The 57671-nt window shown below is 65.6% G+C and carries 48 protein-coding genes (1 of these 48 only partly in view); 31 read left to right on the top strand and 17 right to left on the bottom strand.

Annotated features, from left to right (window positions below; genetic code table 11):
• Positions 1-117 precede the first annotated feature (117 nt).
• The 8 genes from D0T21_RS06560 to D0T21_RS06595 all read right to left on the bottom strand — a co-directional run bounded on the left by D0T21_RS06560 (position 118) and on the right by D0T21_RS06595 (position 7975).
• Positions 118-507 carry an Hpt domain-containing protein gene (locus D0T21_RS06560; protein ID WP_116989239.1) on the bottom strand — a complete coding sequence of 130 codons (390 nt, stop codon included), beginning with the start codon at positions 505-507 and terminating at the stop codon, positions 118-120.
• 58 nt (positions 508-565) lie between these two features.
• A complete protein-coding gene (locus D0T21_RS06565; RefSeq protein ID WP_116989240.1) occupies positions 566-1441 on the bottom strand; it encodes a proteasome-type protease in 876 nt (291 codons plus the stop codon).
• Positions 1442-1499: 58 nt separating this feature from the next.
• Positions 1500-2303 carry a transglutaminase family protein gene (locus tag D0T21_RS06570; protein ID WP_116989241.1) on the bottom strand — a complete coding sequence of 268 codons (804 nt, stop codon included), beginning with the start codon at positions 2301-2303 and terminating at the stop codon, positions 1500-1502.
• A gap of 13 nt (positions 2304-2316) precedes the next feature.
• Positions 2317-3267, bottom strand: a complete 951-nt coding sequence (locus tag D0T21_RS06575) for an alpha-E domain-containing protein (RefSeq protein WP_116989242.1) — start codon at positions 3265-3267, stop codon at positions 2317-2319.
• Between the two features lie 9 nt (positions 3268-3276).
• Positions 3277-4707 carry a circularly permuted type 2 ATP-grasp protein gene (locus D0T21_RS06580; protein ID WP_116989391.1) on the bottom strand — a complete coding sequence of 477 codons (1431 nt, stop codon included), beginning with the start codon at positions 4705-4707 and terminating at the stop codon, positions 3277-3279.
• Between the two features lie 75 nt (positions 4708-4782).
• A complete protein-coding gene (locus D0T21_RS06585; RefSeq protein ID WP_116989243.1) occupies positions 4783-5859 on the bottom strand; it encodes an ABC transporter substrate-binding protein in 1077 nt (358 codons plus the stop codon).
• Between the two features lie 108 nt (positions 5860-5967).
• Positions 5968-6483 (bottom strand): PRC-barrel domain-containing protein, encoded by a 516-nt coding sequence (locus D0T21_RS06590; RefSeq protein WP_116989244.1) that lies wholly within the window; start codon positions 6481-6483, stop codon positions 5968-5970.
• Between the two features lie 82 nt (positions 6484-6565).
• Positions 6566-7975 (bottom strand): short-chain fatty acyl-CoA regulator family protein, encoded by a 1410-nt coding sequence (locus D0T21_RS06595; protein ID WP_116989245.1) that lies wholly within the window; start codon positions 7973-7975, stop codon positions 6566-6568.
• Positions 7976-8116: 141 nt separating this feature from the next.
• Between D0T21_RS06595 and D0T21_RS06600 the strand changes: the two genes are divergently transcribed.
• Genes D0T21_RS06600 through mmsB form a run of 5 tightly spaced genes read left to right on the top strand, consistent with a single transcriptional unit; the run spans position 8117 to position 13587 of the window.
• Positions 8117-9619 (top strand): CoA-acylating methylmalonate-semialdehyde dehydrogenase, encoded by a 1503-nt coding sequence (locus D0T21_RS06600; protein WP_116989246.1) that lies wholly within the window; start codon positions 8117-8119, stop codon positions 9617-9619.
• Positions 9620-9624: 5 nt separating this feature from the next.
• On the top strand, positions 9625-10785 hold the full coding sequence (locus tag D0T21_RS06605) for an acyl-CoA dehydrogenase family protein (protein WP_116989392.1): 1161 nt from the start codon (positions 9625-9627) through the stop codon (positions 10783-10785).
• Positions 10782-11567 (top strand): enoyl-CoA hydratase, encoded by a 786-nt coding sequence (locus tag D0T21_RS06610; protein WP_116989247.1) that lies wholly within the window; start codon positions 10782-10784, stop codon positions 11565-11567. The genes D0T21_RS06605 and D0T21_RS06610 overlap by 4 nt, the downstream gene beginning before the upstream one ends.
• Positions 11560-12687, top strand: a complete 1128-nt coding sequence (locus tag D0T21_RS06615; protein WP_116989248.1) for an enoyl-CoA hydratase/isomerase family protein — start codon at positions 11560-11562, stop codon at positions 12685-12687. The genes D0T21_RS06610 and D0T21_RS06615 overlap by 8 nt, the downstream gene beginning before the upstream one ends.
• Before the next feature lie 12 nt (positions 12688-12699).
• Positions 12700-13587, top strand: coding sequence for a 3-hydroxyisobutyrate dehydrogenase (gene mmsB / locus D0T21_RS06620; RefSeq protein ID WP_116989249.1), 888 nt, complete (start codon positions 12700-12702; stop codon positions 13585-13587).
• Between the two features lie 3 nt (positions 13588-13590).
• Here mmsB and D0T21_RS06625 read toward each other — a convergent pair whose 3' ends face one another.
• Genes D0T21_RS06625 through D0T21_RS31990 form a run of 3 tightly spaced genes read right to left on the bottom strand, consistent with a single transcriptional unit; the run spans position 13591 to position 16113 of the window.
• Positions 13591-14829 (bottom strand): D-amino acid dehydrogenase, encoded by a 1239-nt coding sequence (locus D0T21_RS06625; RefSeq protein ID WP_116989250.1) that lies wholly within the window; start codon positions 14827-14829, stop codon positions 13591-13593.
• A gap of 4 nt (positions 14830-14833) precedes the next feature.
• The gene (locus D0T21_RS31985) at positions 14834-15328 is read right to left on the bottom strand and encodes a hypothetical protein (protein ID WP_158567964.1); all 495 of its coding nucleotides are present in this window, start codon (positions 15326-15328) and stop codon (positions 14834-14836) included.
• Complete coding sequence (locus D0T21_RS31990; RefSeq protein ID WP_158567965.1) at positions 15220-16113, bottom strand: serine hydrolase; 894 nt, start codon at positions 16111-16113, stop codon at positions 15220-15222. Before D0T21_RS31990 ends, D0T21_RS31985 begins: the two co-directional genes overlap by 109 nt.
• A gap of 150 nt (positions 16114-16263) precedes the next feature.
• On the opposite strand from D0T21_RS31990, the gene D0T21_RS06635 reads away from it, so the two are divergent.
• The 6 genes from D0T21_RS06635 to D0T21_RS06660 all read left to right on the top strand — a co-directional run bounded on the left by D0T21_RS06635 (position 16264) and on the right by D0T21_RS06660 (position 23293).
• Entirely contained in the window at positions 16264-17148 is an 885-nt protein-coding gene (locus D0T21_RS06635) for an N-acetylmuramic acid 6-phosphate etherase (protein ID WP_116989251.1), read from the top strand.
• Between the two features lie 25 nt (positions 17149-17173).
• Positions 17174-18064, top strand: a complete 891-nt coding sequence (locus D0T21_RS06640) for a LysR family transcriptional regulator (RefSeq protein WP_116989252.1) — start codon at positions 17174-17176, stop codon at positions 18062-18064.
• A 195-nt stretch (positions 18065-18259) separates the two neighbouring features.
• Positions 18260-21025, top strand: coding sequence for a TonB-dependent receptor (locus tag D0T21_RS06645; RefSeq protein WP_229211359.1), 2766 nt, complete (start codon positions 18260-18262; stop codon positions 21023-21025).
• Positions 21026-21138: 113 nt separating this feature from the next.
• Positions 21139-22065: an LD-carboxypeptidase gene (locus D0T21_RS06650; RefSeq protein ID WP_229211360.1), complete on the top strand. Its 927-nt coding sequence runs from the start codon at positions 21139-21141 to the stop codon at positions 22063-22065.
• 82 nt (positions 22066-22147) lie between these two features.
• Positions 22148-22624 carry a helix-turn-helix transcriptional regulator gene (locus D0T21_RS06655; protein ID WP_158567966.1) on the top strand — a complete coding sequence of 159 codons (477 nt, stop codon included), beginning with the start codon at positions 22148-22150 and terminating at the stop codon, positions 22622-22624.
• Between the two features lie 129 nt (positions 22625-22753).
• A complete protein-coding gene (locus D0T21_RS06660) occupies positions 22754-23293 on the top strand; it encodes a nucleotidyl transferase AbiEii/AbiGii toxin family protein (RefSeq protein WP_229211414.1) in 540 nt (179 codons plus the stop codon).
• 34 nt (positions 23294-23327) lie between these two features.
• Here D0T21_RS06660 and D0T21_RS06665 read toward each other — a convergent pair whose 3' ends face one another.
• Positions 23328-24383, bottom strand: a complete 1056-nt coding sequence (locus D0T21_RS06665; RefSeq protein ID WP_229211361.1) for a GGDEF domain-containing protein — start codon at positions 24381-24383, stop codon at positions 23328-23330.
• A 261-nt stretch (positions 24384-24644) separates the two neighbouring features.
• Between D0T21_RS06665 and D0T21_RS06670 the strand changes: the two genes are divergently transcribed.
• Both D0T21_RS06670 and D0T21_RS06675 read left to right on the top strand, forming a co-directional pair.
• Entirely contained in the window at positions 24645-25451 is an 807-nt protein-coding gene (locus D0T21_RS06670) for a ferritin-like domain-containing protein (RefSeq protein WP_116989256.1), read from the top strand.
• A 48-nt stretch (positions 25452-25499) separates the two neighbouring features.
• Positions 25500-26279, top strand: a complete 780-nt coding sequence (locus D0T21_RS06675; RefSeq protein ID WP_158567967.1) for an ABC transporter substrate-binding protein — start codon at positions 25500-25502, stop codon at positions 26277-26279.
• 2 nt (positions 26280-26281) lie between these two features.
• Here D0T21_RS06675 and D0T21_RS06680 read toward each other — a convergent pair whose 3' ends face one another.
• Together D0T21_RS06680 and D0T21_RS06685 are read right to left on the bottom strand one after the other, a co-directional pair.
• A complete protein-coding gene (locus D0T21_RS06680; RefSeq protein ID WP_116989258.1) occupies positions 26282-28558 on the bottom strand; it encodes a TonB-dependent receptor in 2277 nt (758 codons plus the stop codon).
• A 31-nt stretch (positions 28559-28589) separates the two neighbouring features.
• Positions 28590-29348, bottom strand: a complete 759-nt coding sequence (locus tag D0T21_RS06685; RefSeq protein WP_229211362.1) for an ABC transporter substrate-binding protein — start codon at positions 29346-29348, stop codon at positions 28590-28592.
• Positions 29349-29569: 221 nt separating this feature from the next.
• Here D0T21_RS06685 and D0T21_RS06690 point away from each other — a divergent pair, with 221 nt between their 5' ends.
• The 8 genes from D0T21_RS06690 (at position 29570) to D0T21_RS06725 (ending at position 42408) form a co-directional block, all read left to right on the top strand.
• Positions 29570-30868, top strand: a complete 1299-nt coding sequence (locus D0T21_RS06690) for a hypothetical protein (protein ID WP_147328031.1) — start codon at positions 29570-29572, stop codon at positions 30866-30868.
• A gap of 213 nt (positions 30869-31081) precedes the next feature.
• Positions 31082-31294: an MbtH family protein gene (locus tag D0T21_RS06695; protein ID WP_116989261.1), complete on the top strand. Its 213-nt coding sequence runs from the start codon at positions 31082-31084 to the stop codon at positions 31292-31294.
• On the top strand, positions 31287-35207 hold the full coding sequence (locus D0T21_RS06700) for a non-ribosomal peptide synthetase (RefSeq protein ID WP_116989262.1): 3921 nt from the start codon (positions 31287-31289) through the stop codon (positions 35205-35207). The genes D0T21_RS06695 and D0T21_RS06700 overlap by 8 nt, the downstream gene beginning before the upstream one ends.
• A 47-nt stretch (positions 35208-35254) precedes the next feature.
• Positions 35255-37321 (top strand): TonB-dependent siderophore receptor, encoded by a 2067-nt coding sequence (locus tag D0T21_RS06705; protein WP_158567968.1) that lies wholly within the window; start codon positions 35255-35257, stop codon positions 37319-37321.
• Between the two features lie 46 nt (positions 37322-37367).
• Positions 37368-38411 (top strand): GNAT family N-acetyltransferase, encoded by a 1044-nt coding sequence (locus D0T21_RS06710; RefSeq protein ID WP_116989264.1) that lies wholly within the window; start codon positions 37368-37370, stop codon positions 38409-38411.
• Between the two features lie 9 nt (positions 38412-38420).
• The gene (locus D0T21_RS06715) at positions 38421-39752 is read left to right on the top strand and encodes a lysine N(6)-hydroxylase/L-ornithine N(5)-oxygenase family protein (RefSeq protein WP_116989265.1); all 1332 of its coding nucleotides are present in this window, start codon (positions 38421-38423) and stop codon (positions 39750-39752) included.
• Positions 39749-41140, top strand: a complete 1392-nt coding sequence (locus D0T21_RS06720; protein ID WP_116989266.1) for an MATE family efflux transporter — start codon at positions 39749-39751, stop codon at positions 41138-41140. The genes D0T21_RS06715 and D0T21_RS06720 overlap by 4 nt, the downstream gene beginning before the upstream one ends.
• The gene (locus tag D0T21_RS06725) at positions 41140-42408 is read left to right on the top strand and encodes a PepSY domain-containing protein (RefSeq protein WP_116989267.1); all 1269 of its coding nucleotides are present in this window, start codon (positions 41140-41142) and stop codon (positions 42406-42408) included. The genes D0T21_RS06720 and D0T21_RS06725 overlap by 1 nt, the downstream gene beginning before the upstream one ends.
• Here D0T21_RS06725 and D0T21_RS06730 read toward each other — a convergent pair.
• Entirely contained in the window at positions 42374-43747 is a 1374-nt protein-coding gene (locus tag D0T21_RS06730) for a M20/M25/M40 family metallo-hydrolase (RefSeq protein ID WP_116989268.1), read from the bottom strand. The genes D0T21_RS06725 and D0T21_RS06730 overlap by 35 nt on opposite strands.
• An 8-nt stretch (positions 43748-43755) precedes the next feature.
• Positions 43756-44298 carry a hypothetical protein gene (locus D0T21_RS06735; protein WP_147328032.1) on the bottom strand — a complete coding sequence of 181 codons (543 nt, stop codon included), beginning with the start codon at positions 44296-44298 and terminating at the stop codon, positions 43756-43758.
• 366 nt (positions 44299-44664) lie between these two features.
• Between D0T21_RS06735 and D0T21_RS06740 the strand changes: the two genes are divergently transcribed.
• The 8 genes from D0T21_RS06740 (at position 44665) to D0T21_RS06775 (ending at position 55021) form a co-directional block, all read left to right on the top strand.
• A complete protein-coding gene (locus D0T21_RS06740) occupies positions 44665-45135 on the top strand; it encodes a chemotaxis protein CheW (protein ID WP_116989270.1) in 471 nt (156 codons plus the stop codon).
• Positions 45132-46631 carry a CheR family methyltransferase gene (locus tag D0T21_RS06745; RefSeq protein ID WP_116989271.1) on the top strand — a complete coding sequence of 500 codons (1500 nt, stop codon included), beginning with the start codon at positions 45132-45134 and terminating at the stop codon, positions 46629-46631. Before D0T21_RS06740 ends, D0T21_RS06745 begins: the two co-directional genes overlap by 4 nt.
• On the top strand, positions 46628-47155 hold the full coding sequence (locus D0T21_RS06750; RefSeq protein WP_116989272.1) for a chemotaxis protein CheW: 528 nt from the start codon (positions 46628-46630) through the stop codon (positions 47153-47155). The genes D0T21_RS06745 and D0T21_RS06750 overlap by 4 nt, the downstream gene beginning before the upstream one ends.
• Complete coding sequence (locus tag D0T21_RS06755; RefSeq protein ID WP_116989273.1) at positions 47148-49157, top strand: response regulator; 2010 nt, start codon at positions 47148-47150, stop codon at positions 49155-49157. The genes D0T21_RS06750 and D0T21_RS06755 overlap by 8 nt, the downstream gene beginning before the upstream one ends.
• Positions 49154-50185: a chemotaxis-specific protein-glutamate methyltransferase CheB gene (gene cheB, locus D0T21_RS06760; protein WP_116989274.1), complete on the top strand. Its 1032-nt coding sequence runs from the start codon at positions 49154-49156 to the stop codon at positions 50183-50185. The genes D0T21_RS06755 and cheB overlap by 4 nt, the downstream gene beginning before the upstream one ends.
• Positions 50182-53088 (top strand): response regulator, encoded by a 2907-nt coding sequence (locus D0T21_RS06765; RefSeq protein WP_116989275.1) that lies wholly within the window; start codon positions 50182-50184, stop codon positions 53086-53088. The genes cheB and D0T21_RS06765 overlap by 4 nt, the downstream gene beginning before the upstream one ends.
• A 26-nt stretch (positions 53089-53114) precedes the next feature.
• Positions 53115-53483 carry a response regulator gene (locus tag D0T21_RS06770; protein WP_116989394.1) on the top strand — a complete coding sequence of 123 codons (369 nt, stop codon included), beginning with the start codon at positions 53115-53117 and terminating at the stop codon, positions 53481-53483.
• 68 nt (positions 53484-53551) lie between these two features.
• A complete protein-coding gene (locus tag D0T21_RS06775) occupies positions 53552-55021 on the top strand; it encodes a CHASE3 domain-containing protein (protein WP_116989276.1) in 1470 nt (489 codons plus the stop codon).
• Between the two features lie 3 nt (positions 55022-55024).
• On the opposite strand, the gene D0T21_RS06780 is transcribed toward D0T21_RS06775, so the two are convergent.
• Positions 55025-55690: a hypothetical protein gene (locus D0T21_RS06780; protein ID WP_116994289.1), complete on the bottom strand. Its 666-nt coding sequence runs from the start codon at positions 55688-55690 to the stop codon at positions 55025-55027.
• 149 nt (positions 55691-55839) lie between these two features.
• Between D0T21_RS06780 and D0T21_RS06785 the strand changes: the two genes are divergently transcribed.
• Both D0T21_RS06785 and D0T21_RS06790 read left to right on the top strand, forming a co-directional pair.
• Positions 55840-57201, top strand: coding sequence for an MBL fold metallo-hydrolase RNA specificity domain-containing protein (locus D0T21_RS06785; RefSeq protein ID WP_116989278.1), 1362 nt, complete (start codon positions 55840-55842; stop codon positions 57199-57201).
• Positions 57198-57671: the beginning of a thymidine phosphorylase family protein gene (locus D0T21_RS06790; RefSeq protein ID WP_116989279.1), read on the top strand. Its footprint extends 1071 nt past the window's final position; the window shows 474 of its 1545 coding nt (coding positions 1-474); the start codon lies at positions 57198-57200; its stop codon lies off the right edge, out of view. Before D0T21_RS06785 ends, D0T21_RS06790 begins: the two co-directional genes overlap by 4 nt.

Below are 57671 nucleotides of genomic sequence, written 5' to 3' on the forward strand. Positions count from 1 at the left end.
TTTATGCTAGCGACATTGTAAATAGTTGACTCTGAGACAGCAATAGACTGATCAGGCAATCATCAGGCGTGGGGCGCATGCAGCGGTCCTGGTGACCGCTGGTGAAAGTGGCAGTAGTCAGGCGAGGGGATTGCCTTGCAGCCAGCCGTCGGCCGACTGCAATACCAGTTGATACTCGGATTCCAGGTCCAGCAATAGCGCAGGAACTTGATCCAGCAGACGTCCGGCGATAGCCTGCTCCAGTTTGAGCGAGGAAGCCACCAGGCGCTTGGCGCCCAGCGTGCCTATCGATCCCCGCAGGCTGTGCAGGATCTTACCGGCATCGGTGTAACGCTCTTCACGCAGCGCGGCGGCGGCCTGCAGCATCGGCGCCATGCCGGGCGCGCAGGCGTCGCGCACGATCTTCGATACGACGGCCAGCGCTTTATCGTCATTGCCCATGTACTTGAGCAAGGTATCGACCGAAAAGATTTGTTCTTCGGCTACCGGCGGTAAGGCGTCAGACATGCATCGCTCCATGTAAGGTGAAAACACTTTGCATCATACTCTTTCCTGAAGGCCGGCGTTACTGTTGCCCGTCATGGAATAGTTGCGTCAGCGTCTGCAATGGCGCGTTCGACAGCGGTGGCATCGCCACATTCGCCGGCGGCGCCATGCGCACCGGCTGGCTGCCGGCCTGTGCCGAATGCAGCACATTGCTGGTGGCCTCGGGCGCAGCGTCCCAGACCGGATGGTCCAGGCCTTCGAACACGCGCTTCAGTTGATGGCCCCAGGTGTTGCGTATCATCTGGAAATACTGGTTGCGTTCGTCGATGGTGACGAAATGGGTGACCGCCAGCTTGTCAGTCTCATAGACCAGCAAATCCAGCGGCAGGCCGACCGACACATTCGAGCGCAAGGTCGAGTCCATCGAAATCAACGCACATTTGGCGGCGTCGTCCAGGCTGGTGGCGGGGGTGACCACGCGATCGATGATGGGCTTACCGTACTTGGCTTCGCCGATCTGGAAATAGGTATTTTCGTCGTGCGATTCGATAAAATTACCGGCCGAATAGATCTGGAACAAACGGCAGCGCTCGCCCTTGATCTGACCGCCGAAAATGATGCTGACGTTGAACTCGATGCCGAACTCGGCCAGCGCCTTGGCGTCGCGCTCGTGCACCTGGCGCACAGCGTCGCCCAGCAGGCGGGCCGCCTCGTGCATGCTGGTGGCGGTCCAGATGCTGTGGCCGTCGGCATTCTGCTGTTCGGACACCAGCTGGCGTATCGATTGCGAGATCGACAGATTACCGGCGGTCATCATCACCATCATGCGCTCGCCGGGGATTTCAAATACGCTCATCTTGCGGAAGGTGCCGACCTGGTCCACCCCGGCGTTGGTACGGGAATCGGATAGAAACACCAGCCCGGCATTCAGGCGCATGCCCACACAATAGGTCATCGTTACAAGTTATTGATTAGAATAATTATTATTGTACACCCCGCGATTGGAGCCCAATCTACTGCGGCACGATCTGTACATCCACGCTCATCGACTCGGTGCCGCCGCCGCGCCGCACGCCACGTACCGGCGCCGCCGCATCGTAGTCGCGGCCGATGGCGAGGCGGCAATACGCGTCCGTCATCAGCCGCGCGTGGGTCACGTCGATGCTGACCCAGCCGGTGTAATCCTTGTCCTCGGCCCAGGCATCCACCCAGGCGTGGCTGGCGGCGTGGTCGCTGGTTTCCGGGTCGATATAGCCTGACACGTAGCGCGCCGGTATCCCGTGCGCATGGCAACAGGCCAGGAACAGGTGCGCATGGTCCTGGCACACGCCTTCGCCCAGCGCCAGCGCATCGCTGGCGGTGGTGGTCACGGCGGTCGCACCGCTTTGATACCGGACCGCACCAAAGATGTGCTCAGCCAGGCGGATCAGGTCCTTGGTCTGCGCCTTGCCGTCCGGCAGGCAGGAGGCCGCCAGCTCCAGGATGCCGGGCGTGGGCTCGGTCAGCCGGGTCGACACGGTGTAGATCAGCGGCGACAGGCTGTCGCCATTCGGGATGCGGCCCTGTTTCGGGCTGGTGGTCTCGACCACGCCGCCGGCCACGATGGTCAATCCCTGATGCGGCACGTTCATCGTCATCATGTGCGACAGGTTGCCGTAGGCGTCGGTGTAGGCGTGCACATGGCCCGGCATCGCGATGTTCCACGACAGCACGTGCTGCTGCGCCTCCGCGCGCGGCGTCAGGTGCAGCTGCTGGATGGTGTAGGCCAGCGGCGTGGTGTAGGTGTAGCGCGTTTCGTGACGTATCGTCAGTTGCATAGAGTGCCTCGTTTCAAGCCGCCAGCGGCACCAGGAAATCGCGGCTGACGCGATTGCCCAGTTGATAGATGTCGGCCAGGAAGCCGGTCAGGGTGTCGTGCAGGCCGGCCGCCAGGATGTCGTCGATTTTGCCGAATTGCAGTTCGGCGTGCAGCCGGCCGGCGAAGCGTTCGGTATCGGAGGAAACGTCGTTGCGCACCTCGCGCAGGTTCTGCACAACTTCGTCCATACAGGCCAGCAAGGAACGCGGCATGTCGCCGCGCAGCATCAGCAATTCGGCGATGCGCGCCGGGGTGATGACGTCGCGATAGACCTTGCGGTAGATCTCAAAGCCGGACACCGAGCGCAGCAGCGCGCCCCAGTAATAGAAGTCGCGCTGGGTCATGGCCTCGCCGGTACTTTCCGCACCGCCGCCATGGAACTTCACGTCGAGGATGCGGGCGGTGTTGTCGGCCCGCTCCAGGAAGGTGCCAAGGCGGATGAAATGCACGGCTTCGTCGCGCAACATGGTGCCAACGGTGACGCCGCGCGACAAATGCGAGCGGAACTTGACCCATTCAAAGAACTTGCTGGGATCGTTTTCCAGCAGGTCGCTGTCCAGGCGTTTCTGCATGTCCAGCCAGGTCTGGTTCTGGATTTCCCACACTTCCGTGGTCAAGGTGCCGCGCACGGCGCGGGCGTTCTCGCGCGCCTCGGTCAGGCAGGCCACGATGGAGGAGGGATTGTCCGGGTCGCGCACCATGAAATCGATGACGGCGCGCGCCTCCAGCGAGTCGTACTTGCGGTCGAACGCGGCTTGCAGCTCTGAGATGCCGAGCATGGCGCGCCAGCCGTGGGCGTTTTCTTCGTCGGACTGCGGCAACATCGACGTTTGTACGTTGACGTCCAGCATGCGGGCGGTGTTTTCGGCGCGCTCGGTGTAGCGCGCCATCCAGAACAGGTGATCGGCGGTACGGCTTAACATGGGCTCTCCTTAGCGTTCCAAAATCCAGGTGTCCTTGGTGCCGCCGCCTTGCGACGAGTTCACCACCAGCGAGCCTTCCTGCAAGGCCACGCGGGTCAGGCCGCCCGGCACCATCGAAATGGTCTTGCCTGACAACACGAAGGGACGCAGATCGATGTGGCGCGGCGCGATGCCGCTTTCCACGTAGGTCGGGCAGGCCGACAGGGCCAGCGTCGGCTGGGCGATGTAGCCGTCCGGCTTGGCGATCAGGCGGCGGCGGAAGTCCTCGATCTGCTGTTTGGTCGAGGCGGGGCCGACCAGCATGCCGTAGCCGCCGGCGCCGTGCACTTCCTTGACCACCAGCTCGGGCAGGTTGGCCAGCGTGTAGGCCAGATCCTCTTTTTTGCGGCATTGGTAGGTCGGCACATTGTTCAGCACCGGCTCCTCGCTCAGGTAAAACTTGATCATGTCGGGAACGAAGGGGTAGATCGACTTGTCGTCCGCCACCCCGGTGCCGATGGCGTTGGCCAGCGTCACGCGCCCCGCGCGGTACACCGACAGCAAACCCGGCACGCCCAGCGAAGAATCAGGGCGGAACGCCAGCGGATCGAGGAAGTCGTCGTCCAGGCGGCGATAGATCACGTCCACCCGCTTGGGGCCGCGCGTGGTGCGCATGAACACCGTGTTATCGCTGACAAACAAATCCTTGCCCTCGACCAGTTCCACGCCCATCTGCTGCGCCAGGAAAGCGTGCTCGAAGTAGGCCGAGTTGTACATGCCCGGCGTCATCACGACCACGGTCGGATCGTTGATGCCCATAGGCGCCACCGAGCGCAGGTTATCGAGCAGCAAGTCGGGATAGTGGTCGACCGGCGCGATCTTGTTGCGGGCGAACAGTTCCGGGAACAGCCGCATCATCATCTTGCGGTCTTCCAGCATGTAGGAGACGCCGGACGGCACCCGCAGGTTATCCTCCAGCACGTAGAACTCTCCCTGGCCGGCGCGCACGATGTCGACCCCGGCAATGTGCGCATAGATGTCGGACACCACCTTGATGCCCTGCATCTCCGGCCGGTACTGGGCGTTCTTGTAGATTTGCTCGGCGGGGATGATGCCGGCCTTGATGATGTTCTGGTCATGATAAATATCATGGATGAACATGTTCAGCGCCCGGACCCGCTGTACCAGCCCGGTCTGCAGCTGCTTCCATTCGGCCGCCGGGATAATGCGCGGTATCGTATCGAAGGGGATCAGCCGCTCGGTGCCGGCATCGTCGCCATAGACGGCGAAGGTGATGCCGACCCGGCGGAAGGTCAGGTCGGCCTCGGCCCGCTTGCGCTCGATGGTCTCGGCCGACTGGCGCTGCAGCCAGCCGCAAAACTCGCGGTAGTGTTCACGTACCTCGGCGCTGGCATGATGGGCCAGCCCGTCGGCGGTCATTTCGTTGAAGAATTTAGCCATATCGAACATTCCCTGATGAGTACATTTCTCTTCTATCAAGAAACGTGCCAGAGAAAATGCCCGATATTGGTGCGTCTACTGGGACAGGTCGATCTGCCAGAAGCCGTTGCTGGTCTCGGTCTTGTGGGCCACCATCGCGGCCGGCAGCGTGACCTTCAACGCCGCCATGCGGGCCGGATCCACCATCACCGTCGGCGTCATCTGGCGCAGGATGGGCATGACGTCCGGCTTGGTGTGGCGCTGCAGGATCCTGGCCGCCTGGTTGCCGGCGAGCCGGCCGACCTGCGTGAAATCGGCGCCCACGTACAGCGCCGCGCCGGGCACGCGTACCATGGCCAGCGTCACCACCGGCACCTTGTTCTCGATGCCGAAATCGCCCAGGTCGATCGCCGCCTCGTAGCGGTGCAGGCCGTAGTAGGTATCCAGCGGCACAGCGAACAGATCGACGCCGCGGCCGCCGTTGTACAGCTCCTTCAGCGACGGCGCGATATGGTCGCTCTTGTTCACCAGGCGCGTGGTCACATCCAGGCCCAGCGGCTTGCCGTCGCGGGCCGCCGCCGCCACGTTGGCGACGCCGTTTTCATCGTCGGTATGCACCATGCCGATCCGGTGCGCATTGGGGAACACGTCACGGACCAGTTTCAGCGAGTCCGACATGTCGGTGTACAGGGTGGAGCCGGTCGCGCCTTCGCCGCCGTCCACCAGCGACACGCAGCCGGCATCCTCGGGATTGGCCACGGCCGTGAACACCAGCGGAATATGGGCGTCGACCAGCATGCCGCGCGCAAACTTGGTGGCCGGCGTGCCGATCGTCAGCACCAGGTCGGGCTTGGCGGTGACGATGCGGCTGGTTTCCTGGCGGATGCGCAGCAACACGCCCAGCCGGCTCCAGAAGCCGCCTTTCTCGACATCGAAGTCGATGGCCACGCGGTTGATGCTCAGGTTCTTGCCTTCCACCAGGCCGCTGTCCTGCAGCGACTTGATAAAGCCGGTGTAAGCCTGCTGGTAGGGTTCGATGTCGGTGACCTGCAAAATCTCGACCTTGAAGACGCGGGCGTCGTCCATGGTTTCCGGCGGCAGGGGTTCGAAGGAAAGGGCGTTGCCGGCGCACAGGGCCAGCGAGATCAGGGGCAGGGCGTAGGATTTTTGCATGGTGGGTCTAATTGCTGTCGATGCAACAATTAGACCAGAGATGCCCGTCAGGCAGGCTTGCTATCGCATGCCTTGACGAGCCAATCTGCGCGTTCTGTGGGCCAGCCGCTACATGTTGCCGCTGCTGCTGCCGGGAGTGGTGCGGCTGGCGCTGGCGCCCGGATCGCTTTGCAGGCTGCCGGTGCCGGTGCCCATCACGCTGCCGCTGGCGGTGCGGGCGCCGGGGATGTTCTGCTGGGTGCCGTAGAAGTTGTGGATCTGGCTGCTGAACTCGGCGCTGGCCATGTCGGGCCAGTTATCCTTGTTGAAGCCGGGGGCATTCTTCAGGTGTTCCTTCGACACGTCCAGCAGGAAGCGTTTGTTGGCGGTGTCCAGTTGCAAGGCCTGCCAGGGCACGGCGAACAGCTTGTCGCCCATGCCCAGCCAGCCGCCGAACGACAGCACCGCATAGGCAACGCTGCCCTGGCGCATGTCGAGCATGATTTCCTTGATGTCGCCCAAGTCTTCGTCCTGGAGGTTGTAGACGTCTTCACCGATCAGTGTGTCTGCGCCCATCAGCCGAGGGCCGGGGCCGGCCGAGGTGTCGCTGTAAATGCCGTAGGTATCGCGGTCTAGGTAGCTCATGTTGGTCTCCAGATGGTGAGTAAGGTCCCGCGTCGGATAACGCGGTGACAAAGCTCATCATGCTTGGAGCGCCCCGGTACAGCTATAGGTGCGCAAGCGGTGTGGTTGTAGGACGGGGCTGAGTTCCTGGGGAACCTAAGACAGGCTTCTGTCGCAAGATGGACGGAAACGCTCGTTGCGGACAGTCATTGCGTTCGCAGACTTTGCAGCCATTGCCGATGGGCGTGGCGACATCCGGGTTGGCCAGGTCCAGGCCCTTGGCATACACCATGCGCTGCGCCTGGCTGATATCGCAGCCCAGCGCGATGGCGAACGATTTTCCCGGCGCCATGAATCCGGCCGGACCACTGCTCACCTGGCGCGCGATCCACAGATGGGTGCTGCCGTCCGGCATGCGCGCCACCTGCCGCAACACCTGGCCCGGCAAGCTGAACGCCTCGTACACCACCCACAGCGGACACGTCCCGCCCGCGCGGGAAAAGTGGAAGGCCGCCGCCGACTGTCGCTTGGAAATATTCCCGGCCCGGTCGACGCGCACAAAAAACACCGGCAAGCCGGCAAATCCGGGCCGCTGCATCGTGCTGAGCCGGTGACACACCGCCTCGAAGCTCACACCGAACTGTCCGGCCAGCAGCTCGATGTCGTAGCCGCACGCCTCGGCCGCCAGCAGAAAGCGCCGATAGGGCAGCCGCACCGCGCCGGCGAAGTAATTCGACAGCGCCAGCCGCGCCCCGTCCCGCGCGGCCTCGCTGGAAAACGACGCCGCCCGCAGCAGCGACTCGATCACCGCCGCCTGCTCCAGCAAGCCCAGCTGCGCCGCCATCTGGAACGCCCGCTGGCCCTCGCTGATCGACTCTGGCAGCCACAGCAGTTTTTGATCCGCATCGTAACGGCGCCGGGCCTGCGGCAGTCCCGGCTGATGCGCGGCCAGCACCGTCACGCCGTGCCGCTCCGCCAGGCGGCGCTGCAAGGCGGCCGCACTGGCGTCCGCGACCAGCTCGGCGGCCTGGTCCAGCTCATCGATATAGTTCTGGCGCTGGTTCAGGTAATCGCGCACCTCCTCATCCACCGACGGCGGCGCCACGCTGATGCCGCGGTTACCGTCGTCAAACTGCGATTCCAGCGCCGCCGCGCGCCCGGCCACCATGCGGTAGCGGCTTTGCATCTGCACGATGGCGCGTGCCACGCCCGGCATGTTCTCGACCAGCGTCTTCAGTTCCGCCAGCGAGGTATCGGCATCCGGCAGTTCGCTGAAGGCATCGCGCAGGTCGGCCACCAGCCCGGCACTGTCGTGTTCGGAAAAAATCTGCGGATCCACGCCCAGCACCGCGCCCACCCGCAACAGGATGGATACAGTCAGCGGCCGCTGGTTGCGCTCGATCTGGTTCAGGTAGCTGGGCGAGATGTCCAGCAACTTGGCCAGCGCGGCCTGGGTCAGCTTGCGTTCCTCCCGCAGCCGCTGCAAACGCACGCCCATGAAAACCTTAGACATCTTCGCAACCTTCGCAAAATTCCGGCATCAAATTCACAATTCCTCGCATTTTTACGTCTTTACGCTCGTTCCCGATAAGCGAATAATGCAAACAATTAGCAAAAAGTGCAAGTATTTCAAAACACCACCTGGAGACCGACGATGACCACAGCTATCCCCACCGTACCCTTGCTGATTAATGGCGAATGGGTTGAATCCCGCACAACCGTCTGGCGCGACGTCGTCAACCCCGCCACCCAGGAAGTGCTGGCCCGCGTGCCGTTCGCCACCGTCGACGAAGTGGCGCAAGCGGTCTCCGCCGGCCAGCGCGCCTTCAAGACATGGCGCAAGACGCCGATCGGCGCGCGCGCCCGCATCTTCCTCAAATACCAGCAGCTGATCCGTGAAAACATGGCCGACCTGGCCACCACGCTGACCGCCGAACAAGGCAAGACCCTGCTGGACGCCGAGGGCGACATCTTCCGTGGCCTGGAGGTGGTCGAACACGCCGCCAACATCGGCTCGCTGCAAATGGGCGAATTCGCGCAAAACGTGGCCGGCGGCGTCGACACCTACAGCGTGCTGCAACCGCTGGGCGTCTGCGCCGGCATCACGCCGTTCAACTTCCCGGCCATGATCCCGCTGTGGATGTTCCCGATGGCCATCGCCTGCGGCAACACCTTCGTGCTCAAGCCTTCCGAGCAGGATCCGCTGGTCACGGTGAAGCTGGTCAAGCTGGCGCTGGAGGCCGGCATACCCGCCGGCGTGCTGAACGTGGTGCACGGCGGCGAAGAAGTCGTCAACGCGCTGTGCGACCATCCCGATATCCGAGCTGTTTCCTTCGTCGGCTCCAGCCACGTCGGCAAGCACGTCTACGAACGGGCCACGCTGTCCGGCAAGCGCGCCCAGTGCATGATGGGCGCCAAGAACCACGCCGTGGTCCTGCCGGATGCGAACAAGGAACAAACCCTGAACCAGCTGCTGGGCGCGGGCTTCGGCGCCGCCGGCCAGCGCTGCATGGCGGCCTCCGTCGCCGTCATGGTTGGCGCAGCGCGCGAATGGCTGCCTGAGCTGGTGCAGAAGGCGGGCGCGCTGTCGGTCGGCGCCGGCAAGAACAATCCCGACCTCGGCCCGGTCATCTCCTGCGCCGCCAAGGAGCGCGTGCTGGCGCTGATCGACAAAGGCCTGGAGCAGGGCGCCCAGCTGGCGCTGGACGGCCGCGCCGTCAAGGTCGATGGCTACCCGAACGGCAACTTCATCGGCCCCACCATCCTGTCCGGCGTCAAGCCCGGCATGGCGGTGTATGACCAGGAAATCTTCGGACCGGTGCTGATCGTCGTCGAGGCCGACACGCTGGACGAAGCCATCGCCCTGGTCAACGCCAACCCGAACGGCAACGGCACCGCGCTGTTCACGCAAAGCGGCGCCGCCGCGCGCAAGTTCCAGGAAGACATCGACGTCGGCCAGGTCGGCATCAACGTGCCGATTCCGGTGCCGGTCCCGCTGTTCAGCTTTACCGGCTCGCGCGGCTCCAAGCTGGGCGACCTGGGACCGTACGGCAAGCAAGTGGTGCTGTTCTACACCCAGACCCAGACCATCACCCAGCGCTGGTTCGCGGATGCGGCGTCGGTCGGCCAGGTCAACACCACCATCAGCCTGAAGTAATGAGCATGGACTTCGCGCTCAACGAAGAGCAGCAAGCCTTCCAGCAGGCGGCGCGCGAGTTTGCCGAGGGCGAGCTCACGCCCAACGCCGCCCGCTGGGACGCCGACGGCCACTTCTGCCGCGACACGTTGGCCAAGGCGGGCGAACTCGGCTTCTGCGGGCTGTACACGCCGCAGCATCTGGGCGGGCTCGGCCTGTCGCGGCTGGAAGCATCCATCATCTTCGAAGAGCTGGCTGCCGGCTGCACCTCCACCACCGCCTACCTGTCGATCCACAACATGGCGACCTGGATGGTGGCGCGCTGGGGCGGCCAGGCCGTGTGCGAGCAATGGGTGTCGCGCCTCGCCAGCGGCCAGGCGCTGGCGAGCTACTGTCTGACCGAAGCGCAAGCCGGCTCGGACGCCGCCTCGCTGCGCACCCGCGCCGAACGTCAGCGCGAGCGCTACGTCCTCAACGGCAGCAAGGCCTTCATCTCCGGCGCCGGCAGCACCGACCTGCTGGTGGTGATGGCGCGCACCGGCATGGATGGCGCCTCCGGCATCTCGGCCTTCGCCGTCCCGGCGGACACGCCCGGCATCAGCTTCGGCAAGAACGAAGAGAAGATGGGCTGGAAAAGCCAACCCACCTGCGCCATCCACTTCGACAACGTGACGATCCCGGCGGCCAACCTGCTCGGCGAGCCGGGCCAGGGTTTCGCCATCGCGATGAAAGGGCTTGACGGCGGCCGCATCAACATCGCCGCCTGTTCGGTCGGCACGGCGCAGGCGGCGCTGGCGCGGGCCGGCAACTATCTGAAGGAACGCATCCAGTTCGGCCGCGAACTGGCGCAGTTCCAGGCCTTGCAATTCAAGCTGGCCGACATGGTGACCGAGCTGGTCGCCGCGCGCCAGATGGTGCGGCTGGCCGCGTGGAAGCTGGACCAGGAAAGTCCCGACGCCAGCGTCTACTGCGCCATGGCCAAGCGCTTCGCCACCGACGCCGGTTTCGCCGTCGCCAACGAAGCGCTGCAACTGCACGGTGGCTACGGCTACATCCGCGAGTATCCGCTGGAGCGCCACGTGCGCGACACGCGGGTGCATCAAATCCTCGAAGGTACCAATGAAATCATGCGCCTCATCGTCGGCAGGGCCATCCTGCGCGAAGGCGCGACGGAGAACATCAAATGAATAAAACCTACGCAAACCTGCAAGTGGAACGGCGCCAGCACACGGCCGTCGTCACGCTCGACAATCCGCCAGCCCATACCTGGACGCTGGAAAGCCTGTCGGCACTGGCCGAACTGGTGGCCGACCTGAACGCCGAGCGCGACATCTACGCGCTGGTGATCACCGGCGGCGGCGCCAAGTTCTTCTCGGCCGGCGCAGACCTGAAGCTGTTCGCCGACGGCGACAAGGCCGTGGCGCGCGCGATGGCGCAACGTTTCGGCAAGGCGTTCGAAGCGCTGTCCGGCTTCCGCGGCGTCAGCATCGCCGCTATCAATGGTTACGCCATGGGCGGCGGGCTGGAGTGCGCATTGGCCTGCGACATCCGCATCGCCGAAGAGCACGCACAAATGGCCTTGCCGGAAGCGGCGGTCGGCCTGCTGCCGTGCGCCGGCGGCACGCAGCAACTGTCGTGGCTGGTCGGCGAGGGCTGGGCCAAGCGCATGATACTGTGCGGCGAGCGCATCGACGCGCAGCGCGCGCTGGCGATCGGCCTGGTGGAGGATGTGGTCGCCACCGGCACCGCCTTGGACGCGGCACTGGCCCTGGCCGAAAAGTCGTGGCGCCAAAGCCCGAGCAGCGTCACCGCTTGCAAAGCGTTGATCCAGGGCGCGCGCAGCCTGCCGCCGCAACACATGCTGCCGCAGGAACGCGAACGCTTCGTCGATCTGTTCGACACGCAGGATCAGAAAGAGGGCGTGCAAGCCTTCCTGGAAAAACGTGCCGCACGGTGGCGCAATGCGTGATACGACCACCATGGAAAATGCCCCGGCCGTGTTGCTCGAGGCGCGCGCGGCGACCGATGGCAAGCGCATCGGCGTCGCCACGCTGAACGCCCCGGCGTCGCTGCATGCGCTGACCTTGAACATGATACGCATGCTCTACATCGCCCTGCAGGACTGGGCCAAGGACGATACGATCGCCTGCGTCATGCTGCAATCGAGCACCGACAAAGCCTTCTGCGCCGGCGGCGACGTGCGCACGCTGCGCAACGCCATCCTGGCCGAACCCAGCGTCATGCCCAACCAGCAGGCGCAGGCGTTCTTCAGCGAGGAATACCGGCTCGACCATCTGATCCACACCTATCCGAAACCCCTGGTGGTCTGGGGTGGCGGCATCGTCATGGGCGGCGGGCTGGGCTTGCTGGCGGGCGCCAGCCATCGCGTGGTCACGCCGACCACCCGCATCGCCATGCCGGAAATTACCATCGGCCTGTTCCCGGATGTCGGCGGCAGTTGGTTCCTGCCGCGCATGCCGGGCCGCAGCGGCTTGTTCCTCGGCCTGACCGGCGCCTCGCTGAACGCGCATGACGCGCTGTTCACCGGCCTGGGCGACTATTTCCTGCCGCAAGAACAACGCGCAGCCGTGGTCGAGGCCTTGTGCGCCGTTGAATGGAGCACCGTCCCTGCCATCGTGGTGGACCGCGTGCTGCGCTCGCTGAGCCTGGCGCCGGAAACGCTGCCGGCATCGGAGGTGCGCCAGAACTGGGATACCATCACCGCAATGACCGCCAGCCGCGAGTTGAGCGAGGTAGTGGCAGCGATTACCGGCTACCAGGGTGATTCGGTCTGGCTGCAACGGGCTGCGGCGGCGTTGGCGAAGGGCGCGCCATCGTCGGTGGCTCTGGTGTGGGAGATGCAGCAACGCAGTCGCCACCTCAGCCTGGCAGATGTATTCCGCCTCGAACTGGTGGTCGCCCTGCAATGCTGCGCCCATCCGGATTTCGCGGAAGGCGTGCGTGCGCTGCTGGTGGAGAAGGACAACGCGCCGCAATGGTCGCCGTCCACGCTGGACGAAGCACAGGCCAGGGTTGGCGAGTTCTTCGAGGCGCCGGGCCCGCAGCATCCGTTGGCAGACTTAAACTAACAAGGAGACAAAATGCATATCGCTTTTATCGGACTGGGTAATATGGGCGCGCCGATGGCGCACAACCTGCTGCGCGCGGGCCGCACGGTGTCGGTGTTCGACCTGTCGGCTGCGGCGACGGAGAACCTGCACGGTGCAGGCGCACGCGCCGCCTCGTCGGCCATCGCAGCGGTGCAAGAGGCGGACGTGGTCATCACCATGCTGCCGGCGGACCGCCACGTGCGTGAGCTCTACCTTGGTGAACAGGGCATTCTGGCGCACGCCGCATCTAACGCGCTGTTCATCGATTGCAGTACCATCGCCGCCGATGCCGCGCGCGAAGTGGCGGCCGCTGCGGCCAAGCTGGGCCTGGCGATGATCGATGCGCCGGTCTCGGGCGGCACAGCCGGCGCGACTGCCGGCACGCTGACCTTTATCGTTGGCGGCGAGACGGAAGCGCTGGAGCGCGCCCGTCCCGTGCTGGAGCAAATGGGCCGGAACATCTTCCACGCGGGCGGACCGGGGGCCGGGCAGGTCGCCAAGATCTGCAACAACATGCTGCTGGGGATACTGATGGTGGGTACGGCGGAAGCGCTGAACCTGGGCGTGTCCCACGGCCTCGATCCTAAAGTGCTGTCGGATATCATGGCCAAGAGTTCGGGCCGCAACTGGGCGCTGGAACTGTACAACCCGTGGCCCGGCGTGATGGACAATGTGCCTGCCTCGCGCGGCTATGCGGGCGGCTTCGGCACCTCGCTGATGCTGAAGGACCTGGGCCTGTCCCAGCAGGCCGCCCAATCGGCGCAGGCCGTCACACCGCTGGGTAGCCTGGCGCGCCAGCTGTACCAACTGCACCAGCAGCAAGGCCACGGCCAGGAAGACTTCTCCAGCATCCTGCGCCTGTTCCAGCAAAACACTTGATCGTCACCGGCGCAGCGTCAGTCCATCCAGCGCGATGGGCGATGCCGCGCCGCGCAGCATGCCGGCCAGTAGGCTGGCCGTGCCGCAGGCGAAAGTAAATCCCAGCGGGCCGTGGCCCACATTCAGCCATAGATTGGCATAGCGCGTGCCGCCGATGAGGGGCGCGCTGCTCGGCGTGGCCGGCCGCAAGCCCGCCCACGCGTTGGCCCGATCGTAATCGGCTGCATCCGGCATCGCTTCCCTGGCCAGCCGCACCAGGCCCTGCACGCGACGCTGATTGATGCGCGTGTCGGCGCCCACCAGGTCCACCATTGCCGCCACGCGCAATTGCGCACCGATGCGCGCGTACAAAACCTTGCGTTCAAAGTCGGTCACGCTGATCTCGGGCGCCACGTCATCCGCGCGGATCGGCGCGGTCAAGCTATAGCCTTTGAGCGGATACAAGGGCAGATAGATGCTTGCGCTTGCCGCCAGGTCCCGGCTCTGGATGCCGGCGGCCAGCACGAAATGGTCGGCCCGCAGCGGACCGGCGGCGGTGCACAGCCAGGCCACTTTGCCGCGATCGGTACGTATCCCGGTCACATCGCGATGCACCACGCCTTTAAAATTGGGATGGCTTTGCAGGCGCTGCATCAGCTTCACACAGAACGCGTGACAGTCCGCCACCGCTTCGCCGGGATTGAAGATGCCGCCCGCCAGATCGCCTTGCAGGGCCGCCAGCGCGGGCTCGCGCAGTGCCGTGGCGGCCGGCGTCAGCACTTCGGCGTCGGCGGCGGCCAACGCGGCTGCGTGCTCGAACAGCTGCGCGCTGCGATACACCACCAGCTTGCCCGCATCGCGCCAGGCGAAATCGGATAGCGGCACCTGCAGCGACAATTCGTTCATCGCATGGCGGCTCAGCTCCCCAAGTTGCAGCAGCGTCGCGGTGGTGCGTCGGTTGGCCGCGGCATTGCAGTTGCCGAGGAATTGCGCCAGCCAGCGCCACTGCCGCCAGTCCGCCTCCGGCCGAATGCGCAGCGGGCCGTCCGGTTGAAACAACCACCGCAAGGCCTTCAGGGGCACGCCCGCGTCCGCCAGCGGCGACACGTAGCGATAACTGAGCTGTCCGCCGTTGCGGTAGCTGGCCATGCTGCCAACCTCGGCCTCACGCTCGACCAGCGTCACGCGGTAACCGGCCTCGGCCAACCACCATGCCGACGTCAAACCCACCACGCCGCCGCCGATGACGATCACCTCGCTCATCGCATCACCGGCCGAGGATGGCGCGACGATACAGCGCCGTCAGGATGCGCTCTTCGCTGCGCGTCATCGCCGAGTAGCGGCCGGGATTGCTGTCCGGGTCGGCACCGGTGCCGCCGATCAGCGACACCATGCCGTTGCCATGCTGGAGGTCGACCACGAAGGTGGAAATCAAACCATACGCCTCACCCAAATGACCGGATGCGCTGAAGCCGCCGCCCTCAACCAGGCGGTTGTCGTCGAAGCGCTGGTTGCCCAAGCCCCAGCTGTGGTACAGGCCGCGATAGGTATCGCCATTGCTGCCATTGTGCTTCCACTGCTGGCTGAACATCAGCGCCACCGACTCCGGCTGAAGAATCTGGCGGTCCTGGTAGCGGCCGCCATTGGTCAGCATCAGCATGACCTTGCCCAGGTCGGCGGCCGAGATGCGCAGGCCGCCTGTCGGACTGAACAGCGTGCCGTTGCTGCCGACGACGTAGCCGGCGATGCCGGCTGGCGGCACAGGCGGTCGCGCGCTGTAGTCGTCCACCTGCGCAATCCAGGGGCCGTCGGGATGCCACACCTCGGTATCGATGGTGCGCTTGCGGTACAGCGTCGCCACGTTGTCGATTTCGGTCGTGGAGAATTCGGACGGATTGTATCCTCCGTGCAGGCCCATCGGCTCCAGCAACAGGCGCTTAACAGGCGCTTCATCAGCCGGTCGAAGCGCTCGCCGCTGACTTTCTCCATGATGGTGCCGATCACACCCCAGTTCAGGTTGGTGTACGTGAAGTAGCCGCCCGGACCGTGGTCGCCGGCCCACATGCCGGCCGCGCCGCTGGTCAACCGGTCGCGGATGGCGACGTCCGCACCCCAGAAGTAGCCGGCCTCGTCGCGCAAGGACGAGGTATGCGTCAGCAACATGCGCAAGGTGATCGCCTGCTCGGGGAAGTGGGGATTGCGCAACGCATAGCCGAGATAGCGGCTCACGTCCGTATCCAGTTCCAGCTGGTGCTGCTCGATCAGCCGCATCACGCCGAAGGTGGTCATCATCTTGGAGATCGAAGCGATGCGGTACATCGTATCGGCATTGGCCGGCGCGGCCGCCGGTCCGATGCGGCGCTGGCCGGTTTGATATTGGTACTGCACCTTGCCGCCGCGCACAGCCAGCACCGACAGGCTGGCCAGCGGCATCGCCTGGTCGGCGGCGATGGCGACCAGTTCCTGGTCCAGCGTAGCGGCCATGCCGCCGCCGCTGACGCCCGCCATCAGCAACATCCCCATCAAGGCCTGCATTTCACGTTTCATGTTGGCCCAAAAAATAGACTCGATGGACAAGAATACTGTGCGCGGAGGCCGCCTGCCAATGAAAACCGGCTCTTGCCGTATAACTTTTCGGAATGCCTGCCCGGCAAGCTTTCATGACTGCGCGACGAACTTCGAGCTTACACTTTCAACATGCTCAAAACCGAAACCCCCAGTCAGGAACATGCCGGCCTGGACCAGTATCCGGTGGCCGCGCTGGTCGATACGCTGATCGCCGACCAGCTCAACGCCGTCGCCTCGGTGCGTGCCGCCGCCGACGTGATCGCCGCCGCGGTCGAAGCAGCGGTGCCGCGCATCGCCACCGGTGGACGGCTGATCTACGTCGGCGCCGGCACCTCGGGACGGCTCGGCGTGCTGGACGGGGTGGAGCTGCATCCGACGTTCTCCTGGCCACATGAACGCGCCTTGTCGCTGCTGGCCGGCGGCAAGGGTGCCATGTTCAAAGCGGTGGAGGGCGCGGAGGACGACGGCAAGCAAGGCTTCCTCGACCTGGCGGCCTTGCTGCCGCAGCCCGACGATGTGGTCATCCTGTTGGCGGCCTCCGGCAGCACGCCCTACGTGCTGGGCGCGCTGGACGCCGCCCGCACCGCCGGCGCACTCACCATCGGCATCGCCAACAACGTCGATGCCCCGGTGGCTGCGCGAGCCGAGTTCGGCATCACGCTCGATACCGGACCAGAAGTCATCTCCGGCAGCACCCGCCTGAAGGCCGGCACCTCGCAGAAGATCGTCCTCAACACCATCTCCAGCGCCATCATGGTGCGGCTGCACAAGGTCTACGGCAACCTGATGGTCGACATGAAGGCTTCCAACGCCAAGCTGCTGCGCCGCGCCGTGGCGCTGACCATGCACGCCACCGGCGCCGACGAAGCCAGTGCGCACTTCGTGCTGGAGCAGTGCGACTACCACGTCAAAGCGGCGATCGTGGTGCTGTTGCGCCAGATCCCGGTGGCGCGGGCGCGTGCGTTGCTCGACCAAAGTGAGGGCAGCGTGCGGGCGGCACTCCTGCTACAGTAGCGCATCGTCATAGCGAAAGAGGAAGATGCGGCTGCGTCACATAGAAGTTTTTCACGCGATCATGCAAGTCGGCACCATCAGCGGCGCCGCCCAGGTGCTGCACATCTCGCAGCCGGCCGTCACCAAAGTCCTGCAGCACTGCGAACTGCAACTGGGCATGCCGCTGTTCGAGCGCGTGCGCGGCAAGCTGTATCCCAAGCCGGAGGCGCACCGCCTGTTCGCCGAAACCGAAAAACTGAACCGCGACCTGCAAAGCATACGCCGCCTGGCGGCCAGTCTCAAGGGCCGCGCGGTGGAGACCATCCGCCTGGTGTCGACGCCGACCGTGGCCGCCAGCGTGCTGCCGCAGGCGATGAGCAACTGGCGCCGCGCCTTCGCCGACACCCGCTGCGAACTGGCGACCCACCACACCAGCGAAATCGTCAACACCCTGCGGCTGGGCGAGGCCGATCTCGGCCTGTCGCTGCAAGACCCACGCCATCCCGGCATCGTCGCCGAGCCGATCGCGCAGGGCGTGATGACGGTGATCGCGCCGCTCGGCCGCTGGTCCACCGCGCAGACCGCGCAACCATTCACCGCACCGGCGCTGGAAGGCGAGCTGATCGGCTATGCCGACAACGATCCGCTCGGCGACCAGGTGTTGGCGTCCTGCGAGGCGCAGGGCATCACGCCACACTTCCACACCGTCGTGCAGACCTATCAGATCGCCCGCTCGCTGGTGGAGGCCGGCGGCGGCATGGCGGTGGTCGATCCCTTCACCGCCGCATCCGGCCGCGGACGCCTGCAAAGCCGGCCGTGGGCGCCGGCAATTCCGATCCAGCTCTACCTGCTGACGCCGGCCCATGCGCCGCTGTCCCACGGCGCCAGCCAGCTGGCCGCCAGCATCGCCGAGGCCGCCCGCGCTCTGCTCGCCTAGTCTTTATTCCGAGGAAATGTGGTTTTAAAGATACAAATGCCTTTCCTGAAAGTTCGCGCCGCTGGCATGCTGCTGGGGAGAGCGCGACTTCATGACCAAAAGTTATAGCGGCAAAAGCTAATTTCATTGGCTGGTCAAGGAAGCAAGGCGCTAATCTGGAAAAATAAGAATTCAGATTCACCACAGGGAGAGACCGTGAAGGTTAAAAAACTGGCGCATATGATTGCGCTGATGGGCGTGTTCGCCCCGGCAGCGGGTCCGGTGTTCGCACAGGACGGCACGGCAGTCATGCAGCGCGTGGAAATCACCGGCAGTAGCATCAAGCGCTTGGCGAAGGAGGGCGCGTTGCCGGTCCAGGTGATCAACTACGACACCATCGAAAAATCCGGCATCACCAGCACCGAGCAGCTGATCCGCAGCCTGTCCGCCAACGGCACCGGCGCCGACAATATGACTTCCGGGAACAACGTCTTTGGCGCCGACGCCGACCGCGTCAGCGGCGGCGCCTCGTATGCGTCCTTGCGCGGGCTCGGTCCCAACAGCACGCTGGTGCTGTTGAATGGCCGCCGCATCGCCACCTTCGGCGCCAGCGCCAAGTCGGTCGACCTGAACGCGATTCCGCTGGGCGCGATCCAGCGCGTGGAGATATTGAAGGACGGCGCCTCGGCCATCTACGGCACCGACGCCATCGGCGGCGTCATCAACTTCATCCTGCGCACCGATTACCACGGTCTCGAAGTTTCGCTCAACGACAACTTCACCCAACATGGCGGCGGCGCCAACCGTCGCCTGTCGCTGTTGGGCGGCATCGGCTCCCTGCAGAAGGAAGGCTTTAACGTCATGGGCAGCGTCACCTATGACAACAACGAAAAGCTGAGCTCGCACGACCGCGCCTTCGCCAACGGCTTCCAGCCGGCACGCGGCCTGTCTCCGGACACCACCGGCACGCCTTACGCCAACCAGCTGACCGGCGCCGGCACAGCGCTGGGCACCGGCTTCAAGCGTCCGGGCGATCCCACCACCTATCTGCAAGCGAATCCCCTGAGCTTCCAGGGCAAGTGCGACTCCATCCCCGGCATGTCGCAGTACCAGACCGCGCTGTGGAAGGATGTGACGGCGGCGACCCGCAGCACCTATTCCTGCGCCTACGATTACGGCGCCGACTACATCATCAGCTTCCCGGTCGAACGCCTGAACGCGGTCTCGCGCGGCACGCTGCAAATCAGTCCCGAGCACAAGCTGTTTGTCGAAGCGCTGTACGGCCACAACAAGGCCACGGCGGAATTGACGCCGCTGCAGATCTCGACCTCGCTGGCCGCCGGCAATGCCTATCCGGTCGGCGGCGCGTACTACCAGGACCTGTCGGCCTTCATTCCGACTTTCGACAAGACCAAGCCCATCATCTACAAGTGGCGCGCCAATCCGTGGGGCAACCGTACGCAGGAGAACGTCACCGACAACGCCCGCTTGCTGATCGGCGCGGAAGGCGTATTGCTGGGCAAGTGGGACTACCGCGCCGGCCTGTCGCACGGCGAGAGCACCACCAAGACCGCGCTGGTCGACGGCTACGGCTACACCAGCAAGATTTATTCGGCGCTGGGCAGCGGCATCATCAATCCATGGCTGACCGCCGGCCAGACCCAGACGCCGGAAGCCACGCAGTTGATTGAATCGACCAAATTCCGTGGCGCTTTCCAGCACGGAAAAACCAGCTTGACCCAGCTCGACGGCAATCTGTCCGGCGAAGTATGGCAGCTGCCGGCTGGTCCGGTGTCGATGGCGGTGGGTTTCGACCTGCGCCGCGAAGGCTACAACTTCGGCCAGGATGTCGACGCCACGCAAATCCTGCTGTCGCCGGGGAACGCCGCGTTGAACGAGGCCACCCGCGACATCAAGGCGGTCTACACCGAGATGATTGTTCCGATCACCAAGGAACTGGAAACCCAGCTGGCCTTGCGCCGCGACCACTATAGCGTCTTCGGCTCGACCACCAATCCGAAGATCTCGTTCCGCTACCAGCCGAACGGCATGCTGGTGTTCCGTGGCTCGGCCAACAAGGGCTTCCTGGCGCCGAGCTTCACGCAGCTGTATTCCGGCCGCCTGTCGCAGGAACTGCCGAACGGGATCATCGATCCCGTCTTCTGCCCGACCCACCCGGGCGATCCGGCCTTCTGCGCCATCGCGCGCCTGCCGTACTTCAGCGGCGGCAACCCGAGCCTGAAACCGGAGACCTCGAAGCAGGGCAGCCTGGGCATGGTGATCGAACCGGTGCGCGGCTATTCGGCGTCGATCGACTACTGGGCCATCAACTCGCAGAACCGCATCCTGAACCGCACGCCGCAAATCGTGCTGGCCAACGCGGCGCTGCTGTCCCAGAACATCATCCGCAATCCCGACAACACGATCAAATACGTCGATGCCGGCTGGATCAACGCGGCCGGCACCAAGACGCGCGGCGCCGACCTGAGCCTGCGCGGCGAGGGCAAGCTCGACAGCTACAAGTGGGCCTTCAACCTGGACGGCACTTATACCCAGAGCTTCAAGTTCGCCGAAATCGAAGGCCAGCCCTACCAGGAATATGTCGGCAACTTCTACACCCGCGACCTGTACCTGCGCTGGAAGCACAACGCCAGCCTGAGCCTGTCGCGCGGCGACTGGAGCGGCATGCTGATCCAGAGCTACAGCTCTGGCTACAAGGACCAGCTGCCGGACGGCGGCAAGGCGGCGCCGCCACCGGGCTTCAACCCGAATGTGAAGGCCTACACCAAGTACGATTTGTCGGCGACGTACACCGGCTTCAAGAACGTGACGATCACGCTCGGCATCCAGAACCTGCTCGATACCGATCCGCCGTTCACCGCGCACAATGTGGATGAAGTGGTGGGCGCGGGCTGGGATCCAAGGGTGGCCGATCCGCGTGGACGGGCGCTCAACATACTGCTCAAGTACAAGTTCCTGTAATGTCCGCAGACCACGGCCGGCGGCGCTTCGCTCACTTGCTGGCCGCCGCGCTGGGGACGGGCGCGGCAGTGGCCACGAGCTCGGCGGCTGCCGCGTCCGCCGGGAGGAAAAGCATGCGACTGATTAAGCCGCGCCGTCTGCTACCAGGAGACCTGGTCGGCCTGATTGCACCCGGTGGCCACACCAATGATGAGGCGCTGGCCCAGGCCGTCGCGAATATCGAGTCGCTGGGCTTGCGGGTGCGGTTGGGGGACAACATCCACTACGTCTACGGCAATTACGCCGGCACGGTCGAACAGCGGCTGGCGGATTTGCATGCGATGTTTCTCGATCCCGAGATCAAGGCAGTGTGGGCGGTGCGCGGCGGCTCGGGCTGCATCTCGCTGCTGGAGCATATCGACTACCGGATGATCCGTGCGCATCCGAAAGTGCTGATCGGCTATTCCGATATCACCTGCCTGCACCTGGCCTTGCTCAAGCAGGCGGGGCTGGTGACGTTTCACGGACCGGTGGCCACCTCCACTTTTTCCGACTACTCGGTGGAGCAGATGCGCAACGTGTTGATGACGCCGCAAGCCAGCTACACGATCGCCATGTCGGCCGACAATCCACCGCCGCGCACCGTGCATGGCGGTGTGGCGACGGGACGGCTCATCGGCGGCAACCTGTCGCTGGTCAGCGCGCTGGCCGGCACGCCGTACGCGGCCGATTTCAAGGACGCCATCCTGTACCTGGAAGAAGTCAACGAAGAACCCTACCGCATCGACCGCATGATGACGCAACTCCAGCTCAGCCAGGGCTACCGCCATGCCGCCGCCGTCGTGCTCGGCATCTGCGAGAACTGCGAAGGCGTGGAAGGCGAGAGCGCGCTGTCACTGGAAGACACCGTCAACCAGCACCTGCTGCCGCTGACCCGGCCCGCCGTGGCCGGCTACTCCTTCGGCCACATCCGCCACCAGTTCACGCTCCCCGTCGGCCTGCGCGCCAGGCTGGACACGGAGCAGCAGACGTTGACCTTGTTGGAGCCGGCCGTCAGCTAGACACCTCATACTGTCCTTCACTTGGAATAGCCGCAATCGGCGCTACAATGTTAAATATACTTAACATTAAATGGCGGTCCGTATGAACTTGGCGCAGATCGGTAGTGAAATTAAGAGCAAACGCGTCCAGGCGGGTCTGCTGCAGGAGCACGTGGCCAATTTTGCGGGGCTTTCCCGTGTAACCATCAATCAACTGGAAAACGGGACGCTGAAGGACCTCGGCTACGCGAAGCTAAAAGCTGTGCTTGATATCTTGGGCCTCGACATCGAGACCGTGCAGGCCTCGGAACTGAAAAATGCGCTTGCGGCGGCCGCGCGCAGCGTCAGTACCAGTTACCGGGACGTGATCACGCCCGACATGCTGTCAGCGATGCTGCGTTCTGGCGCGGCGCCAGAACAATTTCATCCGCACTTGATGGCTTTGCTCGATGAAACGCCGTTACCAGTCGTAGTGAAAGCGATCGCCGAGGCGGCCACGCCCGAGGTACCAGCAAAGAAAATCATGAAGAACCTCAATCTGTGGGCGAAGCAATGGAAGGTATGCAGAACGGTCTGGTAATGGCCAACGCACCAGGGATTCCTCGTACTTGGGAGAGGTTGTTTTTGCACGCAGTGACGATCGTCGGCGAGATCGCCAAGCGCGGACGCATGGATCCATTCTGGACCATGGGGGGGAGGCACCGTGCTCATGCTTCGGTACGGTCACCGTTTCAGCAAGGACATCGACATCTTCGTGCCTGATCCACAGTCGTTGGGTTTCGTCACTCCCCGCTTGAGCGACGTCGCTGAATCGATCACAACCGATTACGTGGAAGAGGCCGGCTACGTTAAGCTTTATCTTCCGGAAGGTGAAATCGACTTCGTCGCTACCCCTAACCTGACGGCACCGGGGTTCGAAATAGAGGTGATCCTGGGACACCAGGTAAGGGTGGAGACCTCCGTGGAAATCATCGCGAAAAAGATGTGGCATCGGGGCGATCGCATCACGGGCCGCGATATCTTCGACTTTGCCCTGATCGCTGAGCGCGAACCCGAGGTGTTGCTGCCGGCCCGTGAATTCATGACCAGGCATGCGGCAGCGGTATTTAAGCAGCTCGACGAGCGATACACGCAGCTGAAGCAACAGTTCGATGCGATCGACGCCCTCAATTTCCACCCGACCTTTGACCAAGCCCACCGGACGCTGAAAAGTTCGCTAACAGCCATGCTCGATACACCCGCCCCGTAATAACCCGCACAAACTGTCGCACTTTTTCCAGCCGTCAGTTAGGTGCGCAAGCCATGCTGGCCTGATACACCTCGCATCTGTTTTTCCCGCTCCGTTTGACTTCGTACATGGCGCAGTCCGCGTATTTCATCAGTTCCGGCAGATTGTCCGCATGCCTGGGGTAGAGGCCGATGCCGATGCTCGCGCCCAGCGGGTAGGACCGGCCGTTCACTTCCACCGGCGTCATCATTTGCGCCAGCAGCTTGTTGCCGATTTCCAGCGCCTGCTCTTCGTTGATCAGCTGCGTCGCGATGACGACGAACTCATCGCCGCCTATCCTGGCGCAGATGTCGGTGCTGCGGGTGTGGCTCTTCAGGCGCGCCGCGATGATTTTCAATACCTCGTCGCCGACGTCGTGCCCGGCCTTGTCATTGATGGGCTTGAAGTTGTCCAGATCGATATAGAGCATGGCGACAACGTGGTGCGGCCGGGTTGCCAGCAACAGCGCCTGGTCGAACAAGGTGCTCATGTAGCGCTTGTTGCTCAGCCCCGTCAATGGATCATGGAAGGCGAGGTCGAGCGCCTGCGCTTCGGCGTCGACCAGGCGTTGCTGGAACAAGGTCAGCACGGCGGTCAGCAGCGAGAAGTATTGGACCAGCACCAGGAAGGTGCCGATCAGGAAGCTGTCCTTGAACCAGGTCGGATGAAAGTAAATCACGATGGGGGCGCCGAACCAATGGATCGCCAGCAAACCACTGGCCACGGCAGTGATCCGTAGCGGCAAGCCGCGAACTTCACCGCTCTTGCTCAAAGCCAGCCAGGCCATGTAGGCCAGCAGGCCGGCATTGACGGTTGCGTAGCCCATCGACCGGAACAGGGGATGGGTGTCGGCGATCAAGGTCACCAGCAGCCAGGTTTCCGCCGCCACCCCGGCGATCCAGAAGCCCCGGATGCGCATGTCCAGGTTCAGGAAGCGCACCATGCCCGTCAACAGCAATGGCTTTTCCAGGATGTTGAAGACTACGTATGCCGCGGTGGCGATGCGGCGGTCCTCCATCGGCAGCAATAAAAAGAGCACGATGCGCGCAATCAGCGCACAGGAGATCGACATGGCCCACCAGCCAGAACCCCGGTTCGTTCGCGGAATATTCCCAACCCACAGGAATAGCAGCGCGAACATAAAATAGATGGTGCTGCCAATTGTGTGGATGATCGCGTGGGACATAGGACCTTCTCCAGTGCAGTCAGTAAATCTTACCTCAGAGAAGATGTCAATTTGAAATCAAGTTGCCCCAGGGGGCTCAGTGTTGTAGCCGCGCATCACGGCGGGGATTTGTTACACTGCGTCCTTTTTCAAGCTTCAAGGAACGCCATGCCCACCCCAACCGAATTGCGCACCTACGCGCTGCATTGCCTGCTAGAGAGCGATCCCGGCGCCAAGGTGGCGGCAGTCGCCGCGATGGCGGCCGCATCGCGCACGGGCGAGTGCGGGCTGGATCCGGCGGGCGCCATCGTGCCGTCAGGCGACATTCCGGGCCGGCCGGCCAAGCCGGAGCTGGTGCCGCCGCTGTCGGTGGGGCGGCGTTCCATGGTGACGGTGGAGGGCAGGGCCATGCTGATCCACGCGCTGGCCCACATCGAATTCAACGCCGTCAACCTGGCGCTGGATGCCTTGTGGCGCTTTCCGGATCTGCCGCAGGAGTACTACATCGACTGGCTGCGCGTGTCCGCCGAAGAGGCGACCCACTTCGCGATGCTGGCCGCCCATTTGCAAGTGCTGGGCTATCAGTACGGCGATTTCCCGGCGCACGACAGCCTGTGGGAAATGGTCGGCAAAACCACGGAAGACGTGCTAGCCCGCATGGCGCTGGTGCCGCGCACGCTCGAAGCGCGCGGCCTGGACGCCATCCCGCCGCTGCGCGCCAAGCTGGCCCAGGCCGGCGACCGCGACGCTGCAGCCATCCTCGACATCATCCTGCGCGACGAGGTGGGCCACGTGGAAATCGGCAACCGCTGGTACAACTACCTGTGCCAGCAACGCGGCCTGGAACCACGCGCGACTTACGCCGAACTGGCCATCCGCTACAAAGCGCCGACGCCGCGCGGACCGTTCAACCTCGAGGCGCGGCGGCAAGCCGGCTTCACGGATGCGGAACTGCACGCATTGCAAGCTAAGTAATCCCCGGATACACTGGTCGCAAAAATGCAGTGTAACGGGGGACGGCAAATGACGATCGATACACCTGCATTAGAAAAGCGGATCCGGCGCGCCGTTGCGGGGGGCTGCCTGGTGTGCGCCGCGTCCGCAGTGGCCGGGCCGTTGACATTGCACACGCTGGACTGGGCGCCCTACAGCTGGCGCGACAAGTCCAGCGGCGCCACGATCGGCATCGCCGTGGACATCGTGCACGAGCTAATGGCGCGCGCCGATATCACTGTTGCCTCGACCGATATTATTCCCTGGGCGCGCGGCCTGACGCTGACCTCCGGCACTGCCGATACCTGCCAGATGATGGTCGGCCGCACCGCCGAGCGCGAGAGGAAATTCCAGTGGATAGGCCCTATCGGCCAAACGAACTGGGCACTGTTCGCGCCGCGTGAGGACAAGATCGTGCTCCAGAGCCTGAACGACGCGCAGCCCTACCTGGTCGGAACGATTATCGACGACCTGTCGATTCCTCTGCTAAAGAGCAAGAATATCCGGGTTGCCGAGGTGGCTTCCGATCGCCTCAATCCGCCCAAGTTGCTGCGGCGCCGGATCGACCTGTGGGCGACCGCTGAACTGCCGGCTCTGTACATACTGCGCGACCTGGGCATCAAAGACCTGGAGCCGGTATTCCGGATGGCTACCGTGCACATGTACCTGGCCTGCAATAGGAACATGCCCGACGGTGAAGTCGCCCGCCTCAACGGCGTCGTCAAGGCGATGATCAGCGATAAAAGCATCGACCGTATCTATGCCGGTTATGGTTTTAAATTCGAAGTCCCCGCCGCCGGCCCGCCCTGATATCAGAAGGCCGCGCCGAGCTTGATGCCTATCGTCCTCGGCCGGTTGACGGCGATGCGCCGCGTGGTCGGCAGGTCGGCCGAGATCGCCACCGGCAAGCCGGTCTGGCCGATCTTGTCGAGCAGATTGTCAATGAAGAGAACGGCGTTCCAGCGCGGCGCCTTGCCCAAGGGCTGCCAGCCCAGCTTGACATTCATCTGTGAGAATCCGGCGCGGCGATAGAACGGACTATCACGGTCGTAAAGCGAATTGGCGCCGCCGGTGTAGGTGGCGTCCAGCCTGCCGAAGGCCGAATAGCGTCCGGCCACCGGCCAGCTGTATTCGGCCGCCGCGCTGCCGGTCCAGCGCGGCACATCGAGCAAGGTGTCGCCCTGTTTGGCGCCGGTGCCGGGCACGTCGTTGTTGAGCGTGGCGCTGGTGTAGCCCGCCGTCGCCCGCAACGACAGGCGCGACGTGGCCTGGTACGCCGCTTCAAGTTCGCCGCCCTTGCTGCGCGCCGACCCGAAGTTCGCCGTGATATTGAAGCCGCATTGCAGCACGATCTGCTGCTGCACCTTGCTCCAGTCGATGCTGTAGACCGAGCCGTTCAGCGTCAGCCTGCGGTCCAGCCATTGCGTCTTGGCGCCGAACTCGTAGTTCCACAAGCTGTCCGGTGAAAAAGTCAGCAGCGCGCTTTCGCTCAGGCCCAGCGTGGCCACTTCCTTGGCGCACAGCGCAGCCGGCGCCGGGTTGTTGGGGCCGCCCGGACGGTAGCCTTTGGAGGCGGTCGCATACAACAAGGCATCCGGCGCGGCCTGCCACGACAGGTTCAGTTTCGGATTGTAGCCATGGTCGCGCGAGCTGCCGGTAATGGCCGACGGGCCGCCGTTGAACAAGCCATCGCCTTGCTGCGCGAAGCCCTGGTTGACGCGGAAGGCGCGCACGCCGAGGCGCGCGGTCCACGCCGGCGCCAGCTGGTAGGAACCCTCGGCGAACAAGGCGGTCTCGCGCACTGTGGCCTGGCGCGCGCCGGTGAAGAAGCTGCCGTAGTCGGTGCCGAATTTGCTGTTGTAGCCGGCCGGCACCGGTATCACCGAAGCCAGGGGCGCCTCCACATGGTGATAGTAGGCGCCGGCGATCATTTGCAGCGGCCCGCTGAAATCGGACACCATCCGCACTTCCTGCGTGAACTCGCGGTTGATGTAGTCGCCATGCATGCCGCCGGGGTAGACCGAGCTCTGCGGCACCGGCGAGAAGAAGTAGTACAGCACCTTGGACGCATCCTCGTCGACGGACACGCGGCGGTCGTAGTAGGAGGTCGACGACACCAGTTCATAGCGCGCAAAATTCTTGCGCAACGTGAGATTGGACAGCGACGAATTCTGCGCGCTGGGTTCCGCCACCAGGCGGGTCTGGATCAGCTGCCCCAGGCCGCCCGGCGGCGCATCGATCTGGAACGGCGCGCCGAGCAGCATGTGTTGATAGTAGAACGAGGCATTCGCGGTCAGTCCCGCGCCCAGGTTCAGGCGCAGGGCGATGCGCGCGCCCTTGGTCTGCTCGGTGTTGACATTGGCCTGCCGCGCGCCGCCGGGCGCGATCGCCAGGATATCGTTGACGGCGACCGGGTAGCGGTCGATATAGCCGTCCTGGTTGCGATACGTGAGGCCGATCCGCAGCGCCGCCGCGCCTTCGCCCAGTGGCACGTTGACGCTGGCGTTGCCTTCCTCGTTCCAGCCGCCGCCCTCGGTATGCGACAGCACGGCGCTGGCCTTGCCGCCAAACTTGTTCAGGTCGGGTTGAGTGCTGACGTATTTGATGGTGCCGCCCATCGAACTCGATCCATACAGCGTTCCCTGCGGCCCGCGCAACACCTCGATGCGGGCGATGTCGAAAATGGCCGGATCGATCAGCCCGCGCAGCGACAACAACGAGGCATTGCTGGAAGCGGCGATCGGCGTATCGTCCAGATAGTAGCCGACCGTGCCGGCAGTGCCCGCCACCGAGGAAATGCCGCGGATGATGAGGATGTTCTGGCCCGGTCCCGACGACACCACCGTCAGCCCCGGCGTCTGGCGCGCCAGGTCAGACACGTGCTCGACGCCCATCCGTTCCAGCTCGCGCTGTTCCAGCGCGGTCACGCTGAGCGGTACGCTTTGCAACGTTTCTGCGCGCTTCTGCGCCGTCACCACCACCTGCTCGACTTGCTGGGCCTGCGCCGCAGCGAAGCCGAGACCGCCGCAAACCAGCGCAACCTTGAGCACTGATACGGAAGCTGCGACGGGTGTCGAATCTGGACGCATGACAGATCTCCTTTAACATTGCAGCGGACGACTAGGGCGGAATGGCCTTCTGCGCCACCGCAGTCAACATGGCCTTGCGGGTTTCGGCCTGCATGCGCGCCAACTGTCCGCTCTCCTGCAACTGCCGATAACCCTGCTCGAAACGGTCCAGCAGTTCACGCGCGTTCGGCAGGTCGCGCCGCAAGACGAGGTAGGTCTGCACTGCGGAAATCGGCTTGGGCTGGTAGCTCAGGCGGGCTTGTTCGGCCGGTGTCAGCGAAGTCTGGATCAGCATCTTGCCGGCTTCTTCCTCCATCGGGAACAGGTCGATGCGGCCCAACAGCAGCTTGCGCATATTGTTCAAATCGCCCGCCGCCTCTTGCACGTGCAGGGTTTGCTTGGCGTGCAGCGCGGAAAACTCATCCGAATAATGGTCGCCCAGGGTGGTGCCGATCTGGTATTTGGCCAGGTCGGCCAGCGTGTTCCAGTCCACCTGCATGCCGCGCCGTTGGAAGAACACCATGCGAAAGGTGTAGATCGACGTCTCGGAATACAGCAATTTGCGGTCGCGTTCCGGCGTATGGGCCCAACCAAAACCGCCGTCGTACAAGCCCATCATCACGCCGGTGATGGCGCGGTTGCTCGATACCCGTTCGAACTTGACGGTCACATTGGCGGCCTTGAACGCCTCGACCACCACGCGCGTGAGCAGGCCGCCGTAGGGCAGGTCCATGCCGATGAAGGGGGGATAGTCATGCACAGTCAGCGTCACCGAGAGCGGCGCGTCGGCATGGGCGGCTTGGGTAGCCATCACCATTGGCAACGAGGCAAGCAACAGCGTAAGCAGATACCTGCGGCGCCGGGGAAGGACCGCGGTACCGGAGTCAATTGCACGACACGAGGGACGCATATGCATAAGTTGACGCAGGAAAAATGGCCTTTCCTTTATCTTACGACCAACCGCCTGCCGCGAGGAAATTTTTTAGCGCGGCAGCCTATAATTCGCCCCTTGCAAAAGATGGATGTTGTTAGATGAATATACGCCACATTATTAAAAAAACATGCTGCCTGCTGTCATTGATGCTGATCCACCCGGCCTGGGCCGACCATGCGCCGCCCGCTGTCCTCGCGCCGAACTACCAGCACTACCTGGAGCGCGGCCGGCAGGCGAAACTGTCCGACCAGGAGATCCGGGCCTTGCTGGCGGACTTCGAAAGCGCGCTGGCGGAGGCCTACGGCACGCTGGGCCGGCAGATCGGCCCGGCGCTCGACAAGGATGCTCCGACCGACAGTGACCGCGAGCTGATCGTGGCCAGTACCGGCCAGGCGGGGGAGAAGATCAGTGCCGCCACCCGCACCTTTCTGGCGCCGTTCGGCTTATCCGATGGTGAAATGACCGAGCTCGTTCCGAAATACTGGTATCTCAGCCGGTTTCGCAAGCTGATGGTGTCGATATTGACGCCGCCCCGGCCGATGGAGATGGTTGACGAGGTCAGCATGTACGAGTCCGTCCCGTTCGGCTATTTCATGGCGGGCGTGTCGCGGCGCGTGGGCGTCTACATGGGTTCGGCTGCCGACAGCCGCAACGTGGGCAAGGAAATGCGCGTCAATTTCCCTATGTTCTATTTCAACAGCAACGGCATCGACCGCGAGTTGCCCATGCGGGAAGACGTGGTGCGCTTCCTTGCCAACCCTTCCATGCGCGACGTGACCGGAAAACTGCACGACGCCAAGATCACGGCATTCCGCGAGACCATCTTGCAGTCGTCCAGGCGCTACGACCTCGACGGGGTCACTCCGTATTACCGCACTTACGGCGAGAACGACCATTGGGATGAGCAGGGCAGGATACTGATCTACGACGCCAACATTCTGCATCGCGCCGTCAGATGGCCGGCCGGCTGGACCAAGGCATATCGCAACGCGATTGAGATACACGAGCTCATGCACACCCTGCACCACAGGCAGCGCTCCGCGTGCGGTGCCGCGTCGGCCCTCAAGGCGCAGGCGCTGGACGAGGCGCAAGCCCAGCTGTCCACGCTGGCGCTGCTGGCGACGGAGCGCGATCCCGAGCTCCCTTTGATCTTGTCCTTGAACCTGTCGCTGGTCGGCCGCGCGGAGCAGGAGCTTGTAGGCGATGGCTTTTACACGCCACTCATCCACAAGATTTTGCGAAGAACCGCTCCGAACGCCGCTCCCGCCGATACGGCCGGTTGGGATGGTCCCGCAAAGATAGCCGTGCTGGCGGATGCGACCGCTGAGGACGTCGCGCAACAGGCGCATGCCGCCCTGGTCGAAGTCGCCGAGCGCGAAGCCATTATTTGTCCATAGTTAGCCGCAATTTGGCAGAACTTATCGCCTGATATCACATTGCGCCGGCTCCGGCGCAATTGCATTCCCATCTCCCTTTCCCCAGCAGTGCCTTTCCAGAATACCCTTGCAAATCTAAATGATAGTCATTATCATCTAGATCGATTGGTTTATTGTTAATTTTGACTGCTTGACACCAGTGGCACGCTGGCGTCCGGTGGAATAGGAGCGGGCATGCAGCAGGAACGTCTTTACGAGGTGGTCATCAACGCCGAGCGGCAATATTCAGTCTGGCCGGCGCAGCGGCCGGTACCGGCGGGCTGGCAGGCGACCGGGTTCCGCAACCGGCGGGAGCTCTGCCTGGCACACATCGACACCGTCTGGCAGGAAATGCGCGAACACAGCCTGCAACTGGCACTGGCCGGCACGGAGGCGCGCCATGGGTAACAAGCCGCCAAACGCCGCCGTTGAGCTGGTATCGCCGGCCCAGCGCAGCCTGTGGTTCCTGAGCCAGCTAACCCAGACCGCGCAACGCCTGCACACACGCGTCGAACTGCGCTGGCCCAAAGCCGTCGACCGCGCGCTGATCGCGTATGGCCTGACCGCCTTGCAGGCGCGCCATCCGATCCTGCAGACCACCTTCCACCGCCTGGCCTGGGGCGACATCGAACAACGCCCGGGCAGCGCGGCGCCTTTGCTGCTCGAACGCAGCGGCAGCTATGCCGGTTGGACCGAGCGGCAGGACTTCGACCTGGAACGACAGCCCGGCATGAAAGCCTGGCTGGAGGGCGCGACGCTGATACTGGCTGTGCACCGCATGCTGGCCGACGTGGCCTCGACGCAGATGCTGGTCGACGAACTGCTGCGCGGTATCGGCGGCGAGCCGTTGTCGGCAGTCGGGCCGCAGACCTTTCAACAGCACACCACGCGCCAACTCGAGCAGCTGAGCTCCGGCGCATTGGCGTCCGACTACGACTACTGGATGAACAAGCTGTCCGATGGCGCGCCGTCGCTGGCACTGGCGCTGGACCGTCCTCGCACGGCGGTACGCACCTATGCCGACGTGCAGGTTGGCGCCGAACTCGATGACGGCCTGTCCGCCGCGCTGCGTGCTTTCTGCGTCGCCCATGATGCACAGCCGCCGCAGGTATTGCGCGCCGCCTTCGCCGCCCTGCTGTACCGCCACACCATGCAGGCAAATGTGCGCATGGCGACGTTCGACGGCGGCCGCCAGGCGGCGCAGGAAGGCGTCGTCGGCCCGTTCGAGAACATCCTCGTCTCAGGCCTGGCGCTGAACGGCGGAACGAGCTTTACCGCCTTGCTCGACGCCGTGCGCGCCGAAGATGCGGCCAATCTGGCGCATGCCGCGCTGCCGTTCGATAAGCTGCTGGAACGCCTCAACGCCGACGGTTTCCAGAAGCACGAACTACCGTTCCAGGTCGGATTCGCCTGGCGCGGGCTCGATTCCCGCAACGCTCACCGTGCGCCGCGCGACGTCGCCATACGGATCGACGAAGACCAGGCCTTGCGCGTGGACCTGCTGCTGCGCGTCGGCGAGCGCACCGACGGACGCCATGCACTGGCCTTGTCGTACGCGGCGGCGCTATTCGATGCCTCCACTGCCGATGCGCTGCTGGAGCGGCTGTTGTCCCTGCTGGCGCAAGCGCTGGCCGCACCGCAGTCCCGGCTCGACCAATTACAGCTGGTCGATGCGCAAGCGCTGGCGCGGCTGAGCGCACCCTGGTCCGCCACCATCTACGCACCGGTGCCGGTGCATCAGCTGATGGAGCAGCAACTGGCGCTGCACGGGCAGGGCGAGGCGCTGGTGTGCGGTGGCGACTCGCTGAGCCACGCGGCCATGCATGCAGCGGCCAACCGCCTGGCCCATTACCTGATCTCGATCGGCGTCGGCGCGGAAACCCGCGTCGGCGTGGCACTGGAGCGGGGCGTCGATATGATCGTCACCTTGCTGGCGGTGTTCAAGGCTGGCGGCGCGCTGGTGCCGATCGACCCGGCCTATCCGCAGGAGCGCATCGCATACATCCTCGACGACGCGGCGGTGTTTTGCCTGCTGACTCAAACCTCGCTGCAAGACCAGTTGCCGGAGCTGGCCAACGGAGCCACCATCGCGGTCGATGCGCTCGACCTGAGCCAACTGCCGGCGAGCGCGCCAGACCTGTACGTATCGCCGCAGCAGATGGCCTACATCATCTACACCTCCGGCTCCACCGGCCGGCCGAAAGGCGTGGCGGTCGCGCACGGACCGTTGTCGCTGCACTGCCAGGCCACGGCGGAACTGTACGAAATGAGCGCAGCATCACGCGAACTGCATTTCCTGTCGATCAGCTTCGACGGCGCCCACGAGCGCTGGATCGTTCCGCTGATCGTCGGCGGCTGCGTGGTGCTGCGCGGCGGCGCCTTGTGGAGCGCAGCCGAAACCCACGCAGCCATGCGCGAGCACCGCGTCAACAACGCCGGCTTCCCGACCAGCTACGTGCAGCAGCTGGCCGAATGGGCCGAGGGACGCAGCGATGCCGCAGCTTTGCGCCTGCTGTCGTTCGGCGGCGAGGGCATGCCGCGCGCCACCTTCGAACAACTCAAGCGCGCCTTGTCGCCCGAGTGCCTGATCAACGGCTACGGCCCGACCGAAACGGTGATATCGCCGCTGGCGTGGAAGACCACCGCCAACGCCAGCTTCGAAGGCGCGTTTGCGCCGATCGGCCGCGCCGTCGGCCCGCGCCGCGCCTATGTGCTGGACGCCGACCTCAATCCCGTGCCGCCCGGCGTGGCGGGCGAACTGCATATCGGCGGCGCATGCCTGGCGCGTGGCTACCACGGACAAGCCGCAGCGACGGCCGACCGCTTCATCCCCGACCCGTTCACGGCCGACGGCGGACGCATGTACCGTACCGGCGACCAGGTGCGCTGGCGCGCCGACGGCATCATCGAATACCTGGGCCGCCTCGATCACCAGGTCAAGGTGCGCGGGTTCCGCATCGAGCTCGGTGAAATCGAAGCGGCGCTGGGCAAGCTGGCCCCGGTTCGCGAAGCTGTCGTGGTACTGCACCAAACCCCGCAAGGCGCCAAGCTGGTTGGCTACGCGGTGGCCGAGCACGGCGCCAAGATCGACGGCGCCACGCTGCGCCGGCAGCTTGCCGCGCAACTGCCGGACTACATGGTGCCGGCCGCCATCGTCATGCTCGCCAGCCTGCCGCTGACGCCCAACGGAAAAATAGACCGCAAGGCGCTGCCGCTGCCAACCCAGGAGCGGCGCGAAGTGGTGGCGCCGTCCACCGACCTCGAACACCAACTGATCGCGATCTGGCAGGAAGTGCTGCAACTGCAGCAGGTCGGCGCCACCGACAACTTCTTCGACCTGGGCGGCGATTCGCTCAGCGCACTGCGCGTGCTGACCATGCTCGACAAACTGCTGCCGGATCACGGCCTGGGCATCGTCGACCTGTTCAACTGCCCGGACATCGTCAACTTGGCCCGCGCGCTCAGCGACCAGGCCCTGGCCGGCAGCGACGTCGTGTGTCTCCAGCGCGGAGGCAGCAAGCCTATGCTGTACTGCTTCCCCGGCCTGCTGGTCAGCACGCTGGAATACACGGCACTGGTGAACCACCTAGGCCCGGACCAACCGGCCACCGGCTTTATCTGCCACTCGCTGTCCGGCGACGGCGAACCGCTTGCCGTCGCCGCGCTGGCGGCACGCTACGCCGACCATATCCGCAGCCAGAGCGCCGGCCAGCCGGTGATGCTGCTCGGTTGGTCGTGGGGCGGTATCCTGGCCTACGAAGCGGCACGGCTGCTGGGCGACAGCGTCGACGTACGCTTCGTCGGCATGCTGGACGTCTGCGCGCTCGACGCGGAGTTCGCGGTAGGCGGCGAGAAGCCGCTGGAACCATCGCTGCGACTAAGCCTGCAAAACGACATCGACGCCTGGCTGGCCGTCAGCACCATGCACAAACGCTGGCTGCATCTGCTGGGCCGCATGGACGCCACCGTCTACACCCAGTTCCTGCACTACGTGAACAACAGCCCGGAACCGCTGCCGCTGGACGGTCCGGACATCGGCAGCCGCGAACACATTTTCTGGACGCTGATGGAAAACGCGCTGGTCTTCCGCGACTACACGCTGGCGCCGCTCGATTGCCGCATCCACGCCTGGATCGCCGAAGACTCGCTGCTGCGCGGGATGAACGTGATCGACTGGCGCAAGCAGTCGAGCAAGGTCGAACGCGTGCACGCCATCCCCGGCAGCACGCACCTGAGCATCATCGCCGATCCGCAATTCCACCAGAGCTTTGCACGCAGCGTCGAAATGATCAATCACCCACTTGAAGAAAGCACTACCTGATGCGACACCAGTTGAACAAGCAAGACCTCTCGCCCTTAACCCGAGCCGTGGCAAGCGCCGTCCTGCTGATGGGCGGCTATCACCTGAACGCCTGCGCCAGTGAGGCGGAAACCACCATGGCCACCGTGGTTGTGCAGGGCCAGGCCGACACCGTCGCAAAGCGCAGCAGCACGGGCAGCAAGGGCGATACGCCGATCGTCGAAGTGCCGCAATCGATTTCGGTATTGAACCGCGAACGGCTGGATGCGCAAAAAGCGCCCGGCATACCGCAAGCGCTGCGCTACACGGCCGGCATGCAGACCGAGAGCTTCGGCGTGGACCCACGCTTCGACCAGTACATGATACGAGGCTTCGAAGTCGGTTCCAACGGCATCTTTCGCGACGGCCTGAATCTGCCGACGCGCGGCTTCACCGGCTTCACGATGGAGCCGTATGGATTGGAAAGCCTGGAAGTACTGCGCGGCCCAAGTTCCGTCCTGTACGGGCAGGCGGAGGTGGGCGGCATGGTCAACGCGGTCAGCAAACGCCCGACCGCATCCCAACTGCGCGAAGTGGAAGTGAGCTACGGCAGTTACGACCGCAAGCAGGTCGCCGCCGACGTTGGCGGACCGCTGGACGAGCAGGGCGTGTGGCTGTATCGTGTCACCATGCTGACGCGCGAAGCCAAGGGCGCCGTCGACCATACCAAGGACAATCGCCAGTACTTCGCGCCCTCGCTGACCTGGCATCCCGACGCCGATACGACACTCACGCTGCTCGCCTATCTGCAAAACGATAACGTACCACCGAATTTCTACCTGCCGTCCGTCGGCACGCAGAAGAGCGGTCCATACGGCCAGATCCCGGCCAACCGCTTCGTCGGCGAACCCGGACTCGATCACTTCAAGACGGAACAGCGCAGCGTGGGCTACGTGTTTGAAAAGCGCCTGTCGCCAGCCTGGAAAGTGCGCCAGAACCTGCGCTACGCGACCGAGAAAGTCGACTACCACAGCCTGTACCTGACCGGCCTGCACGAGGATGAGCGCACCATCGACCGCGCCAACTTCTCGGCGCAACAGAAAGCGCGTGTGTTTGCCGCCGACCAGAATATCGAATGGGCCAGCCGCTTCGGCGGCATCGACAACACCTTCGTGGCCGGCGTCGACTACAGCCGCGCCGTGCAGGAAGGGCAGAACTACCTGGGCGAGGCACCCACGCTGGACGTGATCTCGCCCGTCTACGGCCAACCGGTCGGCGTGCCGGACAAGTACGAGGATAAGCGCAGCACCCTGAGCCAGACAGGCGTCTACGCCCAGAACCAGATGAAGTTCGACGGCCAATACGTGCTGACGGCGGGCCTGCGCCACGACCGCAGCCGCATCGACAATGACGACTACTTCAACGCCGCGCAAAACAGCCAGAAGGACAACGCCACCACCGGCCGCCTGGGCCTGACCTGGCTGGCGCCGAACGGTGTAGCACCTTACCTGAGCTACGCCACCTCGTTCCGCCCCGTGATGGGCCAGACCTTTGACGGCCGCAACTTCGAACCGGAAAAGGGCAAGCAGGTCGAACTGGGCGTCAAATGGGCGCCGCTGGACCGGCCGGCGCTGTTCACCGCGGCGGTATTCGATCTGCGCAAGAGCAATGTGCTGACGGCCGATCCGGATCATGTCGGCATCGGCGCCCAGATCCAGCGCGGCGAGGTGCGCGTGCGCGGCCTGGAGCTCGAAGCGGAAGCGAAACTGGACAACAACTGGAAGGTCAACGGCTCCCTCACCGGACTCGATGCCAAGATCACCCGCAACAACGACGGCAACGAAGGCAAGCGTCCATCGCTGGTGCCACGCGTGAACCTGGCCGCTTGGGCCGAGCGCACCTTCGGCCAAGGCTGGCGCGCCGGCGCGGGCATGCGCCGCACCGGCGCCACCTTCGGCGACGACGCCAACACCTTCGAACACGCCGGAGTCACGTTGGCCGACGCCATGCTGGGCTACCGCTACCGTCAATGGGACTTCGCGCTCAACGTCAGCAACCTGACCGACAAGACTTACTTGGGTAACTGCTCGACCGACGGCAGCTGCAACTACGCCGCCCGCCGCCAAGCCCAATTCACAGCCCGCTACGTGTGGTAACACGGTGCCAGCCATTCCTCCATACGATTTATACGAAGGATAAAGCATGAACGACACTGTAAAATCCGCGCCATTCCGCAGCGCGATCCTGTCCGGCCAGGCGCTGGAAGTGGTGCATACGGCCGACACATTGGCCGTCAACCGCAACGGCCAGCCGGTGCTGCAACTGAACGTCGACCTTGGCAACGAATGCTGGCTGGCGCGCAAATCCGGCGCGCCGCAGCCGCTGGCCTTGCTGCAATTGGCTTTGCTGGCCGCGCTGGAGTCGCTCAGCGCTTCCCGCGCCGAGTTGACCACCATCCGCCTGCATGCCGGCGAATGGCCCGAGATCAAGGCGGATCTGCTGCGCAGCGGCGTGGCCCGCGAGGCAGGTCCGTCGCTGGCCGTATCGCCGGCGATGTTGTGGCAGCTGCCGCAGCTTTGGCTGCCGCAGGCGCCCGCCGTCTACCCGCAAAACCATGTGCGGACCGGAGAGCGCTGGCACCCGCAACGCCCCGCCAAGCCGCACGGCTATGTGTACGAACGTTACATCCCGTGGCTGGGCCAGAGCATCGCCTTCCGCGTCGCCAGCGTCGAACAGGACCTGGACACCATGCACAAATGGATGAACGATCCGCGCGTGGCCCAGTTCTTCCAGGAGGAAGGCGACCTCGATTACCAGCGCGCCTACCTGAACGGACGCCTGGCCGATCCGCACATGCTGCCGCTGATCGCCGAATTTGACCGCGTGCCGTTCGGTTACATGGAAGTGTATTGGTCGCAGGAGAACCGCCTCGGGCCTTACTACGCCGCCGACGACTACGACCGCGGCTGGCATGTGCTGGTCGGGGAGGCCGCCTATTCGGGCGGACAGTTCATCAGCGCCTGGCTGCCATCGCTGATGCACTACATGTTCCTGGACGAGCCGCGCACCCAGCGCATCGTCGGCGAGCCTGCGGCCAGCCACCAGCGCCAGGTGCGCAACCTGGAGCGTTCGGGCTTTGCCGCCATCAAGGACTTCGACTTCCCGCACAAGCGCGCCACGCTGGTGATGCTGATGCGCGAGAAGTTCTTCAGCAACCGATTGTGGCATCCAAGCCCGAAAGCCTGAGGAGCGACCATGTACACTGAACCACATACCTACGACATCGTCGGCGTCGGCTTCGGCCCGTCCAACCTGGCGCTGGCGATCGCGCTGGACGAGATCCTGCGGGAGCGCGGCCGCGAACTGTCGCATTGCTTCATCGAGCGCCAGCCGCGCTTCACCTGGCACGGCGACATGCTGTTGCCCGGCACCGATATGCAGATCTCCTTCCTGAAGGACCTGGTGTCGCTGCGCGATCCGACCAGCCCTTACTCCTTCGTGAACTACCTCCGCCAGCACAACCGGCTGGAGGCCTTCATCAGCCAGAAGACCTTCTTCCCGAGCCGGATCGAGTTCAACGACTATCTGCGCTGGACCGCCGGCCATTTCGACGCCCATAGCCGCTATGGCGAAAGCGTCACCCGTGTGGTCCCGGAATACAAAGGCCGCGACGTGGTCGCGCTGCAGGTGCATTCCGCCGACGCGGCGGGCCGCGAACGCCAGCGCCGCACCCGCAGCCTGGTGTTCGCGCCCGGCGGCCGGCCGTTCGTGCCGGCGTGTTTAGCGGAGCAGAACGATGCGCGCATCGTCCACTCGTCGCGCTATCTGAGCGAAATCGAGCGCAATCCGCTCAGCACAAGCGGCGAACATGCGCTGGCGGTGGTTGGCGGCGGCCAGAGCGCGGCCGAGATCTTCCTCGACCTGGTGTCGCGCTATCCGAACGCGAAGGTGGACCTGATCCTGCGCGGATCAACGCTCAAGCCATCGGAGGACGGTCCGTCGATCAACCATATCTTCGACCCGGACTACACCGACTTCTTCTTCGGTCAGCCGCAGCAGGTGCGCCAGTCACTGCTGGCGGAATTCCGCAACACGAACTACGCGGTGGTGGACGGCGACCTGATAGAACGCATCAGCGCCATGTTGTACGCCCAGCGCGTCGACGGCAACGAGCGGGTGAGGGTACTCAGTTCCTGCAGTATCGAGCAGGTGCAGTGCGACGAGCATAGCTTGACCCTGAGCCTGGCCCAGGCTGGCGCAGGAGAACCACGCCAGCAGCGCTACCAGCGCGTGATCAGCGCCACCGGCTATCTGCGCGACACCAGCCGTTCGCTGCTGGCCGAACTTGAGCACGAGCTGGATGGCTTCACCATCGGCCGCCACTATCAGCTGGCTACACCCGCGCACGTGCAAGCGCCGATCTTCGTGCAGGGTTCTTCCGAGACCACGCACGGCCTGGCCGATACGCTGTTGTCGGTGCTGGCGATACGTTCGCACGAGATCGCGCTGTCGCTGGTGGACAAGCTGACGCCCAAGCCGCAACGGCCTGCCCGCACCGACAACGTCGTGATGGAGGAAGTGGAATGAGTTTCGCCAGCGCCGCTTTGCCGGACATGAATTCGCCGCACTTGAAGCGCCTGTTGTTCACCTTGGCGCTGCCGGCGGTGATCGGCTTGTCGGCCAACGCGATGCACCAACTGGCGAATGCGTTCTTCGTCAGCCAGTTGGGCGTGCATGCCATCGCCGCGATCAGCATCTGCTTCCCCTTGCTGATCGTGTTCGGCGCGATCGGCGAGGGCGCCGGCGTCGGCGTGGCCAGTTGCGTGGCGCGCATGCTGGGCGCCGGCGACGGGCAGCAGGCCAATCGCACCGCCAGCACCGTCATGGTGCTGTTGGGCGTCGCCGGCTGTGTGATGGCTGTCGTGCTGATACCGCTGCTGCCCATGCTGTTGGCCGCGATGGGCACCACGGCCGAAGCCATGCCGGCATCGACGGTGTACGCCACCATCTTTTGCTACAGCGCGCCCCTGATCCTGTTGCAGATGCTGTGCGACTTCATCGCCATCTCGGAAGGTAATACGCGCTTCAGCATGTGGACCTTGATCGGTTCCTTCGCGTTGAACGTGATCCTCGATCCTATCCTGATCTTCCACTACGAGATGGGCGTGGCTGGCGCGGCTTGGGCCACGCTGATCTCCGCACTGGCGGCGCTGCTGGCGTATGCCGTGTACTTCTACAAACGTGTCGGCAAGATCCACGTCGCGCTGCGCCATGTGCGGGTCGACTGGCGGGGTTTGTGGCAAGTGGTGCAGGTGGGCGTGCCGGCCGCCATGTCGACCGGACTGGCTGCGGTGGCGTTCGCGCTGATCTACCGGAACGCCACCACCTACGGCGACACGGCTGTCGCGGCGGTGGCGATAGGCCTGCGCATCCTGACCGGCGGCAGCCTGCCGCTGGTGGGCTTCTGCCTTGGTGCGCAAGCCTTGCTGGGCTTTAGCTGGGGCGGTGGACAACGCTTGCGTTTCCTGCAAACGACGCGCCTGATGCTGGCCATCTGCAGCGGCTTCGCCATCGTCTATTCGGCGCTGGTGATTGTGTTCGCGCCATGGATCGTCACCTGGTTCACCAACGATCCCGCCGTGCAGCAGCTGGCGGTGACGACTTGCCGCGTGTTCCACCTGAGCTTTTGCCTGTTCGGTTTTCACATGGTGGCGGTGGTGGCGCTGCAAGCGGCTGAGCGCAGCCGCAAGGCCGCCTGGCTGGTGTTGGCGCCGCACGGATATCTGCTGATACCGCTGCTGTTCCTGCTGCCATCGCTGTGGGGGCTGAATGGACTGATCGCCAGCATGGCGATCGCCGCCACCCTGAGCGCCGCACTCGGGGCGACCATACTGCTCGGCGAAATGGGGGCGCTGCGCCGCATCGCCAGCCAGGAAAACGCGTCTTCAATTGAAACTCTACAGGCTACAAACTAATGCGTCGAATCGCTACATTGCTGCATCGCTGGGCCGGTCTGCTGATCGCCGGCTTCCTTTTCATCAGCGGCGTGACCGGCGCGGTGATCTCCTGGGATCACGAGCTGGATGAATTGCTTAACCCGCACCTGACCGATGCCCACGGTGTCGGCCCCGCGCAGCCGGCGCTGCAATTGGCGCGGGCGCTGGAGGCGCGCCACCCGCAGATGCAGGTGCTGTCGGTGCCGATGGCGGCGGAACCCGGTCACTCGCTGGCCTTCTACGTGGAGCCGCGCGTGAATCCGGTCACCGGTGCGCTGTATCCGGCGCCGTACAACCAGGTGTTTGTCGATCCCGTCACCGGCGCGGAGCTGGGCGCGCGCAAGTGGGGCGCGGCGTGGCCGATCACGCGCGAGACGTTCGTATCCTTCCTCTACCAGCTGCACTACACACTGCACATTCCGCAGATGTGGGGCATCGACCAGTGGGGCCTGTGGCTGATGGGCGGCATCGCGATGATCTGGACCGTGGACAGCTTTGTCGGGTTCTATCTCACGCTGCCGGTGCGGCGGCGCGCGGTGGTGGCGGTCGGCCCGCAATCCAGGAGCTGGTGGCAGCGCTGGCGGCCGGCGTGGCTGATCCGCTTCGGCGCCGGCAGCACCAAGCTCAATTTCGACCTGCACCGCGCGTTCAGCCTGTGGACCTGGCTGCTGCTGTTCATTATCGCCTTCACGGCGTTCTCATTGAACCTGTACCGCGAGGTGTTCTTCCCGGTGATGTCGCTGGTGTCGGACGTGACGCCGTCGCCGTTCGATGTACGCACGCCGACCGGGCCGACCAAGCCGCTGAAGCCCGTCCTGGCCTATGCCGATGTGCTGACGAAGGCTGAACCGGAAGCGGCGCGGCGCGGCTGGCGCGAACCGGTGGGGAATCTGTCGTATTCGCCCGAGTACGGGATCTACTCGGTGGCCTTCTTCGCGCCGCAGGACGAGCAGGGCGCCGGCGGCGTCGGCCACCGGCAGCTCTACTACGACGGCCGCAGCGGCGCGCTGCTGGGCGAGCGCCAGCCGTGGAAGGGCACGGCCGCCGACATCTTCGTCCAGGCCCAGTTCCCGCTGCATTCGGGACGCATCCTCGGCGTCCCGGGCCGGGTGCTGATCTCGCTGATGGGCCTGGTCGTCGCCACCTTGTCCGTGACCGGTGTGCTGATCTGGTGGCGCAAACGCGGCGCGCGGGTTACGGCGGCGGCCAGGCCTACGGCACAGCGCGCGGCAAGCGCTCGCCGTTGAGCAGGCCCCACGCCAGCACGGCCAGCACCTGCGTCGCCTGCACCAGGTCGGCCTTGACGACGTGATCGATCGTGTCGGCTTGGCTGTGCTGGGTGTGGGTGCGGTAGTCGCGCGGATCCTGTCCCGGCGGGAAGGCGGGTATGCCGCGGGCGACGAAGGGTTCGAAATCCGATCCGCCGGCCATGGCGTAGACGATGTCAATCGGGCCCAGCGCCTTGGCCGGCGCCAGCGCCGCCTGCAAGGGCGCGTACCAGGCTTCCTGCTTCATGTCGGGGAAGCCCGTGATGCGGCCGGCGCCGCTGTCCTGCACCAGCACCGCCTGGATTTTCGACAGCTCGTCCGCGTGGGCCGCGACGTAGGCTTTGCTGCCCAGCAGGCCTTGCTCCTCGCCGGAGAACAGCACCACGCGCAGCGTTCGTTTCGGCCGCAGGTCCAGCGCGTGCACGGCGCGCAGGATCTCCATCATCGCCACGGTACCGGCGCCGTTGTCGGTGGCGCCGGTACCCAGGTCCCATGAGTCGATGTGCGCTCCGAGGATAACCATCTCGCCGACGGGATCCGTGCCGGGGAAGTCCGCCACCACGTTGTAGGCGGTGGCGGGGCTGGCGGCGAAATGGCCGCCAAGCTCCATCGCCACGCGCGGAGCGCGGCCGCGCGCCAGCAAGCGCTTGAGCGCATTCGCATGCTCGCTGGTGATGATGGCGGCGTTGGTGTCGAACAGCGACGCCGGACCACCCCACATCTCCTGCAAGCTGTTGCTCTTGGTCGAGATGAACAGCACGCCGGCAAACTGTGCGTCCGTGATCATCTTCCTGGTTTCGGCCAGATAGCGCGGCAAGTCCTTGCGCTGTTCGGGCGTCGCCCTGGGTACGGATTCAAGCAGCACGATCCGGCCTTTCAGTCCGGCCGCCGCGGTCTTGAACTCGTCCCAGGTCCTGGCGTCCAGTACCGCCACGTCGCCGTGGACGACGCCGTGGGTGCCGCTGGTCCAGGCCTTCTGCACGACATCCAGCTTCATGCCGTTGGCGTTGAGCAGGCGCGCGCTGGCGATGCCGCGCTGCCATGGGCGGCCCATGTCATAGCCTTCCAGATGCGCGTTCACGGCGCCGTAGCTGGCCAGCCGCTTCACGGCCCACTGCTGGGCGGCGCGAAGCTGGGCCGAGCCGGTCAGGCGTGGGCCGATGTCGTCGCACAGTTCCTCCAGGTCGGGCATCAACCGTGACCGCTCGCCGATTTCCTCGATCAGCCGGTTCTCGGCGGAGGAAGGCGCGGGCTGCGCCTGCGCAAGGCCGGCGCCGAGCAGCAGCGCGGCCGTTACCAAATATCGTCGCCACAGCATGGCGTGCCTTAGCGCTTGGGCATGGGCGGCAGCGCGCGCACGAACGCGAGCAGCGTGCCTTTGTCGCGCGCGGCCACGGCGTCGTCCAGCGGAGCGGAGCGGTTGTCGGGATTGGCCGCGAGCAGGTTCTGGTAAGCGCGTAAGACGCCTTCCAGTCCGGCCACCGTCTTGGCTTCGAATTCATCCTTGCTCTTTTGCGGATCGTGGATCTGGTGCTGCACCTGGTAGGCCGCCGTGCTCACCATATGCTGGAAGATCGCGACGCGTTTCAGCTCGCCCTTGGCGGCGCCGTTCATCAGCCAGAACGCGCCCTGGTCGGGGCCGAAGCTGTAGTCGGGAACATCGTCCGACCATTTCTGGAACCAGCGGCCGTCGGCCGAGGCCATCGTGGCGACCGGATCCTTGTCGGCGGCGGCGGCGATCTGGACGACGCGGGCGATTTCTTCCGGCGTCGCCGGGCCGCGGCTGTCGGCGGCGTGGGCAGAGGACAACATGCAGCTGCCGATGGCGAGGACGGCGCACATTTGGGTGATGAGTCGATGCATATTCATGGGTAGGGCTCCTGTGAAGGTGGATGATCGAAAATGATCGCCACTCCCTTAGCAACCAGCGTGCCAATTGATAAGCCGTTGATTTCATACAGTTGGCGCCCGCTGGTGCGGGAGCGCATGTGTGCGCTTCCGAACAAGGTTGACCGCATGCGGACAGGCCACGGGAGAGGGCCTGGGCGGAGGTCGGCAGCGCGAACGACACGGTGGCCGAGGGCTGATGGCGATGCGGGCGCGGGTCTGGATGCGGCGGAACTGTCGCATTTTCATCGTGTGATTTTTGGATAGATTCTCTGTTAGAATCTTGTGTAACCTTCATGTAAGCGCAAGCCGGTTTCCAGGCGTTCCCAGTCAGTGAAATGGATCTCCATGACATTCGATAGTGAGCCATTGCATTCGGTACTGTTATGCCGCAGCGGGCAACGCCTGTGTGCGCTGCCGCTGCGCCATGTGCGTGAAATCATGCGCGCGCTGCCGGTCGATCCGGTGCCCGCCATGGCCGACTTCCTGCTCGGCCTGGCCCTGATACGCGGCGTCCCCGTTCCCGTCATCGATTGCGCGCGCCTGGTCGGGCCGGCTTGCTCGGCGCAAGTGTCGCGTTTTGTCACATTGACCGTCGGCCCGCGCCAACTGGCGCTGGCGGTGGACGGCGTGATCGGCGTGCGCCAGCTGGCCGCCGCCGCGCTGGCCGAGATCGCCCCCTTGCTGGATGGTAGCGACGATGGCCTGGTGCAAGCCATCGCCACGCTCGATGCCGAATTGCTGCTGGTGCTGCGTACCGGCCGCATGGTGCCCGAGTCCATGTGGGACGCCCTGGCGACAGGGGAGGCCACCGCATGAACGTCGAGCCTACTTCCACCCAGGTGGCGCAGTTCCGCGACCTGATCGCCGAGCGGCTAGGCTTGCAATTCGATGAAACCAAGTTGGGCAACCTGGCGCGGGTGCTGGCCCTGCATGCGGGCGGCGACAGCGCCGCTTTTATCGCCACGCTGGCGGCGGCGCCCGCGCCGTGCGAGGCGCTACACCGGCTGGCCGTCGACCTGACCGTCACCGAAACTTATTTTTACCGGAATATCGAGCAGATCCGCGCCTATGCCGAGGTTGCGCTGCCGGCCTGCTGGCAGGCGCGCGAAGGCTTGCCGGTGCGAGTGCTGTCGGCCGGCTGCGCCTCGGGCGAGGAGCCGTACACGCTGGCCATCACCGCGCGCGAGGCGGGGCCGCTGGGCGCCGGCAGCGTCGAGATCCGCGCCGTCGACGCCAATCCCGCCATGCTGGCCAAGGCAGCGCGCGCCCACTACTCGGCCTGGTCGCTGCGCGAAGTCAGCCCGGCCATGCGGGCGCGCTGGTTCACCCGCGAAGCCGAGCTGTATGTGCTCAACGACAGCGTGCGGCGCTCGGTGCGCTTCGACCAGCGCAACCTGGCCCAGGACGATGACGAGCTGTGGGCGCCCGGCAGCTACGACATCGTCTTCTGCCGCAACGTGCTGATGTATTTCAGCCCGGCCCAGGCGCAGGCGGCGGTGGCGCGCATCGCCGGCGCCATGGCGCCCGGCGGCTACCTGTTCATGGGCCACGCGGAAACCTTGCGCGGCCTGTCGCACGACTTTCATCTGTGCCATACCCATGCCACCTTCTACTACCAGCGCAAGCTGTACGCCGGCCAGGCGCCGCTGCCGGCCGACTTCAGCCAGCCGCCGTGGAACGGCGTGCAAACCCGGCCGGTGCTGTTCGACGATCCGGCCTGGGTCGACGTCATCGCCCGCGCCGCGCAGCGCATCGACACGCTGGCGGTGGCGGTGCCGCGCGCCGGCGCCATCCCATCGGCACCGGCGCAGGCCGATCTGCACCATGCGCTGACCTGCCTGCACAACGAACAATTCGAGCAAAGCCTGGCGCTGATCGACAAGCTGCCGCAACAACACGCCGAGGACCCGGACGTGCTGCTGCTGAAGGCCATCTCGCTCAGCCAGAGCGGCGCGCTGGCGGCGGCGCAGAACGTCTGCCATCAATTGCTGGTGCGCGACGAGCTCAACGCCGGCGCGCAGTACGTGCTGGCGCTGTGCCACGAGGAGGGGGGCGACAACGCGGCGGCGCTGGCCCACTACCGCAGCGCGGCCTATCTGGATCCCGGTTTCGCGCTGGCGCGCCTGCACATCGGCGTGCTGGAGCGGCGCATGGGCGACGCCGAGTCGGCCCGGCGCGACCTGGCCCAGGCCCTGATCCTGCTCCAGCACGAGGAAGCTTCGCGGCTGTTGCTGTTCGGCGGCGGCTTCCCGCGCAGCGCCCTGGTCGGCTTGTGCCGGGCCGAGCTGGCCGCGCTGGGAGCTGCGCCATGAACCCGGACAGCCTGCCGGCCGGCGGCGCCCGCGAACTGCGCGAGCAGTTCGACCGTTCGTTCGCGCTGGCCCCCAGCCTGCCGGCCGCCGGCAGCGTCAACCTGCTGACGATACGGATAGGCGCCGAGCCCTATGCCATTCGCCTGGCCGATATCCGCGGCCTGCATGCGGACCGCCGCATCCTGGAAGTGCCCAGCCCCATGCCGGAACTGCTGGGCGTAACCAACTTCCGTGGCCAGATCGTGCCGGTCTACCAGCTGACAACCTTGCTGGGCAAGGCCGGCGCCGGCGCGCCGCGCTGGATGGTGTTGGTGCAGGCCAGCGCGCCGTTGGCGCTTGCCTTCGAAGCCTTCGAATCCCACATCTGCGCCAGCGCCGAACAATTGATCGCCGCAGCCGACGGGCAGCAATGCGAGGCGGTCCATACGGCCGGCGGCGTGGTGCCGGTGCTGGCCATCGCCGCGCTGGCGGCCGAGGTCGAAGCGCGCACCGCCCGGGCGCAGCAGGGAGACCGGCATGGCTAAAGATCCCTACCGCTATTTCCGCATCGAGGCGCGCGAGCTGATCGAGCAGATCGGCAAGGGCGTGCTGGCGCTGGAGCAGGGCGTGCGCGACGTCGAACAGGTGGCCTTGCTGCTGCGCTGGGCCCATACGCTGAAGGGCGCCGCGCGGGTGGTGCGGCAGGCCGAGATCGCCGACCTGATACACGGCGTTGAAGAATTGCTGACGCCCCTGCGCAGCGACGACGCACCGCTGCCGCGCAGCACAGTCGACCAATTGCTGGCCGCCTGCGACCGGGTCAACGGGCTGCTGGCGCAACTGCCGCAACCGGAGGCCGTCCCCGCCGCGCCCGTTCCCATGCCTGTCACCGGCGGCGCGCCGGCGCCCGAAGCCGAGGCCGAAGCGCCGCAGCGGCTCGGCCGCGCCGACGTGCTGGAAGTCGATGTGCTGCTGGAGGGGTTGGGCGAGATCGGCACCGAGCTGGCGGCCATGCGGCGCGCCATCGGCACGCTGGACGCCTTGCGCGAACTGGCGCTGGCGGGCGAGGCGGCGCAGGGCGGCCGCGTGCTGGTGGCGCAGCTTGACACGCTGGAGCGCCGCATGGCCGGCGGCGCCGAACGCATCGACCGCGAGCTGCGCCAGACCCGCGACGCCGCCGAGCGCCTGCGGCTGGTGCCGGTGGAGGGCATCTTCACCACTCTGGAACGCTGCGCGCGCGACGCCGCCCACAGCAGCGGCCGCCAAGTCGTGTTCGAGGCCGCCGGCGGCCAGTTGCGGGTCGACGGCGAAGTATTGGACGTAGTGCTGGGCGCCTTGCTGCAACTGGTGCGCAACGCGGTGGCGCATGGCATTGAAACCCCGGCCGAGCGGCTGGCGGCTGGCAAGCCGGCGGCCGGCCGCATCATGCTGGAGGTGGCACGGCGCGGCTACATGGTGTGGTTCCGTTGCCGTGACGACGGCCGCGGCATCGATCACGCGGCGCTGCGCCGCTCGCTGGCCGAACGCGGCCTGGACGCGCCGGACGACAACGCCGGCCTGCTGGCGCGGCTGATGCAGGGCGGCGTCAGCACCAGCAGCGTGGTGACCGAGCTGTCCGGGCGCGGCATCGGCATGGACGTGGTACGGGCCGCGATGGGCAAGCTGGGCGGCAAGGCCCAGGCCGCCAGCAGCACGGGTGGCGCCACCTTCGAGCTGTGCGTGCCGCTGACCCTGGCGGCGCTGGATGTGTTGCTGGTCGAGGCCGACGGCCAGACCATGGCCTTGCCGCTGGACGCCGTGCACGGCGCGCTGCGGGTGCCGCTGGATCAGGTGGTGCACACCGTGGACGGCGGCGCCATCGTCTACGAAGGCCAGCTGCTGCCCCTGCTGCCGCTGGCGGTGGGCGCGGCCGCGCGCAGTGCGCACCTGTGGTCGCCGCGCGCGATGACGGCGGTGGTGATCCGCAGCCAGGGCGAGCTGCTGGCCCTGGCCACCAGCCGGCTCGGCGGCGTCGACAGCGTGGTGCTGCGTGCCTTGCCGCCGCTGGTGGCGGCCGATCCCATGGTGCTGGGCCTGTACCTGGACATCGAGGGCGAGCCGCGCCTGGTGCTCGATCCCGAGGAGCTGGGCCGCGCGCTGACGCGGCGCCGCAGCAGCGGCCGCGAGGTCGCCACGCCGTGCCTGCCGATCCTGATCGTCGACGATTCGCTGACCACCCGCATGCTCGAGAGCAGCATCCTGGAATCGGCCGGCTACCAGGTCGCGCTGGCGGCGTCGGCCGAGGAGGGGCTGGAGCTGGCGCGGCAAAACCGCTACGCGCTGTTCCTGGTCGACGTCGAAATGCCGGGCATGGACGGCTTCGGCTTCATCACCGAGATCCGCGCCGATCCGCAGCTGTGCGAGATCCCGGCCATGCTGGTGACCTCGCTCGACACGGCGGCGCACCGCCGGCGCGGCGCCGAGGCCGGCGCCAACGGCTACATCGTCAAGAACGAATTCGATCAGACCGCGTTCCTGGCGAAGATCGGGGAGCTGGTACAGCGATGAGCAAATTACGGGTCCTGGTGGTGGAAGATTCGCTGACGGTGCGCATGCACCTGTGCGAGCTGCTGGAGGCCGACCCGGCGATCGAACTGGTCGGCAAGGCCGAGGACGGCAAGCAGGCCATCGAGCTGTGCCTGGCGCTGCGGCCGGACGTGATCTCGCTCGACATGATGATGCCGGTGATGACCGGCCTGGCCGCCACCGAATACATCATGGCCTATTGCCCGACGCCGATCCTGGTGGTGTCGTCCTCGGTCAACCGTGGCGAGCTGTTCCGCACCTACGAGGCGCTGGCGGCCGGCGCGCTGGACGTGATCGAAAAGCCCCGGCCCGACCAGCACGGCTGGGGCGAGCACTACATCGCCATGCTCAAGCTGGTGGCCAAGATCAAGGTGGTGACCCATTTGCGCGGCCGGCGCGCCGCCGCGCCCGTCACGCCGCCGGCGCCGATCCCGCAGCAGGGCCTGCGGCTGATCGCGGTGGGCGCCTCGACCGGCGGGCCGCGCGCGCTGGTCGACGTGCTGGGTGTGCTGCCGGCCGAATTTCCGCTGCCGCTGCTGGTGGTGATCCATATCGCCGAGCCGTTCGGCACCGCCTTTGTCGACTGGCTGGACGACCACTGCGCGCTGGACGTGCGGCTGGCGCGCCACGGCCAGCCACTGCCCGCGCGCGGCGTGGTGCTGGCCGCGCCCGGCCTGCATCTGGAACTGCGCGGCCGCCAGCTGGTGTGCGAGCGCGGGCCGGAGCGCCACTCGTGCCGGCCGTCGGTCGACGTGCTGTTCGAATCGGTGGCGCGCGAATGCGGCGCGGCCGCCGCCGCCGTGCTGCTGACCGGCATGGGCCAGGACGGCGCGCGCGGCATGCTGGCCGTGCGCAACACCGGTGGCCTGACCATCGCCCAGGACGAAGCCAGCAGCGTGGTGTACGGCATGCCGCGCGAGGCGGCGCTGCTGAACGCGGCGCAGCGCATCCTGCCGCTGGCGGAGATCGGCCCGGCGCTGGCCGCGCTGGCCAGCTGGAGGGCGTCATGACGGCCCCGGTGCTCATCGTCGACGACAGCCTGACCGTGCGGGCCGACCTCGAGGATGCGTTCGAGGAGCACCAGATCGCCACCATCGCCTGCTCCACGCTGGCCGAGGCGCGCGCCGTGATGGCGGCGCGCGAAGTGGGCCTGATGATACTGGACGTGATGCTGCCCGACGGCGACGGCATCGACCTGCTGCGCGAAGTGCGCGCCACCGACGCCGGCGCCACCTTGCCGGTGCTGGTGTTGTCGAGCGAAGCCCAGGTCAGTCACCGCATCCGCGGCATGCTGACCGGCTCCAACGATTACGTCGGCAAGCCCTACGACCGCGACCGGCTGGTGGCGCGCGCCATGCAGCTGCTGGAACTGGCCGGCGCGCCGTCCGACGCCGCGCCGCTGGTGCAGGTGATCGACGACAGCCTGACCTACCGCGAACAACTGGGCGCGCTGCTGCGCGAGCAGGGCTACCAGGTGGCGCTGGCCCACACCGGCGAGGAAGGCTTGCGGGCGATGGCGCTGCGGCGGCCGGCGGTGCTGGTGGTGGACCGGGTGCTGCCCGGCATCGACGGCGCCGGCGTGGTGCGCCGGCTGCGCCTCGATCCGGCGCTGCGCACCGTGCCCTGCATCCTGCTGACCGGGGCCGACGAGGAGGGCGCCGAACTGCATGCGCTGGAGGCCGGCGCCGACGCCTTCGTGCGCAAGGACGGCGACGCCGGCATGTTGCTGGCGCGGCTGGCGGCGGTGCTGCGCAATGTCGACGGCGGCGGTAAGCCGATGGCGCCGCAGGCCGGCCAGCGCATCCTGGCGGTGGACGACAGCCGCACCTATCTGTTCGAGCTGGCCGAGGTGCTGGGCGACGAGGGCTACGACATGATCCTGGCCGAATCCGGCGAGCAGGCGCTGGCGCTGCTGAAGGTTCAGAAGGTCGATTGCGTGCTGCTGGACCGGCTGATGCCAGGCCTGTCCGGCACCGACACCTGCTACCGCCTCAAAGGCGACGCCGCCACCCGCGACATCCCGCTGATCATGCTGACGGCGATGGAAGACCGAGCGGCGATGATCGAGGGCCTGTCCACCGGCGCCGACGACTATGTGCTGAAGTCGAGCGACTTCGACGTGCTCAAGGCACGGGTGCGGGCCCAGCTGCGGCGCAAGCAGTTCGAGGACGAGAGCCGGCGCATCCGGGCCGAGCTGATGGGCAAGGAGCTGGAGGCGGCGGAAATGCGCGCCGCGCGCGCGCTGGCCGAGAGCCGCGCCGCCCTGTTGACCGAGCTGGAACAAAAGAACCATGACCTGGAGCAGGCCGTGCAGGCGCTGGAAGAGGGCCAGCGCGAAGTGGCGATAAAAAACCGCGAGCTGGAGCAGGCCAACCGGCTCAAGTCCGAATTCCTGTCGAATATGTCGCACGAGCTGCGCACGCCGCTCAACGCCATCATCGGTTTTTCCGACCTGATGGCGCGCGGCGTCACGGGCGAGCTCAGTCCCAAGCAGCAGACCTGCATCGGCCATGTGCTGTCCAGCGGCCGGCACCTGTTGGGACTGATCAACGACATCCTCGACCTGTCCAAGGTGGAGGCCGGCAAGATGGACCTGGCGCTGGAGCCGGTGGACGCCAACACCGTGCTGCGCGCCTGCCTGTCCATCGTGCAGGACAGCGCGGCGCGGCGCGGCATCGGGCTGGAGTTCCTGCCGTGCGCGCCGTTGGGCCAGGTGCAGGTCGACCTGCGCAAGTTCCGGCAGATGGTGTACAACCTGCTGTCGAACGCGGTCAAGTTCAGCCACGACGGCGGCCGCGTGACGCTGTCGCTGCACCGCTTGCGCCGTGCCGAGGTCGGCTACGGCGACGACGGCGAATGGACCAGCCGGCTGCTGCCGCTGCCGGACGGCGGCGAGCCGGACTTCCTGGAAGTGCGGGTGCGCGACGGCGGCGACGGCATCGCCGCCACCGACCTGGCGGCCCTGTTCGAGACCTTCAGCCAGCTCGATTCGTCCAGCTCGCGCCAGCACGAGGGTAGCGGACTGGGCCTGGCGCTGGTCAGCCGCCTGGCCGAGCTGCATGGTGGCACGGTCGGCGTCACCAGCGCGCCGGGACTGGGAGCGCAGTTCTCGGTCTGGCTGCCGCTGCGGCTGGAGCCGCAGGCGCCGCCGCCCGCGCCGGCCAGCCGCCGGGTGCTGGTGATCGAGGACGACGAGCACGCCGCCGAGCTGCTCCAGCTGCATCTGGAGAGCATCGGCTTCGCCGTCAGCCACGCGCGCGACGCCGTCACGGCGCTGGCGATGGCGCGCAGCGACGTGCCGGACCTGATCACGCTCGACCTGCTGCTGCCCGACGCCAGCGGCTGGGCCGTGTTGGACGAGATCAAGAGCAATCCCCGGCTGGAAAGCGTGCCGGTGGTGATCGTCTCCATCCTGGCAGAGGAAATGAAGGCCTGCGTGCTGGGTGCGGCGCAGCTGCTGCAAAAGCCGGTGTCGCACCAGAACCTGCGCGACGCCGTGTACGCGCTGGGACTGGGCAATGACGATGCGCTGGCGCCGACGGTGGTGATCGTCGACGATGCGGCCACTTGCGCCCGCCTGAGCGGCGACCTGGCCGCATTGAACTACAAGGTGCAGTGCTACGCCGACGGCGCCAGCGCGCTGGCGGCCATGCCGGCGCTGCACCCGAACCTGATGATCGTCGGCCTGGTGCTGGCCGACATCAGCGGCTTCGAGGTGATCGCGGCGTTGCACCACGGCGCCGCCGACGTTCCCATCCTGGTGCTGAGCGACCGCAGCGTCAGCGACGACGACAAGCGGCGCCTGAGCGGGCAAGTGCTGCGCATCATGGAAAAAGACAGTTTCAATCGACGCCAATTCCTGTTCGAGGTCGGCCGCGCGCTGCAACAGCGCGCCGGCGAACCGCGGCCATGAGGCAGGCACGATAACCGGGGTGGATGATGGCACGCATACTGATCGTCGAAGATACGCCTGGCAATATGCTGCTGACCAGCATCATGCTGGAAAGCGACGGGCACACGCTGTATTGCGCCGAACGGGCGCGCGCCGGCATCGACATCGCCCGCGAGCAGCTGCCGGACCTGATCCTGATGGATGTGCAGATGCCGGAGCTGGACGGCATCGCGGCGGTCGCCATCCTCAAGGGCGATCCGCGCACGCAGGCGATACCGGTGGTGGCGCTGACCGCCTACGTGATGAAGGGCGACCGCGAGCGCATGCTGGCGGCCGGCTTTGACAGCTACATCGAAAAACCCATCGATTACGACAGTTTCATGGCCGAGGTCACACGCATACTGGGGCCGGCATAGCCAGCGCAGCGCGATGGATACACGCAAGGGTAGGCGGACCGATCCGCCGGTTGAGGGAGTGACGCATCATGAACAAAAACTGGACCTTTGGACGCAAGCTGGCGTTCGGCTTCGCGGTATCGTCGACCTTCCTGATCGCGATCGGCGTCGCGGCCTACTGGAGCATCTACGTGCTGATCGCCACCGCCAGCTCGGTCACCCACACTCAGAAGGTGCTGGAGCACGTGACCGCGCTGGTGAGCCAGATGAAGGATGCCGAGACCGGCCAGCGCGGCTACCTGCTGACCGGCGACCCGGCTTATCTGGAGCCGTTCCAGGCCGCCGCCGCCGGCACGCCGACGGTGCTGGCGGAAATGCGCAGCCTGACCGTGGACAATCCCGGCCAGCAGGCCAGGATCACCCAGGCCGAGGCGCTGGTGACCGCCAAGTTCAATGAGCTCAAGCGCACCATCGACTTGCGCAAGGCCGGCCATGCCGACGAGGCGATGAAGATCGTGCTGGGTGGCGAGGGCAAGAAAGTCATGGACAGCCTGCGCGCGGTGACCGAGCAGATCAGCCGCGAGGAACGCGACCTGCTGAGCAAGCGCGAGGCCGATGCCGACGCCACTTCCAGCAGCGCCAAGATGACCATCGTCGGCGGCACCTTGCTATGCCTGCTGTTCGTGATCGCCGCCGGCTTCACCATCACGCGCTCGCTGACCGACCGGCTGGGCATGGCGGTGGGGCATGTGCAAAGCTCGTCGGCCGAGTTGCAGGCGGCCGCCACCCAGCAGGCGTCCGGCGCCAGGGAGCAGGCCAGCGCCATGAGCGAGATCAGCACCACCATCAGCGAGCTGGGCGTGACCTCGCGCCAGATCGCCGAGAGCGCGCAGCGGGTGGCGCAGATCGCCGAGCAGACCGCCGGCGCGGCGCGCAGCGGCGAGGGCACGGTGGAGCGGGGGCAGGAATCGATCGCCGGCATCCGCCGCCAGACCGACCTGGTGGTCAGCCATATGCTGGACCTGGGCCGCAAGTCGCAGGAGATCGGCGCGGTGCTCGACATCGTCTCCGAGCTGGCCGAGCAGACCAACATCCTGGCCATCAACGCCACCATCGAGGCCAGCGGCGCCGGCGAGGCGGGTCGCCGCTTCGCCGTGGTGGCGGAAGAGATCCGCAAGCTGGCCGACCGCGTGGCCGCCTCCACCAAGGGCATCCGTATCCAGATCGACGATGTGCGCGGCGCCGTCAACACCACGGTGATGGCGACCGAGAGCGGCGCCAAGGCGGTCGACCTGGGGGCGCGCCAGTTTGCCGAGGTGGCCTTGTCGTTCAAGCAGATTTCCGACCTGGTCAGCACCACCACCGAGGCGGTGCGCGAGATCGAGCTGTCGACCAAGCAGCAGGCCACGGCGGCCGACCAGGTTCGCATCGCCGTGTCCGACGTGGCGCAGACCACGCAGGAAACGGAAGCGAGCTCGACCCAGACGCTGCAGACCGCTTCGCAGCTGGCCGGCTTGTCGATGGACTTGCGCCGGCTGGTGCATCCGCAGGCGGTTTGAGCGTCAGGCGGCCGGGAAGGCTGCCTTGATGTCGTCCAGCTTGTCGTCGATGGAGTAGGGCAGCGCCTTGGCCAGCAAGTCGAGGATGATCAGCGCGTTGATGGCGCCGTCCTCGTCTACCGCCTGTCGTAGCCGTTTGGCCATCGCGCTGTTGACGCTTTGCAGCGCCAGGTAGCGCGCCTTCAGGCCATCCAGTTCCCAGTCCGGCACGCCACCGTTGCGGGCGATGAAATACTGCCCCAGCAAATAGGTGGAGGCCGAACGGTAGATAGTCTCCTCTTCGGACGCGAACGGCAGATGGAAGTGCGCCATCGGCCGCAGAAAGTCCGCGCGCGGACAGGCGCTGCTGGCGGCCAGCAGGCCCATCAGGGCGCCGACGCCGCGCTGCACGGTGGTGAGCTTGCTGACGCTGCGCTCGGGCATGTCCACCCGCACCTCGACCTGCTCGTACGAGCGCAGCTTGCCCATGATGGCGATCAGCGGCATGAAGCGCACCGCCATCGGGCAATGGGGCGTGCTGGCGGGCTGCAACGGACAGTTGGGACACTGCTGGAATTCCAGCGCGGTCCATGCAGGCAGCGCGCCGGGGGCCGCCACGGCGTCATCGGCGACGGCGCAACTGGCGCTCTGGCCATCGGCAAAGCGAAAGTGATAGACCACGTTCTGCATGGACGCTCCCGTTCAGTCGGACTTCGTAGGCTACTCCCATTTGGCCGAGCTCGGGTGATTTTGATCTGCATCAAGGTTTTTGTTTCCCCACCTTAATAAACTTCAATACGTTACCCGGCATTCTGATCTAGCCAACGGGGGTGGAGGCCATGAAAATACAATTCCTCGGAGCGACCGGCACCGTCACCGGCTCCAAATATCTGCTGACGTCCGGCGACACGCGCATGCTGCTCGACTGCGGCCTGTTCCAGGGCTACAAGCAACTGCGGCTGCGCAACTGGGCCGAGCTGCCAGTGGCGCCGTCGTCGATCCAGGCGGTGGTGCTGACGCACGCCCACCTGGACCACAGCGGCTATCTGCCCCTGCTGGTCAAGCGCGGCTTTCGCGGCAAGATCCTGTGCAGCGCAGCCACCTTCGACCTGTGCAAGATCCTGCTACCCGACAGCGGTCGCCTGCTGGAAGAGGAGGCCAACCACGCCAACCGCCACAATTACTCCAGGCACGCGCCGGCGCTGCCGCTGTACACCGAGGAGGACGCCGAGCGGGCGCTGAAATTCTTTTCTCCTGTCGAGTTCGGCAAACCGTTCGCGATCTGCGGCCCGCTGCGCGGCCAGATGGCGCTGGGAGGCCATATCCTGGGCGCCGCCATCGTCACCATCGACGACGGCCAGCGCAGCGTGACTTTCTCCGGCGACCTGGGCCGGCTGCACGACGCCATCATGGTCGAACCGACCCATATCGCCCGCAGCGATTACCTGGTGCTCGAATCGACCTACGGCGATCGCCTGCACAATCCGGCCGATCCCGCCATCCTGCTCGGGCAAACCATACGCGAGACCGCCGCGCGCGGCGGCGTCACCATCATTCCGGCGTTCGCGGTCGGGCGGGCGCAGTCGATACTGTACGCCATTCATCAGCTCAAGCAGCAGGGCCAGCTGCCGTCGGCGCTGCCGGTCTACCTGAACAGTCCGATGGCGACCGACGCCACCGCGCTGTACCAGAAGCACCGCCAGCTGCACCGCCTCGACCGCCAGCAGTGCGAAGCCATGTGTCACGCGGCCCACATCGTCAACAGCGTCGAGGAATCGATAGCGCTCAACCAGAAGCAGCTGCCGATGGTGATCATCGCCGCCAGCGGCATGGCCACCGGCGGCCGCGTGCTGCACCACCTGAAGGCCTTCGGCGGCGATGCGCGCAACACCATCCTGTTCGCCGGCTTCCAGGCCGGCGGCACGCGCGGCGCGGCCATGCTCGACGGCGCGCCCGAGATCAAGATCTACGGCGAATACGTGCAGCTGCGCGCCAGCGTGCGGCAGATCGACAACCTGTCCGCGCATGCCGACGCCGGCGAGATCATGAACTGGCTGGGCCACTTCGAACAGCCGCCCAAGCGCACCTTCATCACCCACGGCGAGCCGGCTGCGGCCGATGCGCTGCGCCACCGCATCGAATGGACGCTGCACTGGGATTGCCGCGTGGCCGATTACCTGGAACAGCAGGAGCTGACATGAAGCGAACCGCCGCCACCGATGCCGCGCTGGCGGGCGCCGCCGCGGTCGGCGGGCTGAGCTTGCGCCGGCTGGGCGTCGACACCTACCAGGAACCGGTCGCCTACCTGCGCAGCGATTGCCCGGTGTGCAAATCGGAAGGCTTCGAGTCGCGCTCGCGGATCGAGGTCTGGCACGGCGAACGGCATATCGTGGCCACGCTCAACGTGGTGCATGGCGACTGGATCGGGCTCGATCAGCTGGGCCTGTCCGAAGCGGCCTGGCGCGCGCTGGGCGGCGGCGAGGGAGCGCCGCTGCGGGTGGCGCACGCGCAGCAGGTGGCCTCGATGTCGGCGGTGCGGGCCAAGATCTATGGCCGGCCGATCGGCAGCGACGCCGCCCAGGCCATCGTGCGCGACGTGGTCGACGGCCGCTATTCCGACATCGAACTGGCGGCCCTGATCACCGCCTGTTCCGGCGACCGGATGGACGTG

It is taken from the genome of Duganella sp. BJB476, assembly GCF_003416895.1.
Lineage (GTDB): Bacteria > Pseudomonadota > Gammaproteobacteria > Burkholderiales > Burkholderiaceae_D > Rugamonas.

Coding starts and splice junctions, on each gene's coding strand:
- D0T21_RS06560 (WP_116989239.1), bottom strand. CDS start 507: ATGTCTGACGCCTTACCGCCGGTAGCCGAAGAACAAATCTTTTCGGTC.
- D0T21_RS06565 (WP_116989240.1), bottom strand. CDS start 1,441: ATGACCTATTGTGTGGGCATGCGCCTGAATGCCGGGCTGGTGTTTCTA.
- D0T21_RS06570 (WP_116989241.1), bottom strand. CDS start 2,303: ATGCAACTGACGATACGTCACGAAACGCGCTACACCTACACCACGCCG.
- D0T21_RS06575 (WP_116989242.1), bottom strand. CDS start 3,267: ATGTTAAGCCGTACCGCCGATCACCTGTTCTGGATGGCGCGCTACACC.
- D0T21_RS06580 (WP_116989391.1), bottom strand. CDS start 4,707: ATGGCTAAATTCTTCAACGAAATGACCGCCGACGGGCTGGCCCATCAT.
- D0T21_RS06585 (WP_116989243.1), bottom strand. CDS start 5,859: ATGCAAAAATCCTACGCCCTGCCCCTGATCTCGCTGGCCCTGTGCGCC.
- D0T21_RS06590 (WP_116989244.1), bottom strand. CDS start 6,483: ATGAGCTACCTAGACCGCGATACCTACGGCATTTACAGCGACACCTCG.
- D0T21_RS06595 (WP_116989245.1), bottom strand. CDS start 7,975: ATGTCTAAGGTTTTCATGGGCGTGCGTTTGCAGCGGCTGCGGGAGGAA.
- D0T21_RS06600 (WP_116989246.1), top strand. CDS start 8,117: ATGACCACAGCTATCCCCACCGTACCCTTGCTGATTAATGGCGAATGG.
- D0T21_RS06605 (WP_116989392.1), top strand. CDS start 9,625: ATGGACTTCGCGCTCAACGAAGAGCAGCAAGCCTTCCAGCAGGCGGCG.
- D0T21_RS06610 (WP_116989247.1), top strand. CDS start 10,782: ATGAATAAAACCTACGCAAACCTGCAAGTGGAACGGCGCCAGCACACG.
- D0T21_RS06615 (WP_116989248.1), top strand. CDS start 11,560: ATGCGTGATACGACCACCATGGAAAATGCCCCGGCCGTGTTGCTCGAG.
- mmsB (WP_116989249.1), top strand. CDS start 12,700: ATGCATATCGCTTTTATCGGACTGGGTAATATGGGCGCGCCGATGGCG.
- D0T21_RS06625 (WP_116989250.1), bottom strand. CDS start 14,829: ATGAGCGAGGTGATCGTCATCGGCGGCGGCGTGGTGGGTTTGACGTCG.
- D0T21_RS31990 (WP_158567965.1), bottom strand. CDS start 16,113: ATGAAACGTGAAATGCAGGCCTTGATGGGGATGTTGCTGATGGCGGGC.
- D0T21_RS06635 (WP_116989251.1), top strand. CDS start 16,264: ATGCTCAAAACCGAAACCCCCAGTCAGGAACATGCCGGCCTGGACCAG.
- D0T21_RS06640 (WP_116989252.1), top strand. CDS start 17,174: ATGCGGCTGCGTCACATAGAAGTTTTTCACGCGATCATGCAAGTCGGC.
- D0T21_RS06650 (WP_229211360.1), top strand. CDS start 21,139: ATGCGACTGATTAAGCCGCGCCGTCTGCTACCAGGAGACCTGGTCGGC.
- D0T21_RS06655 (WP_158567966.1), top strand. CDS start 22,148: ATGAACTTGGCGCAGATCGGTAGTGAAATTAAGAGCAAACGCGTCCAG.
- D0T21_RS06660 (WP_229211414.1), top strand. CDS start 22,754: ATGCTTCGGTACGGTCACCGTTTCAGCAAGGACATCGACATCTTCGTG.
- D0T21_RS06665 (WP_229211361.1), bottom strand. CDS start 24,383: ATGTCGATCTCCTGTGCGCTGATTGCGCGCATCGTGCTCTTTTTATTG.
- D0T21_RS06670 (WP_116989256.1), top strand. CDS start 24,645: ATGCCCACCCCAACCGAATTGCGCACCTACGCGCTGCATTGCCTGCTA.
- D0T21_RS06675 (WP_158567967.1), top strand. CDS start 25,500: ATGACGATCGATACACCTGCATTAGAAAAGCGGATCCGGCGCGCCGTT.
- D0T21_RS06680 (WP_116989258.1), bottom strand. CDS start 28,558: ATGCGTCCAGATTCGACACCCGTCGCAGCTTCCGTATCAGTGCTCAAG.
- D0T21_RS06685 (WP_229211362.1), bottom strand. CDS start 29,348: ATGGCTACCCAAGCCGCCCATGCCGACGCGCCGCTCTCGGTGACGCTG.
- D0T21_RS06690 (WP_147328031.1), top strand. CDS start 29,570: ATGAATATACGCCACATTATTAAAAAAACATGCTGCCTGCTGTCATTG.
- D0T21_RS06695 (WP_116989261.1), top strand. CDS start 31,082: ATGCAGCAGGAACGTCTTTACGAGGTGGTCATCAACGCCGAGCGGCAA.
- D0T21_RS06700 (WP_116989262.1), top strand. CDS start 31,287: ATGGGTAACAAGCCGCCAAACGCCGCCGTTGAGCTGGTATCGCCGGCC.
- D0T21_RS06710 (WP_116989264.1), top strand. CDS start 37,368: ATGAACGACACTGTAAAATCCGCGCCATTCCGCAGCGCGATCCTGTCC.
- D0T21_RS06715 (WP_116989265.1), top strand. CDS start 38,421: ATGTACACTGAACCACATACCTACGACATCGTCGGCGTCGGCTTCGGC.
- D0T21_RS06720 (WP_116989266.1), top strand. CDS start 39,749: ATGAGTTTCGCCAGCGCCGCTTTGCCGGACATGAATTCGCCGCACTTG.
- D0T21_RS06725 (WP_116989267.1), top strand. CDS start 41,140: ATGCGTCGAATCGCTACATTGCTGCATCGCTGGGCCGGTCTGCTGATC.
- D0T21_RS06730 (WP_116989268.1), bottom strand. CDS start 43,747: ATGCTGTGGCGACGATATTTGGTAACGGCCGCGCTGCTGCTCGGCGCC.
- D0T21_RS06735 (WP_147328032.1), bottom strand. CDS start 44,298: ATGAATATGCATCGACTCATCACCCAAATGTGCGCCGTCCTCGCCATC.
- D0T21_RS06740 (WP_116989270.1), top strand. CDS start 44,665: ATGACATTCGATAGTGAGCCATTGCATTCGGTACTGTTATGCCGCAGC.
- D0T21_RS06745 (WP_116989271.1), top strand. CDS start 45,132: ATGAACGTCGAGCCTACTTCCACCCAGGTGGCGCAGTTCCGCGACCTG.
- D0T21_RS06750 (WP_116989272.1), top strand. CDS start 46,628: ATGAACCCGGACAGCCTGCCGGCCGGCGGCGCCCGCGAACTGCGCGAG.
- D0T21_RS06755 (WP_116989273.1), top strand. CDS start 47,148: ATGGCTAAAGATCCCTACCGCTATTTCCGCATCGAGGCGCGCGAGCTG.
- cheB (WP_116989274.1), top strand. CDS start 49,154: ATGAGCAAATTACGGGTCCTGGTGGTGGAAGATTCGCTGACGGTGCGC.
- D0T21_RS06765 (WP_116989275.1), top strand. CDS start 50,182: ATGACGGCCCCGGTGCTCATCGTCGACGACAGCCTGACCGTGCGGGCC.
- D0T21_RS06770 (WP_116989394.1), top strand. CDS start 53,115: ATGGCACGCATACTGATCGTCGAAGATACGCCTGGCAATATGCTGCTG.
- D0T21_RS06775 (WP_116989276.1), top strand. CDS start 53,552: ATGAACAAAAACTGGACCTTTGGACGCAAGCTGGCGTTCGGCTTCGCG.
- D0T21_RS06780 (WP_116994289.1), bottom strand. CDS start 55,690: ATGCAGAACGTGGTCTATCACTTTCGCTTTGCCGATGGCCAGAGCGCC.
- D0T21_RS06785 (WP_116989278.1), top strand. CDS start 55,840: ATGAAAATACAATTCCTCGGAGCGACCGGCACCGTCACCGGCTCCAAA.